Raw genomic sequence first — 57671 nt, forward strand, 5'->3', positions numbered from 1 at the left:
GCGAGGCGCTGGCGGACGATATGATCCCCGACGTAGCGGCCAGACAGGAGACGGCCCAGCGCATCGGACGCGAAGTATTGCGTCTGCGACGAATGGTGGCCGATCTGCGCCAGGTCTCCTCGCTGGAATCGCGCCAGGTCCAACTTGATCTTGCGCCGCTGAACATCCATTCGCTGGTTGATGAGACGCTGGCGGTGATCGAGCCGGAATGTGAGCAGATGGGCATCTCTGTGCATAACGAGATCTCGCCCTGGACGCCGCTCGTTCGGGCCGATAGCGACCGCATCACTCAGGTCTTGCTCAATCTGCTGGACAATGCGCGCCGCCACACTCCAGAGGGTGGGCGCATCTCTATTGGCGCGATACCAAAGGGCAAGAATTTGCATGTCTGGGTGAGCGATACCGGATCAGGCATCGATGCGGCAGATCTGCCGCACATCTTCGAGCGCTTCTATCGAGCCGATCGCGCGCGGACAGGTGGTAGCAGTGGTCTGGGACTGGCAATTGTGAAAGCGATCATCACCGCGCACGGTGGCACGATTAGCGCGGAGAGCGAGCTAAACAAAGGGACGCGCATCACCTTTACGCTCCCGCTGATGCGATCCCAGCAGTTGTCAGCACCTCCTCAGTCGCGTGCTGTAAATGTTTCCCCAATCCCTGCAAAAACTACTTGACGGATGAGGGGGAGTATGGTATTATCGTGTGGCGAAAGCAAGGGTGACTAGCTCAATGGCAGAGCAAGCGACTCTTAATGTGCGCCCGGAGAGGCGCAAGACCTTCTATCATGCGTCGGCATGATCTCACTAAGGCAATGTGAGTAAGGCAGCAACTTACTCTTCCGCCGAAAGGTGTGAGAGGACAATAGCATGTTGTGTAAAAGTCCGCAGAAGCTCTAATACCAGGAGCGAAGGGCGGGCAGCCAGGTCGTACAGGGCAAAGGCTGATTGTTTGAACCCTAGTCGTGGTGGGATAGTGGTATCCCCATCGAGCATGGTATTGAGGCTCGATGTCTGGTGTTATCAATGAACAATTAAGAGCGTTGATAAAGCCTTCATCAGAACCCTTTGAGAGACGTAAGGGGTGCCTACCTACGAACCGAAGGTTTTGTGTAACCTGGGGATCGCCTAAACGCGAAAGCGCATGGCGACGGAGCGCTCATAGTACTCAAACGCTCAGGGTAATGCTTGGGACACGGGGAAGGAGCGCAGGGCAATCTAGTAAAGACGGCCTGGAGAGCCGGATGCGTTGAAAGGCGCAAGTCCGGTTCGGGAGGGGAGAATCGGGATAACCGACGATCTGCTTCACTCGCTAGGTTCAGGGTTCAAGTCCCTGGTCACCCACTCAACATGAAGGAGCCTGTTAAGGCTCCTTTTTGTATTCAAGAGAGCATTTTTTATAGTTCATAGTCGTTTGCCCATCGTACATTTTTCTCCTGCTTATTTTTCGTAGCTGTGAGCCTTAATTTGGCTTGCGTGATGCCAACGGCTTCTACTGGAATAAGATAGATTTTATTAAGCTCTTCGCAATAAACTGCGAAATAATCTACCTGCCCCCTGTAATTTCTCCATCCCTTCTGCTGTGCAGTATGGTTATAACTGCTGGCAGTGGCGAAATTGATAACTGTTCGCTCTTCATCCATCCAACCTGTTTTACATTGGATATGCCAGTAATTTCCATCAGCATCTTCAATCAATACATCATAACGATGGTTCTTTTCGTAAGGAATTAAGACGCCATAACCTACCTGTAAAAGACGAGCTATAATAGCTGCCTCGCTAATGTCTCCTGTCTTATCTGTGTGCCTTTTTGGTCCGACTTGTGCCACAATCCACATATCCTTTTCGCTTTATTTTGATATCAGGAAAGAATTTTGCTCTCGCCTGATGTTCTATATAATGGGAAGCATATTTTCTTCCATTTGGTTGCATTCATTGCTTTGATAGTACTCTTATCTTTTTGGACCATAGTCTTGACAGCGAGCAATCTATCTTTTAAAATATAAATACAAATTTATGAAACAAAGCTTTATGTGTTGCGACATAATAGCCAAGGATAAACAGCTTGATGAATGATTGGCGTGAATTGAAAAATATGATGAAGGCGCTGGCAGACGTGGCCCGTCTCACCATTGTCTATCATCTGGCACGCCAGCAAGAAGAAGTCACGGTGACACATCTCACAGAAATGTTGAGCATCAGCCAGCCGCTTGTTTCCTGGCATCTGCGGAAGTTGCGTCGGGCCGGCCTGATAGAGACGCGACGTGTTGGACGCCAGGTCTATTGCTCTCTGAACCTTCAGCGTTTCCACTATTGCCTGCAACGCCTCGAAGGTCTGGTGGACCCGGCCATCTGGGTTGAAGCTCCTCTCGTCGGCGCAGCTCTGATGGAGCCTGATGAAGCGATGGATGTCGCTCTGGAGGACTGACGAGATGCCCGCGCTACTTGCTGATACCCGACGGGATACAGGCGGAAATCGTTTCTCCCACAATGCAACCTTATACTCCACTATTCTTCAGGGATGAGAAGGGATAGAAAGAGGTAGGAAACAAAGAATAAGGTTACATGATCTCTTAACATAGCGTTATATATGATTTTGCTTCACGCTTACTCGGTTTTAACACGTATATGCTACTGTTGAAGCAGAGGATAGTTCGATCCTGAGCAACGGAGAGGTTGAGAAGGAACCACATGATTAGTAACAAAAGGAACCACAACGATCAAACAATGGAAAAAACATCATCTCACAAAACAACGCGCCATCCGCTGAAACAGATGACTCCACAACAGGCGTTCCATGCAGGCAAACATGGTAAAGCTGATATTCATATGCATAGTACTTATAGTGATGGTTGTGCAACCATTCAACAAATCCTCGATCATGTGCAAAACAATACCACTCTCGATGTGATTGCAATTACCGATCATGACGTGATCGAAGGCGCTCTCCGCGCTCGCGATTTCTGGTCTAAAGGCTCGTATCGCTTCGATTTTATCGTTGGCGAAGAGGTAACGACCAAAGAGGGACATCTGCTTGGCCTCTTTATTGAGAAGAGCGTCCCGTCCGGTTTGAGCATGGAGCGTAGCATCGATCTGATCCACGAGCAGGGCGGCATGGCCGTGATTGCCCATCCTCTGCATCGCCTGTTCCGCCACAGTTGTCAGCGTGAAGTGATGGATCGTATTCATGCCGCAAAGGATGTCTGGTTCGATGGGATTGAGACCTGGAATGCTAGTTTCTGTGGCATTTATGCAAATCGTGTAGCTATGCGTACCAACCGCGAAATCTATCATCTGCCCGAACTTGGCAATAGCGATGCTCATGCGCTAAACTCAATTGGTAGCGGGATGACCTGGTTCGAGGGCAAGAACGCCGTTGATTTGCGCAAAACGGTAGAAGCCGGGTTGACAGCTGCCGGTGGCAAGCTCTGGGACGTGCAGGATTACTTTCAATGGATGCGCCATCGCGTGAGCAAGCAGGGTCGCGAGGCCCGTAAAACACGCTCAGAGGTGCAGGTAGCGTAATTATTAGTGCGTTAGGGAAATGAAACGTGGATAGTCCTCGAATATGGCAGGGGCGACGGCTGGTCCTCGTAGATGCTCAAATTGTAGTGCTAATGTAAGGAAGCATGATCGTTTTGTGTATATTCAGCCACGTCCGGGTGTACGAACCATAATGGGAGGAGACATCCTCTCCCATTATGGTTTCTTTTTGTCTGCATCTTCTTGAGGGCGAGAGACGGCATTACTTTTGGGGGGTAGGAAGAATGAGTGTACGTATTTCTACTACCCGATGGTTTTTGTTATACACAAAGTTCTCTTCTCAAAAATGATAATAATAGCGAACATTTGAGCGAAGATGCAAGGAAAATTACAGGCTCTACCAAAAAGAGCTAGTCCAATGAGCCTAAGTGTGATACAATGATGGTATGTTTAGCAGACGCATACAGCAACGAGCCAGGCAACTAGTCGCATTGCTGATTTCACCTCTGGCTCGACTAGGTGTCACTCCTAATATGTTAACGGGGATCGGGCTGCTGCTCAGTATACTGACGGCAGTGGTCATTGCTCAAGGTTTCCTGTTTGCCGGGGGCTGGTTAGTGCTGTTTGCAGGCATCTTTGATATGTTTGATGGGGCGATGGCTCGCGTCCGAAACGCCGCCACCACCTTTGGCGCTTTCTTAGATTCGACGCTCGACCGCTATTCAGAAAGTATTATCCTGTTTGGATTGCTCTGGTATGTCATGCAGCATCCCGACATGCAAGATTCGCTCTGGCCTGCTGCTCATGAGCAAAATTGGATGATAGGTTTCATCTATGTTGCGGTGGTCGGCTCTCTTATGGTCAGTTATACGAAAGCTCGTGCCGAAGGTCTGGGAATTGAGTGTAAGACAGGACTGCTTGCCCGTCCCGAACGTGTCATCATACTGGCTATTGGACTCTTAACAAACACTGGTATCTGGGCGCTGGCTTTGCTGGCAGTATTCTCAAACGTGACCGCCGTTGAGCGTATGATCGCGGTATGGCGGAAAGCACGTCATCTCACTGCTGAGCAAGTGCGTCAGACAAACGAAACGACACAAGTTGCCAGCCAGCCCGATGTCAGATCGGACCATCATCAACTGCCAGAGGCAGCAGGGACGAACGAAGCGCATGAATCTGACGTTCGCTCCCGCCCCACCGGTGTACCGCCGTTCAAAGGTGGGAATATCAAACGTGAAGAAACGGCGTAGACATGAACTAAGTTCGGACCGGAGATAGCATCATCGCAGGTAGTATCGCTGGTGAGCACGGTATCAGGGAGAACATCACCAGAGATAGTATCATCAGAGGTATTATCTATTCGTACAAATTAGCGTGGATGTGTGCATGGAAGTGGTATATCCCGTCTGGTTTGGACAGATCATCATAGCACAGCGTATATTGACTGCCGAAGATCTTGTATGGAGCGGAACCGTTGTGAAGCATATATTCTCTATTCGATGTCTGTGCTTCCGCCCATTTTTTCTTACATCTATCGGCAACAGCTGAACATGGCATGGGTATAGAATGGTTGCCCCTACAATCTTCAGTCGAACATACTCTATGGTGATCTCATTTCCTCTGGTCCGTAGCAACTGAGACTGGAGTTCTTAGTGACAACACAACATACACAACAAGAACATGACGACGTTGATGCAACAGTCGTGCAGCATCCGTCTACCCCCGAAGCCTCGGCCGATTCCATTGCTTCTGAGACCACTACACCGACGGAAGCAGAAGAGCAGGTCAGCACCTCCTCAACTGAACCTGTTGCTTCAATTCCCGAAGTAACCCCAGAGGCTTCTGATGAGACTGCTGCACCAACTCCCTCCTCCGTTGAGGAGCCAGTTCAGAGCGCTGAAACGGCTCCTGTTGAGGAGAGTGAAGGTGGCAAGGAGGAGCAGCCGCCAAGCGCCGAGGCTTCGGTGGAAGAAGAGACATCAACGCCCGAAGCGCCTGTTACAGAGGCGGTCCACGTTGAGTTCCCGTATCAGGATGTCCTCTCTTTTACAAAGGAGAGCGAAAACGAGGTACGGCCTTTTACCGCTTTTATCGAGGAGTTTCGGCTCGCGGAAGAGCAGGCGCGCCGTCAGGTTTCTTTGCCGGAAACGCCAATGGAAGTCGCCAATTTGCTACCCTCTGTTAACGATCTTTCCGCTCCTGCACAGCAGGAAGCCTCTACCCAGGAAACACCTGTTCCCGCCGCAGAAGGAACTGCCCCAACTGAAGAAGAGGTCGTTGTCGTTGAATCCTCTGTGTCTGAGTTAACCGCGGAAGCAATGAAGGCTCTGACGGCAGTACTGGGAGAAATGCAAACAGAAGTGCTGGAAGAGCCGAATGCGGAGTCGTCAGAAGAGCCGAAAGCAGAAGTCCCTGTAGAATCAAAAGAGGGAGAGGCGAAAGTAGAAGTCCCGGTTGAGCCAGTTGCAGAGGCGAAAGCTGAGGCAGAGACCCCGGTAACGCCCGCTGTGGAGACCGGCGAACCTCAGCAACTCGCAGCTCCTGCTGAGCCAGAGAAGGTTGAGGCAACCAGCAGCGAGACGCCAGCCGTTGAGAGTAGTGTACCAACGCCGCCAGCACCAGAGCGAGCAGTATCGCCGTTGCTGCGTCCCGCCTCGCCACGTGTACGCTCTTCTCGTCACGCGCGTCACCTGCGCGAAGAGCCTGTTGTTGAAGCTCCCGCCGAAAAGCCAGCGCGATCGACTGAGGGACAGACCCCTGCTGTGACAAAGGCCGGGCAATCAGCAGCAAGCGAACCCACTGCAACCCCGCTTGTAGAGCAGGTGGGCCAGCAAACAGCGCCAGCCGAGCCGCCAGCGCCGCCACGTCCTGCGCGCCGCTATCGCTTTGACCGTCCGGCTGCCTCTAATAATGGCACTGCTCCCGCTGCATCAACTCGTTCCGAAGAGAACAAAGAGACGTTGAGCCGTTCCTCTTCCACCGTTGCCAGCGAGCAGACGGCGGAGCCTACTACAAAAGTTGCCAATAAATCGGTCCAGGCAGAACAACCAGTCAGCAAGCAACAGGAGTCGCCCGCGCAGGAGACTCAGAGCGCTGCTGCACCCGAAACTGGCCGCCGTCGAAGTCATGACCGTCAGAAAGAGACTGCTGCGGCAACCCCCGCCACCCCTCCTGTCGTTGAACCTGTTAATCCTGTCGTGGAGCCTGCACCTATGCAACTGGAAGAGATTGCCCCCGAAGATCTGCCGCCATTGGAATATGCCGAATTACAGAAAACCAGTACAACACGCCGTCGCCGCCGCCATCGCTCCAGCGCTGGCAATGGGAATGGCTCAACGGCCGCCGCTGCTCCAGCTGAGACGCCAACAGCGCCAACTCCGACCACCTCTCCTCTTGGGGAAGCACCAGTTGTGCCATCTACGCCGCCTCCTGCGCCATCGCAGCCCGCCGCCAGCGCGACGGCTAATGGTGCTGCTGGCTATTCCATCGTGTCGGGCTATACCGTCAGCCAGATGAATCAGGGCAACGATACGACCGGCCCCTTCATGGGACCAGATCCATCGCCAGCTCGTGGCAGCGTGTTGTCGCGCGATGGTCGCACCGTGAACCGCGCTGAGACACAGCGAACTCCGACTCCGCTCTATCCTGGCCGCTCGCATGGCCACGAGGGAGGGTTGACGACCGCTGCGTTCAACCAGCTAACGAATTCGCTGGTTCAGGCGCTACAAAATCAGACGGATCGAATGGTGGCAGAACTGCGTCGCACGAATGCGGCTCCGACCAACGTTTCGGTCTCCTTGCCGCCGTTCCCCTCGACGGAGCGCGTTGGTGTGTTTGTCGATGTTGCTAACTTGCTCTATTCGGCTCGCACGCTGCGCATCTCGGTGGATTTCGGCAAGTTGCTGGACTTCTTGCGCGGCAACCGCCGTCTGGTGCGTGCGCATGCCTATTGCCCCACCAGTCCGCAGGCTGGCGACGAGCAGATGTTCTTGCAGGCTGTGAAGGGTCTGGGCTATCGAATCACCACGAAGAACTATAAGACGTTCTCAAGCGGTGCTAAGAAAGCTGATCTCGACCTGGACCTCTGTATGGATGTGGTGCGTCTGGTTGATGGCCGCGCTGTGGACTGCATCGTCCTGGTCAGCGGCGATAGCGACTTCATGCCCATGCTCGACTATTGCTCCGATCATGGTGTGCGCGTCGAAGTGGCCGCCTTTGATGAGGCCATGTCCGCCACGCTGCGTCAGAGCTGCGATCTGTTCGTCAATCTTTCAATGCTTGAAGAGATTCGTTCATAGCTTGCATTTCGTAGAAAAAAGATGCCCGACCTATACGAGGCCGGGCATCTTTTTTTTCTAGCTGACCCATTGTGAGAAAACCGTTCTTTTGCTACGTATATAATCGATAGAAGGTGGATGGACGCTGTATGAAGAATTTTAACAATTTAGGACAGTGATCCCCCCATTTCGTAGTTGCGCGATTTATCGCGCTGGTGGCCCTCAACGTAATTATGGCGCGGGACGAGTGCGATAAATCGCGCAACTACGAAATGGGGAAGCATTCCCGATTTTGGTTGTGAAAGTTCACTCGTACTGTGAACTTACTGTGAACTTATTTGTCTCTCTTTTTGTGAAGAGAAGAAAGGACTTTTGCATGCGCAAGTCTGGCAACCTGATGTGGGTGGCTTCGCTCGTGGCATTATTTGCTCTGTTGTTAACCGCTTGCGGTGGCGGCGGTGGCAGTACCGGAGGCTCGACCAGTGGGAATGGTGGCAGCACGCCCTCAACGAACAAGACGCCGTTGAAGGTGGCGCTGGTTACAGATATTGGTGGTTTGAACGATAACGGCTTTAATCACCTGGCTTATACTGGTTATTCAAAAGCGCAGAAAGAATTTGGTTTTACCTCACAGATCATTCAGACCCAGAGCCAGAACGATTACATCACCAATCTGACCTCGGCGGCTCGCGCGGCTGATCTGGTGATCGGGGTTGGTTTCCTGATGGCAACACCTGTTGACCAGGTAGCCAAGCAATTTACGAACAAAAAGTTTGCTCTGATCGATGCCTGCCCGACCCCGGCTGGCAAGAGCGATTGTGAGACGTTGCCCAATGTCGCTTCCCTCTTCTTTAAAGAGCAGGAGGCTGGTTGTCTCGTCGGTGCTGCCGCAGCGCAGATGGAACTGGATGGCAAGGCCAAGATCTCTAAACTGCTCGGCAAAAACACAATTGGTGCCGTTGGTGGTCAGTCGATCCCGCCGGTCAACCGCTACATTGCTGGCTATAAGTTCTGTGCCAAGAAGGTAGACCCGAACGTTAACGTTGTGGTCAACTATTCGCAGGACTTCACTTCGCCAGCCAAATGTAAAGACCTGGCGTTGAGCCAGATCAACCAGCACCAGGCTGACATCATCTTCCAGGTCGCGGGCGGTTGTGGAGTTGGTGCACTTGACGCAGCCGATCAGAAAGGCGTGTTTGGCATTGGCGTGGATGCCGATCAGAGCTATATCCATAGCAGCGTGATTACCAGCGCGCTCAAACGTGTGGATGTGGCCGTCTATGATACGATCAAGTCGTCGCAGGATGGACAGTTCACCAACAATCCTCCAACCTTCGATCTGTCTCACGATGGCGTTGGCTATGCACCCTTCAGCAAAGATGTGCCGGATGATGCGAAGGCGAAGGCCGATGATTATGCCAATCAGATCAAGAGCGGTTCGCTTACTCCTCCAGCTGATATTCCTGCATAGGCGTATTGCGGCATAAGAAAAAAGATGGCTGAAATCTCAGCCATCTTTTTTGTCAGTCAAAAGCACAGGTTAAAAACAGCTATACGGCGCTTGCTGTCAGGGTCTCGACCCGTTCCACCTTGCGCAGAGCAGACTCCTCGCAGGCCTGGATAAAGGCTTTGAAGAGACGCGCCCAGGCTGGATGCTCACTATGCAGTTCCTCGGGATGGCACTGCGCGGCCAGCATGAAATGGGGGCCGTTGACCTCGATCAGTTCTACTACTCCATCTTCGGCGCGGCCACTGACGGTGACGCCTTCGCCGACCTTCTTAACGCCCTGATGATGCAGGCTGTTGGTCGGGATCTGGCTCTCCCCCAGAATTTCAGCCATACGACTCCCCGGCTCAACGGCGATCGTATGTGCAATGTGGTTGCGCGGCAACTCCCAGTTCGGGTGCTTCAAGCTATCAGGATAGAGTTCTTCAAGGTCCTGATAGAGACTTCCTCCCAATGCAACGTTGAGTATCTGCATGCCACGACAGATGCCTAGCAGTGGGATATTTTCTTGCAATGCCCAGCGGACCAGCTCTATCTCCATATCATCGAGCTTGGGGTTGGTTCTGCCCAACCGGGGATGAGGCTCCTCCTGGTAATTGCGGGGATCTACATCGATGCCACCTGAGATTAAAAGACCGTCTAAGCGAGGAAGCAATGTGTTTAGCCCATTGAGATCATCCAGAATTGGAATAAGAATAGGCACACCACCAGCACGCTCCACTGCATGCACGTACGCTCGGTTATTGTAGAAAATGGGTCGCTCAGACTCCGCACCAACCCCTGCATGACAGGGGATTCCAACTAATGGACGCATTACCAGTCACTCCTTCGATTTGCAATAAATTTGTACTCTTTAATTAGATCAAAAAAGAGAATAAAAAAAAACCGGAACGCTCAAAGTATGCTTGTGCGTTCCGCTTTGAGTAATGCACCGTTCAATTGACGAAACGCATTGTTTGTACAAGTCTGCCACGAGTAAACCAGCAAGGCTCCAGACAATACTGGAGCCGCATAAGCATCGAGACACGTACATTTCTAACGCGTTGTAATTTCACTTGACTGTTCCTGTGTACACATTTTAGTGATCATCTGTATACAGATGTTATACATTTATGATACAGCTTCTGTCAAGTTCTAGGACTTTTCGTTCCGCTAGCTACCTTGACCCAGAAGGGTCTTCCACCACTCTTGCCAGTAATCCTGGGATGCTGCGTCGCCACTGTTCGTCGCTGCTTTGGGACGTGGTGGATTGTTCTGGCCCACGATCACCACTGGATGCTCGCCGGGACGAATATAGTTGAGTTGTTGTCGTGCCTCGCTCTCAATAACGGCTGGGTCTTTATAATGATCGACTTGTCGCTTCAAATCTTGATTATGTGCGTTGACCTGCCCATATTGTTGCATAGCCTTCTGTAAGCGTTGTTCTAACTGGCTGTTGGACCATGCCTGAGCCAGCGTCGCCACCAGGAAGGCTGCACAGATGAGACCCGTCACCCACATCACCGTATGCGTGAACAGCGAGGTTCTGCGGGCGCGAGAGTGTCCAACCGTCTCTTCCAATCCAATCGCGCTAGTAACGTTAGCTGTACTGTTATCGATCCGCGATGGAAATTGTGGTCTTCTTGGATGATTCCGCACATAAGCTCCTTAATTCTAATACATCCATATATAGCACGTAATAAAAGCGTAATTAGGAAACTTTTTCTTTATGGTATCACATGTTCTGAAGCGTCAATAAAGAAAGGTGACTTTTCTCGTAGGATTGGCACCTCTTATAAAAGATATTTTTTCATCGCTTCCTCTAGCTTCTGCACGCAGAAAAGAAGCCATTCCATCGCCAGAACATGAATCAGAGCATAATAATAGAGCCACGACCAGAACTGATAGAACCAGTAGCGCAGCGGAAATTGCTCGCCCAGATCGACGCTCTGGCAATACGTTTCTAAGAGTTGGAAGCGGTCTCCCCGGCTTTTCGTGAGGTTGACCAGATCCAGTTCGCGCTCGCCCCAGTGCAGATCCAGCGGATCGATCAGGCCAACAATGCGGCTGGTGGCTGGATTAAAGAGCAGGTTATTCAGGCAGAAATCGCCATGTACCAGCACAGCATTGTTTTGACAGTCAGCGAAAATACGCTCTCCTTCTGATAATGAACGATCCGCCATCCGCAAAATTGCGGTATCGATAGGAGTGTCGCCGGGCAACGGTCTCTGAAGATATGCGTGTACAGCACGTACGCGCTGTCCATAAAAGTCCCACCAGCGCTCATAGCAGGGCGCTGTATCGAGATTGCCATAGCCGCCGGGATGCCGTATTTCGTGTAGTGCCAGCAGTGTGTCGATGATATCGCGAGTGACGCGCAGGCGTGTGGGCTGAGCCGGATCGCGCAGACTTTTGCCGGGAACTCCGGGGAGGTATTCCATCACCAGCGCTTCACAGATGGTCGCCGTTTCTGGCTGATAATAATAGATCTGCGGGACCGGCACCGGCGCATACTGGCGCAGACATTCCAGTTGTTGCTTTTCGCGCAGTCCCCAGCCCGAAAACTTCTGGACTTTGACCACCACACGTTCAGGCGAGCAAGGAAGCGTGACCAGATAAACGAGACCAAACGCCCCCGAACCGATCAGCTTAGCCGAAACTATCTCGCAGGCAAAGGCAGTCTGAATGATCGGCTCAAGCTGATCGGAAGCCGGTTGATTGGCAATGGATGTAAAGTCGGATCTCTGAATAAGTCGCATTGTGTTCCTCGCTGCTTGCCGTGTTGTTTCTGCACATTCTAGCAGAGAGGCTCAGGTGGGACAATCCTCATTTCGTAGTTTCCCGATTTATCGGGAAACTACGAAATACCTTACAGGGTTTGTTCATCAAAACTCATTATCGCAGCAGGATGGTATGAGAAGTTGTTCGGGCAGCCCCGATAAATCGCTCGACTACGAAAAGAGGGGAGATAAGAGAAAGAAGATTGTTTTGTATTAGTGCATATGGAGAACAAGCAGCCCCATCAGATCGAAGCCGATCAGCATGAAGATCAGGGCCAGGCCGGAAAAGATAACGAAGCGCTGCCAGCCAGTCTGCGCGGCGTGGTTTTGAGCCTGGATCGTTGTGGTATCCATCTCTGTGCTATGACGGCGCTGTGCTGACAGGGCAGGATAGCTATAGCGGCTCAGGCGCTCGTGCAGTTCGCTGGTGCGGTGGCTGATCGCCTGTTCAAAAGATGTATGCAACTCTTCCTCGCTGGGAGGCTGGTAAGGTGGCAGGACGGCAGCCATCGGAGCGGTCGCATACGCGTTGTGTACTGAAGAAGTATCAGGCGTCCAATTCGCGTCTGTACCGTATGTATTCAGTTCAGCACTGGTTGCTCTCGTTAGCGTACAGTTCATTTTGTTCTCCTCCTCACTTATCTATTCTCTATACGAGCAAGCATAACGGAAATAAGACAGAAAAACATGGGACAGATGACATATTTCACGCTCATTTTGGCGGCCTCAGTGTAATCTAATCTCTCTGTCAGGTGGTTCTAAATTTCCTGAGAAGCGATTAAGCGTTATGTCATGGTTGTTCTGTGCGTGGTGGTATGGTAGGAGCGATGGCTTGTCCTCGTCCAGTTCCCTCCAGCGAGAGGCCCAAGGCGAGGACAAGCCATCGCTCCTACCATACCATGCCATCCAGCGAATGATTGAGTTAGAATATGCTTGGTATACTGGATACACGAGTATGACTTTCACCATAAATTGTTCGGATAAGGAGTCCTTGCAATGTCGCTGGCTTCTCATGTTGTATTGGATATACCCGCGTCTCTGCTGATGGAGCGCGACCTCTCGCATTATCTGGAGTGGATCTGGCAACAGTATTTTTCTGATATCACACGAGCGAACGAAATACGTATCAGCTATAGCTATCCCTGGAAAAGCCGTTTGGGACTGATTCGTCTTGCACTGGATAGAACACATTCGTTTATTGGGATCAACTCGTTGTTGCAATTGAAGCAAGTTCCTGAATATGTGTTAATTACTACTATCGCTCATGAACTAGTGCATTACGCGCATGGTTTCGGCTCACCGTTACCCCGTATGTGCAAACATCCACATGCCAACGGCGTTGTAGATCGCGAGCTTGAACGGCGGGAATTAGGAACATGTTTGCGTTGTTGTAATGAGTGGATTGACAATTGCTGGTATTCCTTCTATGATATGCAACGTGAGTCTGGTTGGGCTAATATTCCCAACATCCATCACAGAACTTGCAGAGGTTGTAGATAGGGGAGGTTTTATTTCGCAACAGGTAGTCAACCATTACGCAAAGCAAGAGGGGCTGGTGCGTGCTTGACACCTGCTCTTGACATTGACTCGTGCGTGTGATATATTCATGCTGGCTCCGACGACATGTACCGCATCACCGATAGTTTCACCTTTCCAGAATCTTACCGTCGTGGTGTCCATCGTCTTTAGTTCGTGGGCCTGGCACCTCTTATCTTTTCACCTAGAGCTACCTGTTGCCACCAGTCTTGCAGACAGGGTATTTATCCAGAACTACCCTTTCGATACTTACTTATTGTGCATTCCCGCTTATACATCCTGGTTCACCGCAGAAAGGAGAATGGGCGTTTTCCTCTCTAGTTGTTTCGCCCTACCCAACGTGAATATAGCCGAGTTAGAATTAAAAACGTTACCGGAGTTACGCGATATGGCTCGCGACCTCGAACTCTCCGGTTTCAGTACCCTCAAGAAACAAGACCTCGTGTTCAGACTTCTCCAGGCCAATACTGAGCAGCAAGGAAACATTTTTAGCGCTGGTGTGTTGGAGATTGTGGAGGATGGGTTTGGATTTTTGCGACAGGAGCGCTTCCTGCCAGGCAATATGGATGTCTATGTATCGCAGTCGCAGATTCGCCGCTTCGGACTACGCACTGGCGATATGGTCTCCGGGCAGGTGCGACCGCCAAAGGACAACGAGAAATATTATGGTCTATTGCGCGTCGAGGCAATTAATGGCGTAGACCCGGAAATTGCCAAACGTCGTCCGCATTTCGAGCATCTGACGCCGATCTCACCGCGAGAGATGTTCAATCTGGAGACAACCCCAGCCAACATCTCCGGGCGAATCGTCAATCTGGTCTCCCCCATCGGACGCGGACAGCGCGGTTTGATCGTCTCCCCTCCTAAAGCTGGCAAAACTATGCTCCTCAAATCCATCGCCAATTCCATCACCGAAAACTACAATGACGTTCACCTGATGATTGCTCTGATTGGTGAGCGTCCTGAAGAAGTGACTGACATGAAGCGTTCGGTCAAAGCCGAGGTCATCAGCTCCACCTTTGACGAACCAACCGAGGCACATACCCGCGTGGCCGAAATGGTGTTGGAACGAGCCAAGCGCTTGGTCGAGAGTGGCCGCGATGTGGTGGTGTTGCTCGATAGTATCACGCGTCTGAGCCGTGCCTACAATCTGGCTGTGGCACCCAGCGGTCGTACGCTCTCCGGTGGTCTCGATCCCAGCGCCCTCTTTCCGCCCAAACGCTTCTTTGGGGCCGCGCGTAAGATCGAGGAGGGAGGTAGCCTGACCATCATTGGCACCTGTCTGGTCGATACTGGCAGCCGCATGGATGATGTCATCTACGAAGAGTTTAAAGGCACTGGCAATATGGAACTGGTTCTCAACCGCAAGCTGGCTGAGCGCCGCATTTTCCCCGCCATCGACATCTCTCTCTCCAGCACCCGCCGCGAAGAGTTGTTGCTTGACGAAAAGACGCTTCGTGCCGTCGTGGTTATGCGCCGTATGTTCGCGACGCTGTCCGACCAGCCCGGTCGCAGCGGATTGGAGGCAATGGAGGCATTGCTGCAACATATGTCCAGGACAAGCAACAACATGGAGTTCCTGGCAACCCTCAAAGGCAGCATTTCCTAATATCCATACCTATCATTAACATAACCGCTGCATAAATGCATCTCTCTCATCGGAGATCATGGGAATCGTTTATGCAGCGGTTATGTTGTTTCTTTTAATGAGTTTCAGGATAAAGAGCACGAAGTAGTTGTTGTAATCCTCGTTGGTAATGCTGCTTCTTTTGTTCCCATCCAGTAAAATCGCTGATCTGTCTGGTTTGGCATAGAGACACAGACCAGTAAGCCATACTTCTATTGAGAGCAGTATCCAAGCAGAGGGGAAAGAGAACTGCCTGATTGGTCTGACGTTCTCTGATTAATGCTGCATGCACCGCTGCTTCGATCCATGAACTGGCGAGAGTGTCTGCTGAGAAAACAAGTAGTAACCTGTCATAGCGGCGCATGATCTCATTAAAGCTTCCAGGCTGCCACTTTGCCTGCTCATCTTCGGGAGAAGACCAGCAGTAAATGTTCTTGCTTTGCAAGTCAGCAAAGAGGCGGTTCGCAAACTGTACATCTGCGCGAGAAAAGTTGATAAGATGAGTGAAATACTCTTTTGAGCTTTGAGCCAGAGATTGTACACTGTCGGTAAGAAGGTCATATATGCCTGCTTCACGGAGGAACTGTTTGGGAACCTGGCCCCTTGAACGGGCGATGGTATCCGTACCAATAGTTGACGGACCGAGATGCTGCACGGTCTCAAGACCCTTAACAGTGCGAAGATCGACATCTCCGAGTATTGTCCAGCCAACTGTTGCGTAACTGAGATCTGCACCGGTAAGATTTGCGTAGCTCAGATCTGTTTCAATCAGATTAGCTCCGGTGAGGTTGGCTCCGGTGAGGTTAGCATAGCTGAAATCAGCTCCAAATAAGTTCGCATTGGCGAGGATAGCCCGCTCCAGATTAGCCCCGGTGAGGTTGGCACGACTTAAATCGGTTTCGCCCAAAGTTGCGTGAGCGAGGCTGGCATCATTGAGGCGCGCATCGTTGAGGTGAGCGTTTGTAAGAATGGCCCCGCTGAGATTTGCTCTGGTAAGATTTGTTTCCATTAAATACGTAGAGCCGAGATCAGCGCCGCTCAGATTGGCGTGACTCAGTTTTGCTCTCGTTAATCTGGCACCCAGAAGTATAGCATTACTGAGGTTGGCTCCAGCGAGATTGGCTTCGATCAGATCGGCTCCAGTGAGGCTAATCAGCATACCTGGATGCTGCTCGCGCCATGTGTTCCATGATTTACTGGCCTGCCTAAGCTGCTGGAGTTGTTGCTGGTTGACCATTTACCTATATCCTTCTATTTTGTCTATTACTAATAATAAACGGAAGAAGCGCTATAGATCCAAAAGTCTTGCTTTGTTTTCTACTTTTTCTGATAGCTTTATTTTCCTTCATTTTGCCAGCAACATAGTTTCCACAAATCTGTTCAGCAATGGTGGTAGAATACCAGGAATGATGGTGTAAGTGTCTTTGATCTGACCAGATCATACAAATTGCTGAGAATGGGGATGATATCATGACGCAGAATGTGCAACGCTTTGTGAACAAAGTGGTCATTGTAACGGGGGCTGCCAGCGGAATTGGCCGCGCTATTGCGCAACGGTTCGCTCGGGAGGGCGCGCACGTCGTTGTGAACGATGTCAATGCGGATGCCACCGCGAAAACTGTACAGGCCATGATCGACGCGGGAGGGTCGGCTCTGGCGGTGGTTGCCGATGTTTCTGATAAGAGCCAGGTTGATCGCTTATTTGATACGACGCTTGAGCACTTTGGGACGGTCGATGTACTGGTCAATAACGCCGGATTGATCAATGTTGAGCGCCACTTTCTTGAAGGCGATGAGGCATGGTGGGATCGTGTCCTCTCAGTCAATCTCAAGGGCGTGTTTCTCTGTTCGTTGCGAGCTGCCCATATCATGGCGCGTCGGCATCATGGCGTGATAATCAATATGTCCAGCGGTGGCGCATCGCACTCGCATCGTGGGATGGCCGCGTATGATGCCGCGAAAGGTGGCATCGAATCGCTCACAAGGGCTACGGCACTTGATCTCGCCCCATATGGTATTCGCGTCAACGCCCTGGTTCCTGGCTCAATTGATACGCAGGGCATGGACCCGCAGATAAAGAAAGAGCGCGGTGTGACGATCCCGCTTGGCCGTGTTGGAGAACCTGAAGATATGGCCGGACCCGCTGTTTTCCTCGCTTCAGAGGATGCGGGGTATATCACGGGCCATATCATCGCCGTTGATGGCGGTCTGCTCTCTCAGCAGCGCCCTCCACAGGTCGATATCTTCCCGTTGAGCCGCTTCCCCAGGTTGGAGGAGGGCGAATGAAGCCTTCTCATTACCGGGTGGGCGTTGATATCGGAGGCACATTCACCGATCTGATTGTGCTTGACGATGCCAGTGGTCACTTCGCCGTTGGCAAAGCTCTGACCACGCCGCATGATCCTTCGCAGGCTGTCGAAACGGTTCTGCTCGAAACGCTGACACAGACCGGGATTGATGCGAGCGCTGTGCAACAGATCATTCATGGTACAACGCTGGTCACGAACGCCATTATTGAGCGCAAAGGATCGCCCACAGCGCTGCTTGCCACGCAGGGGTTTCGCGACGCCATTGAGATCAGGCGTGAGAACCGCTATGAACTCTACGATCTCATGCTTGAGATGCCGCAGCCACTCGTGCCGCGCTACCTCCGCTTCGACGTACCGCAGCGCACCCTCGCCGATGGCACAACCCTGCAAGAACTGGACGTTGTCTTCGTTGAGCAACTTACGCGCGAACTGGTCGCTTATGGCGTTGAGGCCGTCGCCATCACGTTTTTGCACAGCTTTACCAATCCGCGTGCGGAGCAGGAGGCACGAGCCGCCATCTTGCGCGTTGCTCCCCATATGCGCGTTGCTATTTCATCTGAGGTCGCACCTGAGATCCGAGAATTTGAGCGCACCTCGACGACGATTGCCAACGTGTATGTGCAGGGCCGCGTTGAGGAGTATCTCGCCGAGTTGCAGGCGCGCCTTGCTCGTGCAGGCTTCAAGAGCACATTCCTGATGATGCTCTCCAGTGGTGGTATCGCGACGGTCGAGACCGCTGTACGCTTCCCGATCCGTTTGCTCGAATCTGGTCCGGCGGCTGGTGCGCTGGCGGCAGCGAGCTATGGTGCGGCCTGTGGCTACTCCGATCTGCTCTCGTTCGATATGGGGGGAACAACCGCGAAATTTTGCGTCATCGATCAGGGCCAGCCGCTCATCACCTACGAATTTGAGGTTGATCGCCGCTATCGTTTCAAAAAAGGATCGGGTTTACCCATCAAGGCGGCGGTGATCGAAATGATCGAGATCGGGGCCGGGGGTGGTTCTATTGCTCGTATCGATTCGCTGGGACTGCTCAAGGTCGGCCCCGAATCGGCAGGAGCCGAGCCGGGGCCAGTCTGTTATGGACGTGGCGGCATCGAGCCGACCGTGACCGATGCCGATCTGGTGCTTGGCTATCTCGACCCCAACTATTTTCTTGGTGGTCGCCTCACGCTTGATCTGGCCGCAGCACGACAGGCGATCAAGGAGAAGGTTGCTGATCGCTCTGGCATCTCGATTGAAGAGGCGGCCTGGGGCATCCATCAGATTGTGAATGAGGGGATGGCAAACGCGGCCCGGATTCATACATTGGAGCGAGGTAAAGACCCACACCGCTTTCCGCTCTTCGCCTTTGGGGGGGCCGGACCCGTACATGGTTTTCGCATCGCCAGGGCGCTTGGTTCGCCCACGCTTATCGTGCCGTTTGGGGCAGGTGTCGCCAGTGCCATCGGCTTTCTTACCGCTCCGCTTGCCTTCGATTTCGTGCGCTCGTGGCCTGGTCGTCTCGACGATCTCGATTGGGAGAAGGCAAATCGTTTGCTTGCCGAGATGGAGGCAGAAGGGCAGGCGTTGCTTGAGGCATCGGGCGTCTCTCCTGAACAGGTGAGCCATCGACGCGAGGCTGATCTCCGCTATGTCGGCCAGGGCCACGAGGTCAGGGTGTCTTTGCCGCTGGGCAAACTGGATAGCGAGAGTGCTGCGGCCATTACAGACTCGTTTGAACAGGTCTATCGCCGCCTCTACGAACGGTTGAGCCAGTCCGTGTCCATCGAAATCATCAACTGGCGCGTGATCTCGTCCGGTCCCACACCACAGGTTCGTCTGCAAGCGCCACAGAGGGAGCAAGAAGAGGCACATAGTGTGCTCAAGGGGTATCGCAAAGCATATTTTCCTGAACTGGGCGGTTATCACGATACGCCGGTCTATGATCGCTATCGGCTCCTGGCGGGAGAGCATTTCGCCGGACCAGCCATCGTTGAAGAGCACGAGTCCACAACCATCATCGGGCCAGAGAGCAAGTTTCGCATCGATGAGCAGCGGAACTTGTTTGTTGAGTGGGAGGAGGCGCAAGCATGACGAACACCATCGATCTTATCACCTTAGAGGTACTCTGGAACCGCCTGCTCTCCGTCGTCAACGAGCAGCAGGTGACGTTGATGCGCACTGCGTTCAGCACCGTTGTACGCGAGTCGCAGGATTTAGCGTGCGGCGTCTTTGATACGCGTGGAGCGATGGTTGCGCAATCGCTCACTGGCACCCCCGGTCATATCAACGCAATGGCAACCGGAGTGCGCCACTGCCTGGATGAATACCCACCAGAAACGCTACAATCGGGCGATGTGTTGCTTACCAATGATCCCTGGCAAACGGCAGGGCAGATCAATGATATGACAGTCCTCACGCCAGTCTTCAAAGATGCGCGCCTGGTTGCCTACTTCGCCAGCACATGTCACGCGCCCGATATCGGCGGGCGGCTGCTCTCCGGCGAGGCGCGCGAGATCTATGAAGAGGGGTTGCGCATCCCGATCACCAAACTGTTTATCCGCGACGAGCCGAATCGCGAACTGCTCAAGATCATTCGCGCGAATGTGCGCACGCCCGACGAAACTGTTGGTGATCTCTATGCGCAAACCTCTTCAAACGCGGTTGGAGCGCGCGAGTTGCTCCACTTCATGGATGAGTTCGGGCTGGACTCGATTGATCCGCTGGCCGATGCCATTATCTCGCGTTCGGAGCAGGCGATGCGCGAGGCCATTCGTGCGCTGCCAAATGGACGCTACGAGAACGAAGCGTGGAGCGATGGCTTCGATGAACCGATTCGCATCAAGGTGGCCGTTACCGTTGCGGATGAGGATATCTTCATCGATTTTGCTGGATCATCGCCGCAAAGTCCCTGGGGCATCAATGTAGTGCTGAACTATACCCATGCCTATGCCTCGTTCGCGATCAAAGCGGCAATTACACCAGAGATCCCGCATAATGCCGGATCATTTCGCCCGGTGCATGTGAGCGCACCGGCAGGCTCCATTTTGAACTGTATTGAGCCAGCTGCGGTCGCCTCGCGCCACCTGATCGGCCATTTTCTGCCCAGCGTGATCTTCGGGGCTATGGCGCAGGCCATGCCAACCCAACTGATTGCCTGTGGTGCCGATCCAATCTGGATCGCTGTCTGGCGCGGCAGCTGGTCCACCTCGCACAAACCATTTACCTTCAGCCTCTTTCAATGTGGTGGCACTGGTGCGCGAGCCAGCAAAGACGGTCTGAACACCACCGGCTTTCCCAGTGGTGTTGCGGGCGTGCCAACAGAAGTGATGGAGAGCTACACGCCACTTGTGCAATATCGTCGCGCGCTTCGTACCGATTCAGGTGGTGCCGGAACCTATCGCGGCGGGCTGGGACAATGGACGGAGGTTAGGCAGTCAGGTGCAGAGTCCTGGGCGGTTTCGGCAATGGCTGATCGCATCCACTTTCCTGCGACTGGCCTTGCTCATGGCAAGCAGGGAGCACCGGGCGAGTTTCTGCTGAATGGCGAGGCAGGTTCACAACCAAAGGCGGTGCGAACCCTGGCATCGGATACGCACGTTCAGTTGAACCTGCCTGGTGGTGGCGGCTATGGTGATCCATTTCAGCGGCCCATTGAGATGGTATTGCATGATGTCGTTAATGGCTATGTGTCGCTGGAAGCAGCCAGGCGCGAGTACGGCGTGGTTATTCGCTATACGGGTAGTCAGGAGCAGCTTGTGCGGCCACCAGAACTCTATGTCGTCGATGAGGCGGCGACCGCCTCGTTGCGTGCTGCCGACCATTAATCGAGACTGTTACCGACTTTCTGATGGAGAGTGGGAATAAGCATTGAGCGGACAATCTGTTATGAAGCTTTGATAATTGGAGCATCAAGCAATGGAAAGGGGAAGAGCTCTGGGCACAGAGAATGGTGGGTTCGCCCGTAGCGACAAGGGGTGTTGGGGGTCTTGGCGGGGGCCTTGCGCTTGTCGCCCTCGCCACATCATTTGTCTGTTTCCCGGTTCCCGCATGTCCCCACCAGCGACAAGCGCAAGGCCCCCACAGCCCTACCACACTTCCCTTGTCGCTACGGGCGCGGGAGAACTTTCTCTCCCTGGAGGATTTCATGGATGCATTAAATGGAGACACCTGTTGTATGAGTTCCAATCGCTTTGCCATTCTTCCAGCCCCGGCAATCCTCAAAGACTATGTTGCGTGTTTGAGGATTGCTGAGCATGACGACGAGGAAGCGGTAGCCATAAAGGTCTCTCCCAATGGATTGCCCGGTATTGTCTTTCACTACAATACCGGGCGCTCTGCTCTTGAACAGATTGTCACACATTCGGGGCGCAAGGTTTGTCCACCGCCCCTCTTTCTCTATGGACCAGGGATAGAGCCGAGTGTCATGCATTATAAAAGAGGATCGTCTGCGACGGTACAGGTGATTTTCAAACCACACGCTCTCAAAACCCTGCTCGGTCTAGATGCCTCACAACTTGCCAATGGGTCGGCAGACCTGCATGAATTTTCAGCCGGAAATCTCGATTCTCAACTCATTGAAGCCAGGAGCCAGCAGGAACGCGTGCATTTGCTCACCAGCTTTTTAGCAGCCAGGCTCAAGCAGGAGAAAACGAGAGATACGTTAGTAGAAGAAAGCCTGCGCCTGATCCAGCAGAACAGCGGTGCTCTGCATGTTAAGGACTTGCTTGCATGTTTGCATATCTCCGAGCGGCAGTTTGAAAGAAGATTTACACAGACGGTTGGCCTTTCTCCTCAAGTGTATATTCGGGTGAAACGCTTTAATGAGGCGCTACGACTGATCAAAAGCGGACAGTTTGCGCGACTGACCGATGTGGCATGTGCTCTCAATTTCTCCGATCAGTCTCACTTTATTCGTGATCTCAAAGCATTTTCTGGCATGACCCCCAAAAGCCTTTCACAGAAAGTAGATGACTTCTACCACGATCAAGCAGGATACTCCTATATCTGAACATGACGGTTTTTTTCAATTCTTCCGCATAGTTGCCAATGTATATTATGGCTAGATCAAGAGATGGAAAAAACATTTTTCTGATTGACATCTCTCCTGTTATCAAGCGACAAAGATCAAGTATAAAAGATGAGAGAAGCACAGATAAGGAGACAGCACTATGAGGAAAGTCATTCTAAACATGAACATGACATTTGATGGTTTCTTCAATCTGGATTGGATGGGACCGAGGCCATTTACGCCAGACCAGGAGCTTATCGACGATAACATGGCCCGCATGCGCGGATCAGGTGAGGCGGCAACGAGTGGATCAGGCGGCGCTTTCGTTGGATACTCGTTTTATCGCGGGATGGCCCCTTACTGGCGCAACATGGAGGACAGCCCGGAGTCAACCGAGAGCCAGCGTGCTATGGCGCGTGCGGTGAACGCCAGTCATAGAATCGTCATTTCGCGGACCGAAGAAAAACTTGAGGGAGAAAACGCAGAACTGCTTGTCGTGAAGAGCGATCAGGATCTCGTTACAACTATTACCAGACTCAAAGAGCAAGCAGGCTCAGATTTCGCACTTATCGGCGGTGTTCGTACGGCCCAGACCTTTGCACGGCTCGGCTTAATTGATGAGTATGAAGTGCTGGTCCATCCCGTTGCTGTCGGGAAAGGCGAACGAGTGTGGACATCCAGGAACGACTTATCACTGGTCAGCGTCAAGGCGTATCCATCGGGGGTGATGCGCGTGCGTTACCGTCCCGCATAAGCTATGATGGTCGCCTTGACGCTAATGAACTCGGGAATGCGTAAATATATTTCGTAGTGGAGCGATTTATCGCGTTGATTTGGCATTACAGGTGGTTCCACCAACGCGATAAATCGCTCCACTACGAAATATATTTATGCTAAAACAAGCAACTTCTGAATGTGAGTGATAGTGATTGCCCACGCGAGCGAGGAGGGATCAATCAGCGCGAAGTGATCGACTCTCGGCAACTCAACCAGCGTGGCGCAATCGCCATGCTGGGCCGCTTTATGCGCATATTCCTGGCTGACCACGAGCGGCACCCGGTCGTCTCTATCGCCATGAATCAAGACCTGGGGGATGCCCAGTGGTAGGAGCGCGGCGGGAGATGCAAACATGTAGCGTTCGGGCACGCTGGCGGGACTGCCTCTCAGCAATTCAGCGGCAGCTCCCTGGCCCAGATTAAGTTCCCAGGTGCGTTTCAGGTCGCTGGCCCCGGCAAGGCTGACCACGCCCGACAGGGACAATGGCGTGCTGTTCACCGTGAGCTTACTGTTTCTAGGCATACGAGGACGCGCGGCCAACCAGAGCGCGAGGTGGCCTCCGGCTGAGTGGCCGACCGAGACGACGCGCGTGAGGTCCAGGGCATATGGGAGGGCGAGCGCTGCCAGGAAATCGGCGGCCCGTGCGACATCCTGAAACGTTCCGGGCCAGCCTCCTCCAGCGTCGCCCAACCGCCGATACTCGATATTCCAGGCGGCGACTCTGTTCTGTACAAGATCTTGCGCCAGCCCTTGCATGAGCGTCAAATCATAGGGAGCGCGCCAGAAGCCTCCGTGAATGAGAATAACGACCGGGTGTGGACCCGGACTGTTCGGCAAGTATAGTTCGCCAAATTGCAGCGGTTCAGTTCCATAGGTGAACCGTAGCGGCGATGGAATGGGTGCAGCAGTACCTTCAGAACCATAAGCATTCATCGGCCATCTCCCATAACTAAATGCCTTTCTGGAGCACCTTTAGGGGGCAACCCAGACCTGTATTATTGTATCATCTCCACCGGAGGCAATATATTTCCCATCAGGAGACCAGGCCATCACACGCGGTGGGGAGGCATGTGTGAACGTCACTAGTTTACGGTTCGTCATAGTATCCCACACCTCTATCATTTTGTCCTCACTGGCATAAGCAAAGCGTTTCCCATTGGGCGACCACACGACGAAGGAGACGGGGGCGGGATAGCGATAGCTCAAGACTTCCCGATTGGCGGTTGTGTCCCACATCTGGATCATTCCATCTGCGCGACCACAGCCAACACGCGAACTGGTGGACGCACCGGGCGATAGCGTATAGACATTGGGCGACCAGCCGACGCCCAGCACCTTCGCAGGCTGGTTGCGGTAGAGCGCGATAGTTTTGCCTGTGGTGACCTCCCAGGTCTGTATCGATGCGTCATCGCCACCGGAGACGATACAGAGGCCATGTCCAGGAGGCGATGCAGACTCAGAGGGCGACCATGCCAGCATTGCGACGCTGCCCGTATGACCACGATAGATGGTGAGGGGCTGGCCCGTGTTAGCGTCCCAGACATGCACGGTGCCATCAGTGGCAGCGGAAGCGAGTAGCTGTTGTGTTGGCGACCAGGCCATTGCGTTGACCATCTGCCCCTGATGACCGCGATAAGTGCCGATCAGCAGGTTCGTCGTGAAGTTCCAGACGCGTATTAACGCATCGGAGCCAGCAGTGGCGATAAGGGAGCCATCTGCTGATCGAGCCACGAGGCGGGCCGCATCAGAGGCATCTTGATAGGTTTGCAGCTTATTTCCTGTTGTAGCATCCCACACATGTACCGTTTTCTCGTTGCTTACCGATACAATGCGCTTCCCATCGGCCAGCCACACCAACGAGCGGATCGCGTTGGTATGTTCGCGATAACGCGCGATGACCGTTCCGGCTGGTGCCGCCTGTGATTTGGCCTGGGCAAAGCTCGCCGGCTCCTGGCGAACTGATGGCGGTTCAGGTGGTTTCACTGCTGATAGCTCGTTCGCCACAGATGCGGCGAGGAGGCTGGAAGGCAGAATCGTGGCGGCGGCCAGATCGACCTCGACCGGCTGATTTATCTGTTGGGAGGAAGTATCAAGCTGGCTGGCCTGTTCGAGCGCGAGGGCAAAGGCGAGGATGTTGTTGAAGCGCTTATCGGGATCTTTCTCCAGCGCGGTCAGAATCACCTGCTCGACGGCAGGGGGAATGGTTGGGACGCTGGCGCGTAGCGGGAGAGGCGCGACGGCGAGTTGTTGCGAGATGATCTCGGTGAGCGAACCATTGAAGGGACGGTCGCCCACCAGCCACTCATATGCGACGATAGCTAACGAATATTGATCGCTGGCCTGACGCGGCTTGCCCTGGATCTGTTCGGGAGCGGTATAGGGCAGGGTGCCAGCGACATTTTGTATTCCCTGGTCGCCCATAGTTTGCGTGATCAATGCAATACCGAAGTCGCTGAGGAGTATCTCGTTATTTCTGCCCACAAGCATATTTTCGGGCTTCACATCGCGGTGAACCAGCTTCTCATTATGTGCATATTGTAATGCTTCTGCTACCTGTCGCACGTAGGAGGTCACGGTTGCCAGTGGGAGGCGCGTTCCCCTGGGATGGCGCTGTCGCAGCGTGCCGCTGGGCGCGTAATCCATGACGAGAAAGGGCGTGCTGCCCTCGATGCCAAATTCGAGGACGCGTACGATATTGGGGTGAACGAGGCGAGCGATCGTGCGTGCCTCCGTACGGAACCAGCCCTCATCGTTCGCCACCTGCGTATTAAGCACCTTGATAGCTGCTTGCGTGCTGAGATAGATATGCTCTCCGAGATAGACCTGCGCAAAGCCGCCCTCTCCTAAAAGACGGGTCAGCTGATAATTGCCAAGTCGTTGTCCGATGTAGTCAACCATATGTACCCTTTCCGGCGAAATGCTCGTATCCCACTTCCCATCTTCAGCAAAAATAGCATATCATACAGCGTGCAAAAAGAGAATACGTACGGTCTTCACCACAAAAAGAGAGTAATTTGCACCTTATTCGCTATTCAATCGCTTGTTCATATTGCAGTATAATAATGCCGATCAGCACTAGCGTACAACCGGCGATTTGCCAGAGGGTGAGATGCTGACCCAGCCAGAAGTAGCCGATGACGCTCGCCGCCACCAGTTCTAATGTGCCTGCGATGCCTGCGCGTGTGGCGTCCAGGCGACGGAGCGCGGCCAACGTCAGCGAAAATGGGATCGCCATACCCAGAATGCCGACGAGCAGGATGAGCCAGAGGTGTTGCGGTTGCCATGTTGCTGCCGGGATTGACCAGGGGGGCTGGACAAGCAGGCAGAAGAAGCAGGCGATAAACGCCCCATAGGTGGTGGAGGTCAACGCCGGGAGCGTGCGTCCAACGCGCTTGCCTGCCAGCATGTATGCGATGTAGGCCAGTAGAGAGAGATTGGCAAAGATCAGTCCCAGGGCATCCAGGCCGTTCAAGCTCTGTTGCCAGATGCCGGTCAGAAGGATGACCCCACCAAAGGAGAGGCACACGGCGAACAGGACGGGACGTGAGGGCCATCTCCTGCGCCAGACGGCCTCGCCCAACGCCATCCACGCGGAAGCGCTAAACTGGATGACCAGCGCAATGGCCAGCGGTAAGCGACTGATCGCGACGAAATAGGTGTAGGAGACCAGCGCAAGGCAGAGGCCAAAGACGATCAGCCAGCCCCCGTTGCGCGATTCCAACTTGAGAGCGCTACGATTCCATATCAATAGCGTGAGCAACAAGCACAGGCCGCCGATCAGCATGCGCAACTCAAGCAAGGTCAGAGGCGAAATACCAGCATCAAATAAGAGGCGCGAAAAATTCCCGTTCAGGCCAAATAAGATCGCCGCCGTTGTCGCCATGAGATAGCCAATCAAACGTTGTGGAGCGCCCGGCTTCATCGTGCATGTCCTTTCATAATAGTTGTATCGTTAGATATATATATATATTGATGATAACAGACATGGATGAGCCTGCCACCATCCAATCAAGCGCGTTGGGGACATCCAATCTGTGCTATGCGTGGAGATGGCCTGCAACAACCCGGTTGTACTCCTGCTCGTATTTGTATATATAATGGGGAGAGAGAAAAACATATGAAAAAGCAAAGACATCTCTCTCTACAATGAATTGGTGATAAGGATCTGTTATGTGGTATTTCCTATTGAAAAAATGTGTAGGTCTCTTTTTTAACCTGCTGAATGTATTGCTGGGAGGAAAGCTGCCGCCGTTTGGTAGTGCCTGTGTAGTGGTGGAAGAAGACGGGCGTTATTTAGTGGTCGAGATGCCAGCTCGGACTGTTACCTTTCCGGGTGGCTTTATGACCTGGCGCGAAACCCCTCAGCAGGCGGCAGAGCGTGAGGGATACGAGGAGACGGGTCTGACGCTACAAGTTGACTCTTTGATTAACTGCTATTCCTGCGCCAGCGACCGTTGGACGCGCATGAGTACGATCAGCTTTGCGTTTCGCGGCAAAATCGTGGGAGGCGAGTTGCGCGACAACATGGAGGGGAGACCTCTCTGGCTCACGCTCGATGAATTGCGTCCCCGTTTGCGCGGCTACGCCCTGAGCGTCCTCGACGATTATCTGCGCACTCGCTCTCAATTGGCACTTGCCTCATCTCTCGTGCCACTGGTCCAATGATAAGTAATAACAAAGAATAATTAATAGAACACGATATCCCAATGGCTCCCTTCGTTGGCAAAGCGGTTGCCGTTGGGATCGTCATACATGGGTGCGTTATCGCCGCTACGTAGCCCCTTATACTTGTAGTGACTGTGGATGTAGTTGGTAACGCACGAGGTGGGCGCGATATCGAGCTTATAGCCGTTCGAGTGCGAATAGGTGCCACCGGCATGACCATTTTCTGTCCCGCCAGTAATGGTAATTTTACACGAACTGGCCTTTTGAAAGGCAATGATGCCCTGTATAGTCTTGCTCCTCACCTGATCGAGCGAGGTGCAGCTAAAGCTATTGCGGTTGCTGCAATTGCCCGATGAGGTTACGGTGATGCCTGCGTTTGCCAGCATTTTCACCGCATCGTTATTCGCGAGAGTGGTCGAGCCGGTTGGGTTGGGTGAACCTGATTGCTGGTCGCATGCTGTACCGCCGCCTGTTGCCCCATCGGGTTTGAAGGTGACATAATCGTAGTTGCCGTTGTAGGAGAGGAGCCACGCGCGAGTCGTCGTGCGCAGCAGCATTGAGCTACCAGCAGGAGCGCCGCTATCAGCAATACGTACATTCTGAGCGTCGCCACCGACCACAACAATGAAATGACCACCGCCGGGAGTGTATGGCGAGTGAATAAGCACCATCACTGGATTGCCATTATTGGCCGATTCAATGATCTTGTCCAGATCGAAATGATGTATCTCTGCCTGCATGCCAAAGAGTTTGGAGACCACAGGAACTTTCGTTGTATCCGTCCCTTCCCCACGAATGTACAGATTGTACGGCTCTCCTTTTTGCAAAACATCGGCGATTTTGTATTTGTCGGTGCCAGCATAAGCGTTAAAAATCATGGTCATTGCCGCTTCTCCGCAGGTCACGGCCCCATACGATTGCACAGTATACTGGTCGTTATATTGTTTAGGGTCTCCCTGACTGATGCCCTTCAAGTCTCTGGATGCATCTCCCATGCAAGAGGCCACTACATCGATTACTGTGCAAAAGACGACCATCAGGAGGAGCGAACCGCTGACGATGAAGCCTGCAAGCATGACTTTGGTTATATCATTGCTGCTATCCTTGAGTGATTTCACGCCTCAAGCCCTTTCATGCTGTCTTATTCACCACTTCCAATGGTAGACAAGTTTACGGCTCCGGCCTAGAGGAAAAGAGGGACAGTTCAGTGATAAAGGAAACTTGCGTTATTTCTGTCCGATGCGCAAAGCCAATAGCAGGCCGAACGAGACTGCAAGTAGGACGACGGCGAGCGCGATGGCTTTATCCAGGTCTGTTTCGGAGGCGATATAGACAGCGATGGGGACCGTCTGCGTGGTGCCAGGGAAGTTGCCCGCGAAGGTGATTGTTGCGCCAAATTCACCAAGAGAGCGTGCCCAGGCCAGCCCTATGCCCGATAAGAGCGCGGGACGTATCAGCGGCAATACAATGCGCCGGAACGTATAGAAAGGGCTGGCTCGTAATGTATAAGCTGCTAACTCGTAGCGCCGATCCAGTTGCTCAAAGCCAGCCTTTGCACTGTTGACGAAGAACGGGGCGGCAATAAATGTCTGTGCCATCACAACCGCGACGGTAGTAAATGGAATGGTGATTCCGACCATGTTGAGGTAGCGTCCAAGCAGGCCCATACGCCCAAAGGTGAGCAGCAGGGCCACACCAGCGACCACTGGCGGCAGGACGGTTGGCAACGTAACAAGCGTTTCCAGCAGTTTGCGCCCGGGAAAGCTGTAGCGGGCCAGAAAATAGGCAACGGGGAGGCCAGAGACGACAGCCGCCAGCGTGCTCAGTGTCGTTGTAATAATGCTCAGTTGCAGCGCTTGCAGGATGTCGGGCTGCTGAAGCGCCGCCCAGATAGCGGCAGGCGGTTCCTGAAAAAGCAGCGAGACCAGCGGTATCCCTAAAAAGAGCAGGAAAAGGGCCGCCAGGATACCTGCAAAGATCCTGGCGGGCCAGCGTGCGAACCACTGCGCCGTATTGATGCCCTTGAGAGGCTGTTGTGTACCCGTCTTTCTGGCGGTTTGTTCCATGAGATTATTGCTACGAAAACGTTTCAATAAAGCCCGTTATTTGCTGGTGGTGATAAAGCGATATTTTTCCAGCGTTGCCTGCCCTCCAGAGGAGAGAATATATTGTACAAAATCCTGCGCCTCGGCTGCATGGGTCGAGTTTTTCGTGACCGCGATTGGGTACTGGGCAATGACGTTGAAATTATCGGGAATATCAATTAATTTTACCTTATTGATGATAGCATTTGTCACATCAGTACGATAGACAATGCCTGCATCCGCCTCTCCCAGTTGCACCTTCTGGACAACCGCTTTGACATTCTCTTCCTGCGAGACAAAGTTGGCCTTGACTGCGCTCTCGTAGCTCGGACCGTACTCCGACGATTTGCCCATATTGTCCAGCACTTGCAGACCATACTTGCCCACCGGCACCGAAGGTGCAGCAACAACGATCTTCTCGCCCTTCTTTGCCAGATCTTTTAACGTTGTGATGTTGCCTGGATTGCTGGCCGGGATCACCACCGTTAACTTATTCTGCACGAAGATTTTGGAATCGTTGACCAGCCCGGCGTCGCTCGCCTTCTTCATATTTGTGGTGTCGGCGGAGGCGAAGACATCGGCAGGAGCACCGCTGATGATCTGCTGGACAAGCAACTGCGAACCATTAAAGTTGTATTTCAGCGTGACGTTAGGATGGGATACGTGGTATTGCGTGGCAATGTCGTTGAACGATTCGGTCAGCGAGGCAGCTGCGAAAACGTTGAGCGTGACCGGCGACTGCGAGGCCGCTGTGGGTGTGCTACCGCTGCTTGTGTTACTGCCTGTTGCCGTTGTGCCACCGCCACCACAGGCGACCAGCAGCAATGCCAACAACACAAATACACTGACCAGTGGTGCGCGATGCAAATGCTTCATCCATTTCTCCTTGTTTTGCAGATGAAATAAAACCTTCACGTAGCGACAATCCCTTGCGGTTGTCGCGGCCCATCTATGAATCATCAATTACCTGCGACAACCGCAAGGGATTGTCGCTGCATTCCATCAATAAATATTCATACATTGAGTATACGGGCCGGAGATAAAGAGTGTCAAGCAGAGGTAAGGCAAAACTTGTGGCAGGGATGTTTATGCTTCTGTACGGTCGGCGTAGTTTGCCAGGGTGAGCGCGTACTCGCGGAAGACGCTGCGTAGCTCAAGGGGACGACGGATGATTACGGGAATGCCCAGTCCAGCAATGAAGCGTGCCATCCAGGGTAGATCCCCGACATCAACGCGCATAAGCACGCCGCCCTCTGTCTCTTCAAAGAGCGCCTCGGGATAGCGTGTCTGGCGTTGTATCTGTTGCAACGTGGTCTCAAACAACACTTCCACCTGCCAGACGCGCGGAACTGAGGCGAGGGCGCGCTGCACCGCTTCGAGCGCCTGAAAGTTCGGGGGAGGAATAAATGTCACATCGGTAATTTCAGCATGTTCGATGCGGTCCAGGCGGAAGAGGCGCTGTCCCTGTCGCAGATGGCAGTAGCCGATGGTGTACCAGAAGCCCTCGTGATAAACGACGCCGTAGGGATCAAACATACGCTCGGTCACCTGCGAGCGTGACGACCGATAGTGGAGGCGTACGCTATGTTCGGTGTGAATGGCTGTGCTGAGTACCACCACAGCCAGTAGAGAGGGCGTGGCCTTGAGCGCGCTGTTCTTGAAGATGATGGTCTGCTCCACCGCCTGGATGCGTTCGCGTGTCGCAGCTGGCAGGACGCGTTCGACCTTTGCCAGCACACCTTCAAAAGCCGGGGCAGCAGTTGCCAGACCGGTTTGGCGTGCCAGCAATAGGCTCAACGTTAATGCCAGCGCTTCGTCTTCAGTGAAGATCAGGGGAGGCAGCTTATAGCCCGGTCGCAGGCGATAGGCTCCATAGCGGCCTCGCTCCGCCTCTACAGGAATGCCCAGATCCTGCAATGTCTGCACATAATCCCGCACCGTGCGTATATTCACTTCGAGCCGCTCAGCAAGCGCCGCACCGGTCATGCGCCCATGCGATTGCAGCAGTTCTAAGACGGTCAGCACACGGGCTGTCGGGCGATAGACCAATGATATTCTCCTGCTTCATGGTATCCTGAATCGGGGTCAATTGTACCATCTTTTATGCCGCCAATCAAAATGATGCCAATCAATACAGGCTTTGTAGTGTCTGTTGCACCTTTTCCAGATTGGAGCGAATGCCCCGAACATGTTCCTCCATCTGTAATACAAGGAAGATTCGCAGCGCATTTTCGTAGCAGGTTTCCGCAGCTTCCATGTTGGCTCGCCGATTGCCGCGTGTCAACTCTTGATAGGCGTTGCCGCAATTATTCTGGCCGGCAGCCCATTCAAAAGGATAGCTTTCAGGCGTATAGATGCTCCAGGTAGAGCGATACAGAGAGATGGCCGTTTCCAGATTGTTCTCGCGATCCCCCGTTTCCAATGCGCGGTAGGCATCGGCAAGGTGAAAGAGCAGTGAGGCCCACTCTAAAGGCATACGTTGTGAGGTATCGACGCTCATCGCCTCTTCATAATACGCGATAGCCCTTTGCAGGTTTGTCTGGATATTGCCCGTTGTCAACTCGGTATAGGCCGTTCCCAGATTGTGCAGCGTCCTGGCCCATTCGAACGGAGATGCGCGCCGCGTTTGCACCCGTAGAGCTGCTTCATAGCAGGCGATAGCCCGCTCTAGATGTTGCTGGCGGTCGCCATGTTGCAGGCTACAATAGGCATTGCCGAGATTATTCTGCGTCGAGGCCCATTCGACTGGCATCTGCTCGCTATTGTACACCAGCAGCGCCGCCCTATAGCTGGCGATGGCTTTGTTGAGGTTGGATTCCCGATCATCGCCGTGCAAGCGGTAATATGTGTTGCCGAGATTATTCTGTGCCCTGGCCCAATCATAGGGGAAGGCGTGGCGTGTGTAGACCTTGAGCGCATCTTCGTAATAGGTGATGGCTTTGCGCAGATATGCCTGCTGATCGCCTCCCTGCAAATTACAATAGGCATTACCGAGGTTGTTCTGCACCGCTGCCCAGCCGATCGGGAACGAGGCCTGGGTGTAGACGAGCAATGTGGCCTCAAAGCAGGCGATGGCGTGGCGGAGCTTCTCCTGGAGGTTGCCACCGGGCAGATCGAGATACGTCAGGCCAAGCATATTCTGCGTTTTCGCCCAATCGATGGGATGCTCTTCCTGAGTATAGACCTGCAATGCCGCGCGAAAGCAATCGATGGCATGCTCCAGGCGTTCCCGCTCGTCGCCTTCTACCAGCAGATTATAGGTAATCCCCAGATTGTTCTGGACCACAGCCCAATCAAGCGGCGAGTGTTCGCGGGTATAGACTTTGAGCGCATTTTCATAGCATGCGATAGCTTTTTTGAGGGTGTCATCGGACTCTTCCCCAGCCAGATTACGATAGGCATTGCCCAGACTCTGCATCGTGTTTGCCCAGTGTTGCGGATAGGCTTCATAGGTATTGACCTCAAGCGCCTTCTCATAGTGTTCTATCGCTTTGCACAGGTTGGCCTCGCGGTCGCCACCGGGCAGGAACGTATAGACGTTGCCGAGGTTATAATGGGCCAATGCCCAGCTTTCCGCCGAAGCTTCGGGTGTATAGACGGTGAGTGCGGCTTCGTAACAGGTGATCGCCTCTTGCAGCGTGGCATAGCGATCGTCGCTCGGCAGCGAGCAGTACAGGTTGCCCATTTGATCCTGCGTGCTGGCCCACTCCTGGGGAAAGCCTTCGGGTGTATAGATTGTCAGGGTTGCCTGGAAGCAGGTTAGCGCTTTTGCGAGATAGACCAGACGATTCTCGCCGGAGAGCGACATATAGGTCTGTCCCATGCTGTACTGCGTTTTCGCCCACTCAACCGGCATGGCTTCGCTGGTGAACACTTCCAGAGAGGCCTGGAGATGGACCAGGGCTTTTTTGAGATTGATCTGTTTATCGCCACGCAAGAGGACGCGGTAAGTATCGCCGAGGTCGTGTTGCGTCGTAGCCCATTCAAGGGGGAATGCGTCGATTGTATAGCTATCTAATGCCGACTGGAAACAGGCAATCGCCTTTTCCAGATTGCTTTGTCGGTCTCCATCAACGGCGGCTCCATAGCTCACCCCCAGCTCATATTGAGCCTGGGCCGCGTCGTGCCTTTTTTGTGATGATTCCATGCGGTGTGTTGTCTGCCAACTATGAGAGGGCAGGAACTCCCATTGCTATGCCAACGAGCATAGAAAGTACTCTCTCTCTGGATTCTACGGAGTACTCTGCTGCTTGTCAACAGTGTCTTTCTCGACCATGCTTCAACTTGTTATCGACTCGATAAACTCATCAATGTTATGGTGATTCTTGAAAGCGAATCTCAAACAGGAACTCACGATTGCCATCTCTTCCCAGGATCGGCGATTCGCTGACATTCCGCACGGAGAGCGGCGTATGCTGAGGTATCCATGTTTGTAGATCGTTCAGCACACGCTGATGAATCTCCGGGTTGCTGATGACGCCTCCTCCCCGGTCAACCTCTGCTTTGCCCGCCTCAAACTGCGGCTTGACCAGCGAGACGATCCAGGTATCGGCTGTATGAGCGAGCAGTGGAACCAGCGCGGGCAGAACCAGGCGCAACGAGATAAACGATACGTCGATGACGGCGCATTGCATCGGCTCCGGTAGCCCGGCGAGGTTGCGGATATTGGTGCGCTCCATGACGACGACGCGTGGATCGTTGCGCAGCGTCCAGGCCAATTGCCCATGCCCGACATCAATGGCGTACACACGTTGCGCACCTCGTTCCAACAAACATTGCGTGAAGCCACCAGTTGAGGCTCCAACGTCGACCGCAACCAGCCCATCGGGGCTGAGCTGAAAGGTATCCAGCGCTTTTTCGAGCTTGAGGCCGCCCCGACTGACATATTTCAGTTCGGGCGCGATCTCGGCAATGCGGCAGTTCGCATCGAGTGCAACCAACGTGCCGGGCTTATCCACCATCCGATCCCCAACATACACCTGTCCTGCCATAATGAGTGCTCGTGCCTTCTCACGACTGGCAACCAGCCCCCTACGCACCAGGGCAACGTCGAGCCTCTCTTTGCTTGCTGCCATGCTATCTTTTGCTCCTCCAATCACCATCTTTCGTAGTCGAGCGATTTATCGCGCAATCCCGCCCATACGCGATAAATCGCTCGACTACGAAAGATGGTGATTTCATTATGAGTGATTAAACCGTCTTATCATAATACACCAGCGCGCCAGCGCCGACCAGTCCCACGTCGGAGCCAAGCTGGGCCGGGACGATGCGCGCCGCCTCGCGCGGCACCTTCATTGCGCGCTTTTCGATGATACGACGCGCAGGCTCTAGCAGCAACTCGCCCATCTGAGCAACGCCGCCGCCCAGGATGATGATCTCGGGGTTAAAAATATGAATGACGTTGACCAGACCAAAGCCAAGCCCTTCCGCCGCAGTTGTGATAATCTGTTTGGCAATTGGCACGCCTGCCGCCGCAGCCTCAGCTACCATGCGCGCGTTAATATGAACGTGGTTGTGGCTGGCGACATGTCGGCTATCTTCGGGTGTGTTGGCGGTGTCATCCTGCTGGTGTGCCAGCGCAAAGGCCAGCAGTTCATCGCCCTTGCCCATCGCCACGATCTCGTTTGCCCGGCGAGCAATGGCGGTTCCCGACGAAATGCTTTCCAGACAACCGATGTTGCCGCAGTTGCAGCGCGGTCCATGCAGATCAATTGTCATATGCCCAAGCTCGCCTGCCGTGCCAACAATGCCCTCCAGAATGCGTCCTTCGGCAATAACGCCGCCGCCAATGCCAGTGCTGATCGTGATATAGACGACATCGCGACTCCCTCGCCCCGCGCCAAACATATATTCGGCGAGCGCAGCGGCGTTGGCGTCGTTCTCTACAAAGATGGGTAGCGTGAAATGTTCATTGAGAATAGTCCGTAGGGGAACATCGGTCCAGCCGGGTAGATTGGGGGGTGAGAAGACGACGCCCGTATGACTGTTGAGCGGTCCGGGCGCGCCAAGACCAATCCCCGCGATCTGTTCTAGAGTCGTTCCCGCGTCCTTTACGGCCTGCTCGATAGATTGGATGATACGTGGGATCAGGCGATCAGGCGTCGGGTTCTCGCCGGTCAGCAGGCCGATGCGGGAGAGAAGTTTGTCTCCTTGCATGACCGCCGTGCGAATCTGCGTTCCGCCCAGGTCTACACCTACGACCAGGGGGAGATTTTCATAGCTGGGTGAAGCTTGTTCTGCTGGCACAATGCCTCCTTGATTGATACTCTCCGGGTGATATACTTCTGTTAGATGATACTCTATTTCTATATATCGAACAAGTGACGCCCTCTTCATTTCTGCATGTGTCAATGTGCCAGATTTTCACTCCTGAATATGGAAGCAATATCTATGGAAGTTGTGTTGACTGTCAACTCAACATGGCGTATACTCGAAAGCAGGAGGAGAAGTGACGCATGGCTACAACGTTCGGCGCAGCATTGCGCCAGTTCCGCCTGGGGGCGGGTCTCAATCAGCGCGAACTGGCGGCGCTGGTCGGACTGGATTTTTCCTATATTAGCAAGCTTGAAAATGATCGCCTGCCGCCGCCAGCTGCGGATACAGTGGTGGCGCTCAGTCGTGCTTTGCATGTCGAACCGGAAGAACTACTGGTTCTGATTGGCAAGTTGCCATCTCAGATGCGTCAGGTTGTCGGCACCAATAAAGCTGCTCTGGTCTTTTTGCGCGAGGCGCAGCGTATGGAATTAACGGATGATGCCTGGAAAAATCTGACGAATTCCCTACAAGAAAGGTCTAAAATGTATCGCATTTTAATTACTGATGCTCTTTCGCCGCAAGCTCTAGAACTGCTCAAAGCGGCTAACGATACGCGTTATGATGTTGTCGAAAGCCCTTCACAGGACAAGTTAGCGGAGCTGGTGAGCGAATATGATGCGCTGATCATTCGTAGCAGTGTGAAAGTGACCAGTCAGGTGCTAGAGAACGCGGCACGCTTGAAAGTGATTGGACGTGCTGGCGTGGGACTCGATAACGTCGATATTCAGGCGGCATCACGACGCGGTGTGGTTGTGATGAATACTCCGGCTGCCAATACCATCACGACCGCCGAATATACTGTTGCGCTCATGCTGTCGCTCTATCGTCATGTTCCCCAGGCGCAGGCTTCGCTTCTGAAGGGCGAGTGGAAGCGCAGCAAATTTATGGGTTTGCAGTTGCAGGGCAAGACGTTGGGTATCATCGGTCTGGGGCGTATCGGGTCACATGTCGCGCATATTGCGCAGGCCTTTGGCATGAAGGTGATAGGCGTTGATCCATATATCAGCGCGGCGATTGCTCAAGAACGGAAAATTACGCTGGTCAGCCTTGATGAACTGCTGGCTCAGGCCGATGTGATTACGTTGCACTCAGTCCTGACGGCAGAGACGCGCAATATGATTAATGCCGAGACGATCGCGAAGATGAAGCGCGGCGTCCGTCTGGTTAATGCGGCGCGTGGCGAGCTGATTGATGAGACGGCACTGGTGGAGGCGCTTCAGTCCGGGCAGATCGCGGGTGCGGCCCTCGATACTTACGCTAAAGAGCCGTTGTCAGCCGATAGTCAACTGCGCACGCTCCCCAATGTCGTCATGACGCCGCATGTTGCCGCCAGCACCGTTGAGGCTCAGGACGACGCAGGAACGCAGGTGGTGGAGCAGGTGCTTGCCGCGCTGCGTGGCGATGAGTACCGCAACGCCGTCAATATCCCGGTGAAGGATGCCGCCGTCTTTAAAGAACTGCAACCTTATCTCAATCTGGCCGAGCGCATGGGCAGCTTGCAGATGCAGTTGGCGGCGCGACCGATCTCGCAGGTCGAGGTTGAGGTGCATGGCGATGATGTCGATGAACATGTGAAGCCGCTGACAGTTGCAGTCCTCAAGGGCATGCTTGACTCGATCAGCGATACGCCCATCAACTATATCAATGCACTGCATCTGGCTCTGGAGCGCGGCATTCGTGTTACAGAGACGCGCGGCCTGGTATCGTCCAGCTATGCCAATCAGGTGTTGTGTCGCGTGAAGTGGGAGAATGGCGAACGCGTTGTTGTCGGTTCGCTGCTTGGCGATGAGGCTCCGCGCGTGGTCCAGATCGACTCCTTCCGCCTTGAGGCCAATCTTGAGGGCATCATTCTGGTGGTTGAGAGCGTGGACAAGCCCGGCGTCATCAGTCGCGTCAGCACGCTGCTAGCCGCTAATGACATCAATATCGCCGAGTGGCGTCTGGGCCGAACCGCTCCCGGCGCGCAGGTGATCTCCTTCGTCAATCTCGATGCCCACGCTCCCGACTCGGTGCTTGCCGACGTGAAGAAGCTGGAAGGCGTGGTTGATGTGAAACAGATTTACCTCTAAGGATTTGTGAGAAAAATTAAAATGTCGTTGTTGCACGCTTTGCCACGGCAAAGCGTGCAACAACGACATTTTAATTTTTTCTCACAAATCCTGCTTGAATAGCCATTCATCTATTTGTATTCCCCTCCACTCGATGCTATGCTATAACATGCATATATGATCAGGGTGGTAGGGAGTAGTAGATGACGACGCACATCCTCTTTGTGACCTCAAGCTATCGGCCAGAGAACACGGTTCCCGCTATACGTATTTATAAGACTGCGCGGTGCTTGCTAATGCGCGGCTATCAGGTAACAATTTTAACCATCATGCCTCGTCCCGCTGATGGATTGGTGAGAAGCTCTTCGCGCACTCGTTCGCTGCGGGTAGAAGTGATGGATGGTTTGCGTGTTATTCGCGTCTGGAGCCATGCCGTCCCTGAAGATAGTGTCCGTCGTCGCCTGCTTGCACAATACTCTTCCGGCTATCTTGTCCCGCTGTTGAGCGAGAAGGCGCTGGGTGATCCCGATATTATTCTGGTGGAGGCACTGCCACTGTTCAATGCGGTAGCGGCTCGTAAATTGGCGGCTCGCAAGGGCTGCCCCTTTGTCCTGATCGTTGCGGATCTCTGGCCCGAGTCGCTGTTGTTGCCAGAGAATGTACAGGACACTCTGTTGCGGCGCTGGGTAGAGCGTGCTGGTCGCTCTACCCAGCAAAAAGCTGAGGCGGTCTGGGCTATCAGTGGTGGCGTACGCGATATGCTGGTGCAACGCGGCCTGTCTACCGAACGCATCTTCGTGTTGCCTCATGGTGTAGATACACATCAATTTTACCCTCGCTCTCAGAGCGCGGCCCGTGCCAGTCTGGGTTGGCCGGAATGCTTCACTGTCCTCTATGCTGGCTCGCATGGCTCTCTCCAGGGATTGGGAATGCTGCTGGCAACAGCTGCACAGCTAGAGAGCTATCGCGATATTCGTTTTGTGCTAGTTGGTGAAGGGAGTGAGAAGCAGGCATTGATGGAACAGGCGAAGCAGCGCAACCTTACCAATGTACTTTTTCTCCCGGCCTTGCCTCATGATCTCATGCCCGAAGTCTTCTCGGCGGCTGATCTGAGCGTGGTCCTGTTGCGAAAAGAAGCACAGATCACAGGAGCCTTGCCGCTCAAGATGTTTGAGACAATGGCCTGTGCGCGCCCAATCATATTGAGCATTGATGGCGAGGCGCGTCTTGTGGCCGAACGCGAAGCTGAAGCTGCACTGTTCGTGGAGCCTGAGAATGCCCCCGCGCTGGTGGATGCGATTCTCTATCTGCGCCGCTATCCTGAAATCGCGCATGTGATGGGGTTGCGTGGTCGCTCCTTTGTCGAGGCCTACTGGAATTGTGAGGTGCTGACGGATAAGCTGGAAACGCATATCGCCCATATCCTGAAGCGTCGAGGGAAGCCAGCGTCAAGCCCGGTGTAACCTGCTTGCGTATGATCTGAAAGAGGCATATTGATAGTATTTCAGAGCAGATGATACATAGGAGATTCGATGCGGAAAATACCTGCTTCAATGTTTTCTCGACTCTGTGACGGAGTTACGCTGACCGGGCGCGTCGCTGAGGACGTACCCACTTTCTTGCGCTATCATGGCTGCCCTAAAACGGCTCGTCATTCTGCGCAGGTGGCGGCAGAGGCTCGCCGTGTTGCCGAATATGTGGGAGAAAATGTGGTTCAGGCGGAGATGGCTGGCTGGTTACACGATTGTAGTGCGCTCTTTCCGACGCTCGAACGGGCCAATATTGCCCGTCAATGGAACATTCCTGTCTTGCCGGAAGAGGAGCGCCTGCCCATGATTATCCATCAAAAACTTTCGCGTACCCTTGCCTCCGAGGTCTTTGGCGTGGATGATGTGCTGGTGCTGGACGCCGTTGAGTGCCACACAACCCTCAAGGCTAATCCCACGCGGCTGGACAAGGTGGTGTTTGTTGCCGATAAGATCGCCTGGGATCAAGATGGTATTGCCCCCTATTACCAGAAACTGGCCGCTGCCCTTGAACAGTCGCTTGACCATGCCGTCCTGGTCTATCTCAAATATCTGTGGGATCGACGTCACACCCTCAAGGTGTTTCATCCCTGGGCGCGGGAAGCATATATGCAAATGTCGCTGTAATGAAAGTAGTGAAAAATGGTGGAAGCGGACTGATGCATGTGCTATGCGCGCAACATTGGCCCGCTTTTTGCGTATATCTATAACAGAGAAGACTTTTTAAATCAGTGGATGAAAATCAGGCGGAAGATAAAAAATAATAACTAAGGAAAAAACTGTGGATAATCGTTTTTACTCTGCTCCCAGTCTCGATGTTGAACGTATTGCCCTTGATCTGGAGGGCATGTTTGTTGCTCAGGGCTATCAGGCACAACATTTTGGCAACAAGAAGCAGATGACCGTCCAGTTCAAACAGGGCGGCGATCTGGAGGCTCTGATTGGCTTGCAGGCGGCGCTGACCCTGACCCTGATCAGTTATCCCGATGGCGTTGCAGCCGTTGTGGGGCAGCAGCAATGGGTCGATAAAGCGGTTGTTGGTGCTGTTGGTATGTTCTTCCTCTGGCCTTTGATGATCACTGCTGGTGCTGGCGTGATTCGTCAGTCGCAGCTAGAATCGCAGTTGCTCAATTCGCTTGACATGGCGGTGCGCCAGCAGCGGTCCGACGTACGGACGGGGCCAGTGCCGCCGCAATATATGGCGCAGATGCAGCAGCAATCTGCTCCTCCTCCTTTTTCGGGAATGGTTCCTCCCTGGCAACAGAGCGCACCTGCTCAGCCAGTACAATTTCCCTGCCCCAATTGTAAAGGGCTGAACGAGGTTGGCGACTCCTATTGTTCGTACTGTGGTACGTCGCTAGCAGTTCAGAAGAAGGTCTGCCGCGAGTGTAAATCACCGCTCAAACCAGATGCGGTATTCTGCGCAAAATGTGGAACTGAGGTTGCCGCCTCTTCGTAGATGATTGGTGTATTCCATGAAATCCTCCGGGCGTGACACCGAATATGGCAGGGGCGAGGGCTTGTCCTCGCCCGTTTTACCCACATGACACGTGTTGCACCCGGGGACAAGCCCTCGCCCCTGCCATATTCGGCATCATGTTCCCCGTTCCATTTGCCTGATACATCAATGATGAGCTTTAACGAAATAACCCGCTCAGGCATTTTTATTGTCTGCTCAATCATACGTATGATTTTATTTATTCTCTATACTAAAGGTATAAGGCCGTTTATGGCTTATTTTTCTTGATAGCGAGAGCAAACGTTGTCAGGCCATAATGCCGCCGTTGGAATGGATGTGGTGGAGAGGATACATGAACATGGTACATCATTTTGCTTGCTGTTTTGCTCACGAACAACTCTTTTTGCTGGCTTCTTCCTATTCTTAGGAGAGCCGGTTTTCCACCTCCAAATTCTTCTTCTGTATTGTTACTATGCTTGCATCCCTGTTATCGTATATTATGCACGTTTTCGCCCGTGAGGTTGCAGTATGTTGCTGCAAGGGTTCAAGTGATTCTCTTTATTTTTTATGCATATTCTGATACTAGTGGGTGAGAAGGAAGGAGTGTTAGATAGGGATGACTGTAGATTATTATCGCACTGCATTTGTAAAACAATGGAAAGCTATGCTGCTCTGTTTCCTGATCGTTGTCTTTGCCGTGTTGCTGATCAGTAAACAGATGACCCCCATCTATCAGGTCAGCGTGGTGATGCAGGTAACACCTCGTTTGAGCGGCAATCGGTCGGGGGTCGTCGATGCAGCGGTCACTGAACGGTTGATGCAGACAGAGGCACAGCTGGCGATGAGCGAGGCGGTGTTGCGCGAGGTTGCCTCTCGTTTTTCACCAATGACGCTTGATCAGCTTGTGCGCAGAGTGACCGTGACGCCGAGAAATAACACGCAACTATTTGAAATTGCGGTTCAGGATGCTTCTGAGAAGCGTGCATCTGCTCTGGCAAACGATATCGCTCGCACACTGCTCAAACAACAGTCTTCTCTCAGCTCCCAGGCCAGCACTCAGGCGTTACAGCAGATGCAGCAAGACCTTGATCGTACTCAGCAGCACATCGATACGTTGCTTGGCCAGATCTCTGATGCGCAGAGCAAAAATAAGAAGTCGTCGGTTCCGGTTGCCTCGTTGCAGGGACAATTGAGCGGCTGGCAGCAGCATTATAACCAGTTGCAGAACGAGCAGGCCCAATTAGAGTTACTCAATGCTCAGAACAGCCAGTTGTTTCAGATCGTCCAGTTCGCACAGCCCGGTGGACATCTGATTCGCCCCAATATACCGCTGAACTTGCTGGCAAGCTTGCCAGTCGCGCTCTCTCTGAGCATCCTGCTGGCACTGGTTCTTGAGGCAAAGAGTACCTATGTGCGAACACCTGAAGCGCTCTCTCAATTGCTGCAATGGCCAGTACTGGCTCCGCTATGGCGTATACCCGACGTTATTGATCGTCAGGAACTTGTTCATCTGCCCGATAACGAAGCCTCCAACACCGAATCATACCGTCTCTTACGCGCTAATCTCGGTTTTTCCTGCGTTGATCGTTCGCTGCGAACGCTGGCTATCATCAGCGCAACCCCTGGCGATGGCAGAAGCGTGATTGCGGCAAATCTGGCGATTGCGATGGCGCGTGTCGGTAAAAATACGCTGCTGATTGATGCTGATTTGCGGCATCCTGCCCTGCATGAACTCTTTGAGATTGACTCCTATAAGATGGGGCTGAGCGATGCGATCCTGACGGCCAGCACACCCGAATCGAACAGCAGGCGCATGCGAGCGCAATTTCTTACCCCTCTTGCGCAGGGGAATACGCTGGGACTGCCTCGTGCGCCCCATTTTTCTATTGATGCGTTCATCTATGATGTGGGGATTGCCAATCTGCGCGTCATGCCTGCTGGTACGTTGCCTCCAAATCCGACTGAATTGCTGGATTCGCGCGCGATGCAACGCCTGTTCATTGCTCTGGAGCAGACCGACGCCGAAATCATTATTTTTGATACGCCAGCACTACAGGGTCTCTTCGATGCCAGCATTCTTGCCGCCAGAGTTGATGGCACGCTGGTCATCGTGGATGCCAGCTGCGCCTATAAAAGACAGTTGAAACAACTCAAAGCAACATTGATGCAGGCCGGTGCCCATGTGTTGGGCTGCGTCATGAACAAAGTGCGTCCGGGCCGTTACGAATCTGTTTCCTACTCTTATATTGAACAGCCAGAGGAAGAACAGTTAGAAGAGCCACCTATCGCAACGACCAGGGCCAGGGTCTCTGCCGCCTCAGTTACGCGCCTGCGTATGTTAAGCGCCACGCGTACCCCGTTTCATGTCACTCCAGTTGGCGGTCGGCGCAGCGCTCGACGGAGAAGTTAAGAGACTCTCATGACTTTTAACAAATGAAGCCAGTAATGCGCCATATTTCGTAGTGGAGCGATTTATCGCGTTGGGGCGGCCTGTGGTGCACTTCCACCAACGCGATAAATCGCTCCACTACGAAATAACCCACCGGATTCATCGTTAAAAATCAAAATAAGGATAAATGACGTGTATATGGTTTTTAAATATGTAGATTGAAGTCATAGCTATACTAAACAGTAGATATGCATTTTCTATTGCAAATTATTTCAAGCAGGTGGTCATGTTTGGGAGGTGTGGTATATGGGTTCTGCTCCACGTGGAATAAAAGGAAAACATATTCTGGTGACAGGAGGCGCTGGCTTTCTTGGGAGCCATTTGATCGATGCTCTGATAGCGGAAGGTGCCAGGCGCATTACTGTCGTCGATAATCTTTATCTTGGCACTCCAGCGAATCTGATAGAGGCGCGACGTGATATATCAGGTTTGCAGATCCTCTATGTTGACGTTTCGGATGCTCGCTCCGTGCGCGATGCACTATTTGATCTGGGGCCAATAGATGTGGTCTTCAATTTAGCTGCGGTCCCTCTTCCTATTTGTCTGGAACAACCTCACTATTGTTTCGATACCAACATTCGTATTGCGTTGGTGCTCTGTGAGCTGTTGCGCGAAGGACGCTACGCAACGCTCGTGCACATCTCCTCTTCCTGCGTCTATGGATCTATGGAGGCGCATCCCCTCAACGAGAAGGATGCTTTGAATCCATTGACTCCATATGCCGCCAGCAAGATGTCGTGTGATTCTCTTGTCCTCTCTTACGCCAGAACGTTTGACCTCGATACGCTGGTGATGCGTCCCTTCAGTATTTATGGTCCTCGCCAGTATGATCGGCAATACGCCACCGTTCTGCCTGTGCTGATTCGCTGCGCGCTGGAAGATGCGGTTTTTAGCTTCTTTGGTGATGGCAAACAGTCGCGCGACTTCCTGTTCGTCTCCGATGCGGTCCGGGCTATGATTGCGCTCTATCGCTGTGCCGATAGTCGCGGGCAGGTCGTGAATATTGCGTCTGGTCAGGAGGTGTATATCAAGGATCTCAAGGCGAAGATTGAAGAGGAGATGAAAAAGGCGATTCTGTGTCAGTATTGTGAGCCGCGCCCGTGCGATATAGATCGCCAGCGTGGAGATATCACGCTGCTGAAAAGCTTGATCGACTGGGAGCCACAGGTAACGCTCGCTGAGGGGCTACAGCAAACGATTGACTTCTACACCGGACAGATGAACGATGCTCTCAACTCGCGACCGCAGGGGTTGGTTGCGTTGCACGAGGGAGTTGGAAGATAAGAGCCGAATGAAGAAGTATGGGTTCAAACCATTGGCCCCGAACCAACTGCGCGCTGATGCTGCCCATCGGTTCAGTGCAACGCTGGCGGGGCCAGTGACGCTGAGGGACCGTGATGATGAGTTTGCGCATCTGCGCTATGGGCGCGTCACAGAGAAGCCACTGTTGCCCTCTCTGCCACTATATCCCCTTGATATCTCGTCTTTGCTGGCTCTTTCAACAACGCATCTGGATCAGCGAGGCGTCTTTTGCCTGACTGGTTCTCCCGGTAACACCGCCAGACTCTATCATCCTCGTGCGATTGCACAGTACGCGCTTGCTCACTGGAATGCCTATCTGCTCAGCGGTCAGGAGTTGCATCGGGATGGTTTTTTGCGTCAGGTGGAATGGCTGCTAACTCATGAGCTATGCCTCTCGGATGAGGTGGGTGTGTGGCCGGTGCCATATGCAATTCCAGCATATCACGCGCCTGTTTCCTCGGCCTCTGCTTCAACGCAGGGTTGTGTGCTATCCGTCATGATCCGAGCCTATCAATTAACAGGCAGCGAGGTCTTCTTGCAGACGGCTCGTCGGGCGGTTGGTGCTTATCAACTGGATATTCTGGATGGTGGTATTGCCGCCCCGATTGGCGAAGATGGCCTCTTTTTTGAGGAGGTAGCCGTCTATCCCGCCGCCCATATTCTCAGCGGTTGCTTGCTGGCACTGCTTGGCCTGTACGATTATGTTGGAGTAACACAGGATGGTCGGATCGAACTATTGATAGAGCGCTGCATCAGTACGTTACATCTGCTGCTCAATTGTTTTGATACCGGTTATTGGTCGCGCTACGATCTCCTGCATGAGTATCTGGCCCCTGAATTCTATCACACCTTCCATGCAACGCTGCTTGAGATCCTGGGGCATGTGACCGGGTGCGATCATTGTCTGAAGCTGGCGGCGCGCTGGCACAGGTATGCACGTCATCCACTCTGCTCTCTGCGCTCTCTTCTGACCAGGCGTATGGCGACCTGGTGGGACAATAGGGGCAAACTCTGGCTGCGTGTACACCTCCTGGGCCTGACCACGCCTGGCAACTCCTCGTCGCTGCGGCGTGTGTGTGTGCCGCTGCCCCTGTTGCCGGAGGCCGATCACACACGCAATATGCTGAACTCAATTGCACAGGTGATGGAGCTGCAATGGCAGATCAGTTATCTTGTTCAGCATTCGTGCGAGACGAAACGCACGCACGCAGCGAAGCAACCGGCACCGTTCATTCATCCCTGGCGCTTTCCGGGCATCCTGCTCTATTGCTGGCATGGAGGCTGGCAACTGTTGCGCCTCGTGCGTCAGGGTGAGGGCTACCACCTGCTCTTGCCCCAGGACGGGATTGTGTGCGCTGCTTTTGCCGGATTAGTTGGTAAATTGGCAGGCGTTCGTGTGGTCTGCATGGATTCGGGCAGCATGCTCTGGCCCCAAAGTCCAGGACAACACAGCAGACGTGCACTCGTTCGCCAGCCTCGTCTGCCCTGGTATGAGCGCTTTTGTCGCGCGGTTGGGATGCTCCTCTATCGACCTTCATTACGTATGCTGGCAGCGATTGCTGCCCGGTGCTGTGATCAATTTCTGCTGGCAAACGAAGAGGTGGCGGAGATTTATCGCACCCGTTTCAAGGTGTGCCCGGATCGTATTATGCGCCTGATACCGTTGGTGAATGCGGCGAGTCTGACTATTGTGGAGAAAGGGGCAAAGCTGCGTCTGCGGGTAGGCTGCGGCCTCTCGCCTGATGTCATCCTGATTGCTCTGGCACATCGTCCTCTCGTGGAGGTGGATCTATCTGTTGCGCTGGAGGGGATAGCGCTGGCCTTGCGCACATTGCCCCCGCTGATCCGTACCTATGTGCGCGTGCTGATTGCGGAAGAGCGCCTGGGGCAGGGTAAGGTGATGGAAGAGATCAAGCGTCGTCATCTCGAAGATGTCTGCTGGGTCTGGGGAGAGGCAAGACCGGAAGAGATCAGGCAATTGCTCACGATGGCGGATATTTTCCTTTCCGTAGGGACGTGTCGGGCCGACGATATCCTGATGGTGCTGGAGGCGATGGCCGCCGGGTGCGCTGTGGTGGCGACAAGAACTTCTCTCTCTCATGCCCGCTTGCTCACGGAAGGGCGTGGCATCAGCGTTCTGCCCGATAACCCGGCTGAGATTGGAATTGCGCTGACCGATCTCTGCAAGGATCTGCAACTCTGCCGTCACATGGGAAGTCGGGCCAGAGAGTACGTCGCTCACCATCACACGATCCAGATCCTCCAGCGCAACCTGCTGCGCGCCTCGTTCTTTGCCCCCACGCTTGCTGAGGCAAGGAAAAGCGTATTGTAAACGGTGAGGGCTATGGAAGATTCATGCTTTTTCTCCTGCGTGGAAATTGCTTGCTAATGAGCGTTACCTGAATGATAGAGAAAACGAATGCGGGAATGGAACAGGCGAATAGGATAATAGAGAAAACGAAGCTTACAATCACTAATCCACGAATATATTCCGGGACTGTGTTGTGTACGGCGGAGATAAATGTGACGAGAGCCAGCACGAAAAGCGTAATGGCACATCCCAGGATGATAGAACAGGCGACGATACTGAGAATTGCCAGAACCAGGCTTGCTTTTCTGGGGGGTTGAAGCTTTTGTTGTTGAAATGCTGGATCGCTATACTGTTGATAGGGTGATTCGCTCTGCTCCTGGTAAGATTGCGAGTAGTTCGGTTCTGCTTGATACCCTGCGTTATATTCTTGTCCCTCCGGATCTTGCATCTGTTGCATAATTTCTGCCTTCTTTCGGAACATAGCATATTCTTATATTTCATTTTGAGTATAACAGGTTTGTGGATCTCTTACAAGCAAGGCGATCATACCGAAATTGGGATCGTGTCGCACTTCACTTGACAATCCATCATTTTTCTCTTGACGCTCACCCTACTGCGTGTTACAATATAGCAGTACTAAGTATTACTTCATATTGGTGTTACTGATTAGCAAGGAGGTGTTCGACACGGATAAATTAACTGAAATGCTCAAAGGTGTACTGGAAGGGTGTGTCCTTGAAATTATCAACCGAGGAGAGACCTACGGGTATGAAATCACACGCAAGCTCAACGCTTTGGGCTTTACAGACGTGGTGGAGGGAACGGTTTATACCATCCTTATCAGGCTTGAAAAAAATAAGCTGGTGGAGATTACGAAAAAGTCGTCCGACATAGGGCCGCCCCGAAAGTTTTTTACGTTAAACGACGCGGGCCGTGAGGAGCTGCGCCAATACTGGGGAAGGTGGGAGTTCCTCTCATCAAAAATCAAAGAGTTAAAGGAGAAAAACCATGAATTTTTGGGATAAAATCACAGGCAACGATATGACTAGAGAAATGAAGACTTTTGAGGCGCGCGCAAAAAAACTTCCGGCTGATTATCAAGCGGCATGGGGAGAAATTCAGGCCAATCTTTGGCCTCGTACAGATTTCACCGGACGTAACCTCATGCCGATTCTTGATCGTGTGCTTGGCCTGCTCGAAGAAGCGGTGGCAGACGGCCAGAGCGTCCGGGAGGTTTTGGGCGACGATATCGTGGGCTTCTGTTCGGCGTTGGCTGGCGAGGAGGGGGCAAAGTCTTATCGCGACAAGTGGCGCGAGCAACTCAACAATACTATCGCTAGAAAATTAGGCCAGTAGGAGAAGAACAATGAGTATACGAGATCTCATCGAAGGCAAAAAAGCGTGGCGAGCGCATATGGCGCGTGTCAAGGCGCTCCCGCAAGATTATCAGATTGTTTACAAAGAGATTCAAAAATACCTCTTTAAGGTCGGACCTGTCGAGCTAACCGAAATGACTGATTTGCTCTCGGGGATTGTCGATCTTTTTGAGGAGGGCGCAGCCGTTGGGAAAGGCGTACTCGAAGTGACAGGCAGAGATGTGGCAACTTTCTGTGATGATCTCATCGAGGGTTCAAAAACGTATGCCGACATCTTTAAGGAATCAGTTGACCAGGAAGTCGCCAAGGCCATGAAAAAAGCTACGGATAAAGATCATTGAGGGGGATCGGTATGGAAAATGCGATTGAGGTGAAGTGCCTGCGAAAATCTTTCGCAGGCGCGAAAGGCGCGAAAACCGAAGTTCTGAGAGGTGTAGATTTCAACGTCCGCAAAGGCGAGATATTCGCCTTGCTCGGCTCAAACGGCGCTGGCAAGACAACGACCATAAACATCCTTTCGACACTGCTGAAATCCGATGAAGGAATCGCGACAGTGAACGGTTTTGACTTGGTCTCGCAACCTGAGAAGGTACGGCGATCCATCAGCTTAACCGGGCAGTTTGCCGCCGTGGACGAGATACTGACCGGGCGGGAAAATATTATTCTTATCGCTAAACTGCGCAATATTCCCAAACCCGCCCAATTTGCCGACCGCTTGCTTAAACGCTTCGGGCTTACCGACGCAGCCAACAAACCGGCAGGCACTTATTCCGGAGGGATGAAGCGCAGGCTCGACATCGCTATGAGCCTTGTGGGTGAACCCGCCGTCATCTTTCTTGACGAGCCGACGACGGGGCTTGATCCAGAGGGGCGACTTGAAGTCTGGAAAACGGTCAAGGAACTTGCTGATGGCGGCACGACGATTTTACTGACGACACAGCACCTGGAGGAAGCGGAACAGCTTGCCGGGAGGATCGCGATTCTGCATGACGGCAAAATAATCGCCAATGGGACGCTTGAGGAACTTAAAAAGCTGTTCCCGTCCGCGAAAGTTGAATACATCGAAAAACAGCCGACATTGGAAGACATTTTCCTCGCTATCATCGGCAAAAAGGAGGAAAAATAAAATGAAGCATACAGCCGTACTGACCGGGCGCTTAATGAAGCACATTCTGCGCAGCCCAGATACAATCATCACGGTTGCGATAACGCCGATCGCGATGATGCTGATGTTTGTCTATGTGTTTGGTGGCGCGGTAAAAACGAGCATGCCCGCCGATGTGAATTATGTGAATTACCAGTTGCCGGGCATACTGCTGATGGCTATTGCCAGCGGTATAGCCTATACGGCTTACCGATTATTCATGGATGTACAGAAAGGGATGTTCACGCGTTTTAACTCAATGCCCATCGGACGCTCATCGGTGCTGTGGAGCCATGTGCTGACCTCTCTTTTATCCAACATGATTACCGTCGTTATTATTATCCTCGTCGCGCTTATTATGGGCTTTCGTTCAAGCGCGGGCATCCTTAACTGGCTCGCGGCAGTGGGAATCCTCGTGCTATACACACTTGCGCTGACATGGGTCGCGGTCATTCCTGGAATCACGGCAAAATCAATGGAGGGCGCGAGCGCGTTTTCTTATCCGCTATTATTCCTGCCATTTCTTAGTTCAGCTTTTGTTCCAACAAAAACAATGCCAACTGTCCTCCGTGTGTTTGCGGAAAACCAGCCGGTAACTTCCATTGTGAACTCTATCCGGGCGCTCTTGTCCAATGAGCCGGCGGGCAATGAGATTTGGGTCGCTCTCGCATGGTGTGTCGGCATCATCGCCGTGGCCTGGTTCTTCGCTATGAGAGCTTATAAAAGCCGGATATGATCCAGAATGGAGGTTTGAGTATGTTTTTATCGGTATCGGAATTGACGAAAAGTTATCAGACGGAGTTTGCCACAACAGTCCTCAAAGGCGTGGATATAAAGCTGGAAAAAGGACAAATCGGCGTCATATTGGGGCCTTCCGGGTCGGGTAAATCCACTCTGATGAATATCATTGGCGGCGTGGACAGGGCCGACGGCGGCACAGTCGAGATAGATAGTGAGCGCATCACGGATTTAAGTGATGATCAACTGGTGGAGTATCGCCGGGAAAGCGTAGGCTTCGTATTCCAGTTCTACAATCTTGTGCCCAATCTTACCGTCGCCGAAAACATCGAGGTTGTGTCGAACATCAGCAAGCGACCGCATAAGATTGACGATGTGCTTTCCGCCGTTGGGCTTTCCGACAAGAAAAACCGATTCCCACGGCAGCTTTCCGGCGGCGAACAGCAGCGTGTGTCTATCGCCCGCGCCATCGTCAAAAATCCCAAGCTGTTGCTCTGCGACGAGCCAACCGGTGCGCTGGACTTCGATACATCCCGAGGTGTCCTGTCACTGATTCAAAAAGTGAATCGGCAATTCGGCACAACGATCCTGATGATCACCCACAACAGCGCCATCTCCGGCATGGCAAACACCGTTTACAGGCTTAGAAGCGGCGAGGTAGCGGAAGTTACTCATAATTCCGAGCTTGTCCCAGCTGAAAGGATCGAGTGGTAATGGCGCTACGAAAACGCGTATGGCGGATACTGATGGAAAACAAGGGTAGGTATATCGGCATTGTCATGCTGATTCTTATAGGGAGTTTCTACTTCACTGCGGCTACAGGCGTGTCTGGCAGCCTGGAAAAACAGGTGGTTAACTTTGCCGAAACAAACATGCAGGAAGACCTGACGTTTTCCACAGACAAGGCTATTGAGGATATTCCGGCGCTGGAAAGTGAATCCGGTGCGCTTATTGAAGCTTACCAGCAACTAGATGTCAAACTGTCGGATGGACGAGGCGAGCTTCGGCTTCTCACGCCTACTTCCAAAATCAATATCCCGACGATACTATCAGGCCAGAAGCTTAAAAATCCAGGGGACATTTTGCTCGACCCCTCTTTTTTGCAGACGCATGGCCTGGCTGTAGGCGGTCAAATTGAGCTAAACGGTAAAACTTTCCATATTACGGGCACAATGGCGCGGCCCAATTATGTTTATATCATCAAAAACATTTATGATGTGCTGCCGACCACTGGTTTCGGAATTGGCCTTGTTTCAAACGCGGATATGAAGATGTTCTCTGAGGCGGCCAATGAAGCGGTCACGGTCTATGGGGCACGCTTTACGAATAGAGGAGATATCAACACCCAAAACGCGAAGTTGCACGACCTTTTAAAAGAAAAAGGGTACAACCTTTCCGAATGGATGGACGCTAAAAATAATAAGCGCATCATTATGCCCTGGACTAATATTAACAGTATGCAGACTATGAGCCTTCCCGTATCAATCGCTTTTTTCCTGCTTGGCTGCCTTATCGTCGGCGTGATGATTCTGCGCATGGTTAAGTCCGACAGTGTAGTGATTGGTACGCTGTACGCGCAGGGCTACCGCCGCTGGGAACTGACACGGCATTATATGGCGATCCCGGTTCTGCTGTCCATCGCTGGCGGCCTTGTCGGAATACTGCTTGCGATGCCGTGTGTAAAGCTTGTGGTAGATTCCATGCTTGTCAGTTACATCCTGCCCAACACTGGTGTTGCTTTCTCGCCGTTAAACCTGGCGCTTGCCCTGCTGCTGCCCCTGGCTTTTATCGGTCTGGCGAGCTTCTTTTCCATACACGGCGTACTCAAAAAAAACGCCGTCGAACTGATGAAGGGCGACGAACAAAAAGCCAGGGTGAATTTTATTGAGCGCATGCTCCGTCTGGAGCGCTATCGTTTCAATACCAAATTTCAGATACGTGAGCAAGTGCGGAGCATACCGCGTCTGCTATTCCTGGTGCTGGGGGTGAGCGCCGCGTCGATGGTACTGCTGTATGGCTTGACCTTCAACTACTCGATGGAAGTGGTGATGAACCAGGGCGCGTTAGCGAGATACAATTATGCCATAGAATACAACTTCAAGGAGGTGCAGAACCTACAGAATCTACCTGTTCCCGAAGGTGCGGAGCCGTACAACTCATTCCGTGCCTACCCCAAGGGCAGAGAAGCAGTTGAATTCTATCTGGTGGGTATGGAGCCGGATTCCGTCGGCATGAAGATAAACGGTATAGGGGGTGCTAAGCTGTCCAGGAATCAGGTAAACATCACCGCGCCGCTGGCCGAACGGCTTGGGATTGAAGTTGGGGATACATTCACTTTTATAAACAAGCTGGATGGAAAATCATACAACCTGAAAATTGATGGGATCGTCGAAGCCTACGGAGAGCAAGATGTTTTTATGCCGTTAGATGAGTTTAACCGTATGACTGGGCAAGCTCCTGGAAGCTACCACACTGTGCTGAGCAACCATGAGCTGCATTATGACGAAAGCCTGCTTTCCGGCATTATGGATGCTCGGAACCCCAAGGCATTTGAAGGCATGACCGCGCCGACGACATTGATCATCGCGGCCACAACGATTGTCGCCGGGCTGATGGCGGTTGTCATTATCTTCATTGTAACGTCGCTGATCATTGACGAGAACCGGAATACAATCTCCCTGCTCAAGATATTCGGCTACCGCCAAAAAGACATCGCGAAGCTGATTCTAAACAGTTCAACTCCGGCAGTGTTTATCGGCTTTTGGTTGGGACTACTGCTTATGTTGGCCTTCGGGAATTACTTGTACGGTTACATCGCGGAATCGATTAACATGCTGATACCCATGATTTTGAACCCGCTATATATCCTGATAAGCTTCGTATTGATCTTGGTGGTGTATGAGATAACGAAGTGGTTTTGCGGCAGGAAGCTCACGAAAATATCCATGAGCGAGGCGCTGAAATCGGGTTCGGAGTGATATTGGTCACCGTATGACAGACAGGTTCAGCGCGTTCATGCAATCCTGAGCCTGTCCGTTTTATCTCCATAGGTGGGACAGCGCTACGTAAGCTGGTGCGCCGATTGGGCCTTCTGAATAGTTACCACTTTCGCTAAGATCTTAGTCCACACTCACATAGAGAGTGTGGCAAGGCGATTTGGGTGACAGAGAGCGCTCAGCGGTCAAGAGAGATTCGCGTAGAGAGTGTGGCAGGTGGTGAGGTGCTCCCACACCTCACCACCTGCCACACTCTCTACGCGAACGAGCAGCGAAGTTGCGAGAAGAAGCAAGCGACCAGAGAGCTATTTGGAACGGCCATATGAACAGCTATTTCTATTGTTTCAGGCGCACCACAAATTGGGTTGGCTTGACAAAGATGAGCGCGACACCCAGCAGGAACATCGTGGTGAGCATATAGATCACGGCCATTGAGTTGATTGCCTGCTCAGGGCGCATACCAGAAGCGAAGGCATCGCCGTAAAGCGTCACCACCAGGGTTTCCGCGTCCGCGCTTGCCACAAGGTAGGTTAGCTCAAACATAGCAATCACGCGTACCACTGCCAGCACACCGGCTGTAAGCAATCCGGGTACGATCAGCGGGAGGATGATGCGTATGAAGGTTTGGAAGCGATTGGCTCCTAGCATACGGCTGGCCGATTCCAGTGAGACATCCACCTGCTCAATAAACGGCACAAGGATCAGAATAACAAAGGGTAGTGTCGGCACAACGTTGATCAAAGTTACGCTGGGCAGTTCACCGCCCAGGTAGCGCAGGAGAACGGTCGCCAGCGGGATACCATAGGCCAGCGGAGGCACGAGCATTGGCAGCAGATACAGGCCCATGACCAGGCTCTTCAGGCGAAATTTTTTGCGGGCCAGGACATAGGCCGCCGGGAATCCGACAATTATCGAGAGTCCCGTCGAGCCAACGGCCACGATCAACGTATTCAACAGTAGTTGGACGATGTCGTGATCGTTCAGTGCATATTTATACCATTGGAATGTAACCATTCCTGTTGGGAACCACGTGCTAAACCATTCCTGCCCCACCGAGTCGAGTACAACTGTACTGACCATCGCGATCAGGTTGAGCAGGAAGAAGCCGACCACCACGTAGAAGATCAGGGCGGTCCAGAAGCCTCTTTTCAAGCCGCTCGGTTGTGCTTTGCTGGGCGGATTGATGGGGCCAGCGCTCATGGTGGCTGCGGCTGTTTTTTGAATCGGTTCGGTTGCCATCGTTTAGACCCCTTTTCCGCCGCTAATTGCCGCGCTGCGTGCCATGCGGTTTTGCAGCCATAACACAAGCAAGATGACCAGTAGTTCAATGACACCCATAATCAGCGCTATCGTGGTACCCAGTGGACGATTATAGTTGGTGAAAGCTGTCTCGTAAGCCGCAATCGCCAGCACTCGCGTCTCTCGTGCTGGCTCGCCAACCAGATTTGCCGAGGGGAAGACGCTAAAATTGGCGACAAAGTTCAGGCAGAAAGCCACTGCGATTCCCGGCAGCGAGAGCGGGAAGATGATGCGCCAGAAGGTTTGCCAGGGATTTGCCCCCAACATAGAACTTGCCCGCTCCAGATTCGGATTGATCGCCGACATATAGCCCAGGATCAATAGGAATGTGAACGGAAAACCTTGAATAAACAGGGCGATCTCAACGGCTATCAGGTGGTGCAGTAATAGGATTGGCTGCTGAATGATATGCAGCGAGAGCAGCGCGCGATTGAACCAGCCATTGGGCGCGAAGTAGCCGAGCATCGATTGCGCGACCATCACGGTTCCAAGCGTGATTGGCAGGATCAGGATAGCCGTGAGGAGGCGCTCAAATTTGATGCCCTGGCGCATAAAGTAGGCCAGAGGAACGCTGACAGCAACGCTGAAAATCGTGACCGGCAGGGCAACCTGGAAGGTGGTCCAGATGGTGGCAACCTGATCTGGATCGCTGAAAAACTGGATATAGTTGGTCAGGCTCCAGTCGGGCGCATTTTCGTTGGCACGCAGACTGAGATCCAGACCAAAGATGAGTGGATAGAAGAATAGCCCCAGCACGAGCAATACTGCGGGTAACGAGAGCAGGATAGCGCCACTGTCCAGCCGAAAACGCCGGGGTTTTGCTTCAACTTGTGATGATATGGGAATGGTATTCGCCATAATCGACCTCTTACCTCTCTACGCGCACCTTGGGCTCGCTTTGCATGAGTGTACTCTCGATATTCTCTGTCTCATCGGCAGAGAAGAGCAGCAGACGGTCGGGGTCGATACTGATCTCGATCTGGTCGCCGCTGTTCTGTCTGCGACCGCTATGGGCCAGTAATTGTGTGCCTCCCTGTCCCGTCAGCAGCACGAGGCTCTCATATGCTCTCCCCACGTATTCGACCAGTTGAACGTGTCCGATGAGCCTGTTCGTTTCGGCCTGTGGTTCGGCGATGGTCTCGTCGGGACGGATGAGTGCGACAACTTTCTGCCCTGGTTGCCAGTTGGTCTCCTCGTTGGTCGATGAGCCGAGCAACTGTGTTCCATTGGCCGTTTCGATGAGCCAGTAACCATTTTCTTTGCCAAGAATTGTGGCTGGCAGGCGATTGATATAGCCCATGAAATGTGCCACGAAGGGGCTTTTAGGCTGATTATAGATCTCCTGTGGCGAGCCTATCTGTTCGATGTGTCCGTTGCGCATGACGACGACGATATCTGAGAGCGACATCGCTTCCGATTGATCATGCGTGACATACACGGTGGTCAGGTTTAGCTCGCTGTGGATGCGTTTGAGTTCGATGCGCATTTCGTTGCGCAGGTTGGCATCGAGGTTGGAGAGTGGCTCGTCCAGCAGCAGCAAGGCCGGTTCGAGAACGACCGTGCGCGCAATCGCCAGGCGTTGTTGTTGTCCGCCGCTGAGCTGGCCCGGATAGCGCTTGCCAAACTCTGCCAGGTGGACCAGTTCGAGGGCGCTGCGTACGCGTTTTTCGCGCTCAGCTTTCGGGACTCGTCGCAACTCCAGGCCATAACCAACGTTGCGCTCGACGCTGAGGTGAGGGAACAGGGCGTAGTTCTGGAAGACCATGCCAAAGCCGCGCTTCTCGGCCGCTACGTCCTGGATGGGCCTGTCGTTGAGCAGGATCTCGCCATCGCTGAGATCGAGCAGCCCGGCCAGGCAATTGAGCGCGGTCGATTTGCCGCAGCCGCTTGGTCCCAGCAGCGTTACGAACTGGCCTCCGCTCATCTCAAGGTGAAAGTCGTGTAAGGCGGTCGTGTTGCCGAAGCGACGCGTCACGCCCTTCATTTTCAGTGTGTTGATTTTCTCCATTGAATCTTCCTCTACGCATAGCGACAAACTATATCTCTACTATTTTCTTGTTATGTGTGTATTATGATACGCCAGAGCTATCGCTACGCGACAATGGGGTGCCAGGATAGGATGTCTTCTATCCTGGCGTATTGTGTTTTTTCGCTTTGCAATCCGACCATCTGATCGGATTATATATCAATCAGGAGGCTTTATATTTGCCGCTACCGATGTCTTTGTCCCATTTGGTAAAGGCGGCGACGAGATTGTTGGTATCCAGCGGTAGCTCGATTTTGGCATTTGCGATGATGGTGTCATATTCGGGACGCCCAAAATCTTTGATGACCTGCTGGCTGTTGGCAGGTGCCAGCGAGACCGGCACGTTTTTCACGGCGGGACCAGGATAGAAGTAGCCTGAGTCGTAGTTAAATGCTTGCTGCTCCGGCTTGAGCATCCATTCCATCACGTCCAGTACGATATCCTGACGCGCCTTGTCCAATCCTTTGGGCATCATCATAAACGCTGCGTCCGCCACAAAGGTTGTATCTTTCAGGACAAAGGTTTTGTCGCCAGCAGGAACCTGATGCAGGAAGCGGGGATTGATATCCCAGCCCATCGTGCTGGCGATCATCGAGACCTGTCCGCTTGCCAGCGCACTCATTGTGTCGCCAGTGCGGGTTGGATACGATTCGATGGTTGAGCCAGCAT

49 protein-coding genes (2 of these 49 running past the window's edge) are annotated in these 57671 nt (G+C 53.0%); 28 read left to right on the plus strand and 21 right to left on the minus strand.

Features of this window, described 5'->3' with window-relative positions:
- Positions 1-674, plus strand: partial view of a sensor histidine kinase gene (locus K3T83_RS18855; protein WP_220204503.1) — the 3' portion only. It extends 853 nt beyond the left edge of the window; 674 of the gene's 1527 nt are visible here — the last part of the coding sequence; the start codon falls outside the window, past its left edge; it ends in the stop codon at positions 672-674.
- Between the two features lie 719 nt (positions 675-1393).
- Here the strand turns inward: K3T83_RS18855 and K3T83_RS18860 are convergent.
- The gene (locus K3T83_RS18860) at positions 1394-1825 is read right to left on the minus strand and encodes a group I intron-associated PD-(D/E)XK endonuclease (RefSeq protein ID WP_220204504.1); all 432 of its coding nucleotides are present in this window, start codon (positions 1823-1825) and stop codon (positions 1394-1396) included.
- Between the two features lie 239 nt (positions 1826-2064).
- Here K3T83_RS18860 and K3T83_RS18865 point away from each other — a divergent pair, with 239 nt between their 5' ends.
- The 5 genes from K3T83_RS18865 to K3T83_RS18885 all read left to right on the plus strand — a co-directional run bounded on the left by K3T83_RS18865 (position 2065) and on the right by K3T83_RS18885 (position 9227).
- Positions 2065-2424 carry an ArsR/SmtB family transcription factor gene (locus K3T83_RS18865; RefSeq protein ID WP_220204505.1) on the plus strand — a complete coding sequence of 120 codons (360 nt, stop codon included), beginning with the start codon at positions 2065-2067 and terminating at the stop codon, positions 2422-2424.
- A gap of 263 nt (positions 2425-2687) precedes the next feature.
- The gene (locus K3T83_RS18870; RefSeq protein ID WP_220204506.1) at positions 2688-3521 is read left to right on the plus strand and encodes a PHP domain-containing protein; all 834 of its coding nucleotides are present in this window, start codon (positions 2688-2690) and stop codon (positions 3519-3521) included.
- 404 nt (positions 3522-3925) lie between these two features.
- Positions 3926-4729, plus strand: coding sequence for a CDP-alcohol phosphatidyltransferase family protein (locus K3T83_RS18875; RefSeq protein ID WP_220204507.1), 804 nt, complete (start codon positions 3926-3928; stop codon positions 4727-4729).
- Positions 4730-5131: 402 nt separating this feature from the next.
- The gene (locus K3T83_RS18880; protein WP_220204508.1) at positions 5132-7777 is read left to right on the plus strand and encodes a LabA-like NYN domain-containing protein; all 2646 of its coding nucleotides are present in this window, start codon (positions 5132-5134) and stop codon (positions 7775-7777) included.
- A gap of 355 nt (positions 7778-8132) precedes the next feature.
- Positions 8133-9227, plus strand: coding sequence for a BMP family lipoprotein (locus K3T83_RS18885; RefSeq protein ID WP_220204509.1), 1095 nt, complete (start codon positions 8133-8135; stop codon positions 9225-9227).
- Positions 9228-9306: 79 nt separating this feature from the next.
- Here the strand turns inward: K3T83_RS18885 and K3T83_RS18890 are convergent, their stop codons facing one another.
- From K3T83_RS18890 to K3T83_RS18905, 4 genes are all read right to left on the minus strand, one after another.
- Entirely contained in the window at positions 9307-10077 is a 771-nt protein-coding gene (locus tag K3T83_RS18890; RefSeq protein WP_220204510.1) for a gamma-glutamyl-gamma-aminobutyrate hydrolase family protein, read from the minus strand.
- A 338-nt stretch (positions 10078-10415) separates the two neighbouring features.
- Entirely contained in the window at positions 10416-10901 is a 486-nt protein-coding gene (locus tag K3T83_RS18895; RefSeq protein ID WP_220204511.1) for an FtsB family cell division protein, read from the minus strand.
- Positions 10902-11035: 134 nt separating this feature from the next.
- Positions 11036-12001, minus strand: a complete 966-nt coding sequence (locus tag K3T83_RS18900) for a phosphotransferase (RefSeq protein WP_220204512.1) — start codon at positions 11999-12001, stop codon at positions 11036-11038.
- Positions 12002-12235: 234 nt separating this feature from the next.
- Positions 12236-12643, minus strand: coding sequence for a hypothetical protein (locus K3T83_RS18905; protein WP_220204513.1), 408 nt, complete (start codon positions 12641-12643; stop codon positions 12236-12238).
- A gap of 375 nt (positions 12644-13018) precedes the next feature.
- Here K3T83_RS18905 and K3T83_RS18910 point away from each other — a divergent pair, with 375 nt between their 5' ends.
- Both K3T83_RS18910 and rho read left to right on the plus strand, forming a co-directional pair.
- On the plus strand, positions 13019-13522 hold the full coding sequence (locus K3T83_RS18910) for a hypothetical protein (protein WP_220204514.1): 504 nt from the start codon (positions 13019-13021) through the stop codon (positions 13520-13522).
- A 337-nt stretch (positions 13523-13859) separates the two neighbouring features.
- Positions 13860-15167 carry a transcription termination factor Rho gene (rho, locus tag K3T83_RS18915; protein WP_373324532.1) on the plus strand — a complete coding sequence of 436 codons (1308 nt, stop codon included), beginning with the start codon at positions 13860-13862 and terminating at the stop codon, positions 15165-15167.
- A 94-nt stretch (positions 15168-15261) separates the two neighbouring features.
- Here the strand turns inward: rho and K3T83_RS18920 are convergent, their stop codons facing one another.
- Entirely contained in the window at positions 15262-16422 is a 1161-nt protein-coding gene (locus K3T83_RS18920) for a toll/interleukin-1 receptor domain-containing protein (RefSeq protein WP_220204515.1), read from the minus strand.
- A 233-nt stretch (positions 16423-16655) separates the two neighbouring features.
- Here K3T83_RS18920 and K3T83_RS18925 point away from each other — a divergent pair, with 233 nt between their 5' ends.
- The 5 genes from K3T83_RS18925 (at position 16656) to K3T83_RS18945 (ending at position 23241) form a co-directional block, all read left to right on the plus strand.
- Positions 16656-17471 carry an SDR family NAD(P)-dependent oxidoreductase gene (locus K3T83_RS18925; RefSeq protein ID WP_220204516.1) on the plus strand — a complete coding sequence of 272 codons (816 nt, stop codon included), beginning with the start codon at positions 16656-16658 and terminating at the stop codon, positions 17469-17471.
- A complete protein-coding gene (locus K3T83_RS18930; protein ID WP_220204517.1) occupies positions 17468-19570 on the plus strand; it encodes a hydantoinase/oxoprolinase family protein in 2103 nt (700 codons plus the stop codon). Before K3T83_RS18925 ends, K3T83_RS18930 begins: the two co-directional genes overlap by 4 nt.
- Entirely contained in the window at positions 19567-21303 is a 1737-nt protein-coding gene (locus K3T83_RS18935) for a hydantoinase B/oxoprolinase family protein (protein ID WP_220204518.1), read from the plus strand. Before K3T83_RS18930 ends, K3T83_RS18935 begins: the two co-directional genes overlap by 4 nt.
- 350 nt (positions 21304-21653) lie before the next feature.
- Entirely contained in the window at positions 21654-22487 is an 834-nt protein-coding gene (locus tag K3T83_RS18940) for a helix-turn-helix transcriptional regulator (protein ID WP_220204519.1), read from the plus strand.
- 160 nt (positions 22488-22647) lie between these two features.
- A complete protein-coding gene (locus K3T83_RS18945; protein WP_220204520.1) occupies positions 22648-23241 on the plus strand; it encodes a dihydrofolate reductase family protein in 594 nt (197 codons plus the stop codon).
- 134 nt (positions 23242-23375) lie between these two features.
- Here K3T83_RS18945 and K3T83_RS18950 read toward each other — a convergent pair whose 3' ends face one another.
- The 3 genes from K3T83_RS18950 to K3T83_RS18960 all read right to left on the minus strand — a co-directional run bounded on the left by K3T83_RS18950 (position 23376) and on the right by K3T83_RS18960 (position 27186).
- Positions 23376-24197, minus strand: a complete 822-nt coding sequence (locus K3T83_RS18950) for an alpha/beta hydrolase family protein (protein ID WP_220204521.1) — start codon at positions 24195-24197, stop codon at positions 23376-23378.
- Between the two features lie 39 nt (positions 24198-24236).
- Positions 24237-26162 (minus strand): serine/threonine-protein kinase, encoded by a 1926-nt coding sequence (locus tag K3T83_RS18955; protein ID WP_220204522.1) that lies wholly within the window; start codon positions 26160-26162, stop codon positions 24237-24239.
- Positions 26163-26292: 130 nt separating this feature from the next.
- The gene (locus K3T83_RS18960; RefSeq protein ID WP_220204523.1) at positions 26293-27186 is read right to left on the minus strand and encodes an EamA family transporter; all 894 of its coding nucleotides are present in this window, start codon (positions 27184-27186) and stop codon (positions 26293-26295) included.
- 248 nt (positions 27187-27434) lie between these two features.
- Here K3T83_RS18960 and K3T83_RS18965 point away from each other — a divergent pair, with 248 nt between their 5' ends.
- Entirely contained in the window at positions 27435-27929 is a 495-nt protein-coding gene (locus tag K3T83_RS18965) for an NUDIX hydrolase (RefSeq protein ID WP_220204524.1), read from the plus strand.
- A 20-nt stretch (positions 27930-27949) separates the two neighbouring features.
- Here K3T83_RS18965 and K3T83_RS18970 read toward each other — a convergent pair whose 3' ends face one another.
- From K3T83_RS18970 to K3T83_RS19000, 7 genes are all read right to left on the minus strand, one after another.
- On the minus strand, positions 27950-29047 hold the full coding sequence (locus K3T83_RS18970; protein ID WP_220204525.1) for a C39 family peptidase: 1098 nt from the start codon (positions 29045-29047) through the stop codon (positions 27950-27952).
- A gap of 108 nt (positions 29048-29155) precedes the next feature.
- Entirely contained in the window at positions 29156-29995 is an 840-nt protein-coding gene (locus K3T83_RS18975) for an ABC transporter permease (RefSeq protein WP_220204526.1), read from the minus strand.
- A 36-nt stretch (positions 29996-30031) separates the two neighbouring features.
- Positions 30032-30889 (minus strand): molybdate ABC transporter substrate-binding protein, encoded by an 858-nt coding sequence (modA, locus tag K3T83_RS18980; protein ID WP_220204527.1) that lies wholly within the window; start codon positions 30887-30889, stop codon positions 30032-30034.
- Between the two features lie 210 nt (positions 30890-31099).
- Complete coding sequence (locus tag K3T83_RS18985; RefSeq protein WP_220204528.1) at positions 31100-32062, minus strand: helix-turn-helix transcriptional regulator; 963 nt, start codon at positions 32060-32062, stop codon at positions 31100-31102.
- 79 nt (positions 32063-32141) lie between these two features.
- Positions 32142-34160, minus strand: a complete 2019-nt coding sequence (locus tag K3T83_RS18990; protein WP_220204529.1) for a tetratricopeptide repeat protein — start codon at positions 34158-34160, stop codon at positions 32142-32144.
- Positions 34161-34326: 166 nt separating this feature from the next.
- The gene (locus K3T83_RS18995; protein WP_220204530.1) at positions 34327-35088 is read right to left on the minus strand and encodes a TlyA family RNA methyltransferase; all 762 of its coding nucleotides are present in this window, start codon (positions 35086-35088) and stop codon (positions 34327-34329) included.
- Positions 35089-35203: 115 nt separating this feature from the next.
- Positions 35204-36259 (minus strand): ROK family protein, encoded by a 1056-nt coding sequence (locus K3T83_RS19000; protein WP_220204531.1) that lies wholly within the window; start codon positions 36257-36259, stop codon positions 35204-35206.
- A gap of 209 nt (positions 36260-36468) precedes the next feature.
- On the opposite strand from K3T83_RS19000, the gene serA reads away from it, so the two are divergent.
- The 7 genes from serA (at position 36469) to K3T83_RS19035 (ending at position 47444) form a co-directional block, all read left to right on the plus strand.
- Positions 36469-38397: a phosphoglycerate dehydrogenase gene (serA, locus tag K3T83_RS19005; protein WP_220204532.1), complete on the plus strand. Its 1929-nt coding sequence runs from the start codon at positions 36469-36471 to the stop codon at positions 38395-38397.
- A gap of 182 nt (positions 38398-38579) precedes the next feature.
- On the plus strand, positions 38580-39839 hold the full coding sequence (locus tag K3T83_RS19010; protein ID WP_220204533.1) for a glycosyltransferase family 4 protein: 1260 nt from the start codon (positions 38580-38582) through the stop codon (positions 39837-39839).
- A 69-nt stretch (positions 39840-39908) separates the two neighbouring features.
- Positions 39909-40529, plus strand: coding sequence for a bis(5'-nucleosyl)-tetraphosphatase (symmetrical) YqeK (gene yqeK, locus K3T83_RS19015; protein ID WP_220204534.1), 621 nt, complete (start codon positions 39909-39911; stop codon positions 40527-40529).
- Positions 40530-40683: 154 nt separating this feature from the next.
- A complete protein-coding gene (locus K3T83_RS19020; RefSeq protein WP_220204535.1) occupies positions 40684-41361 on the plus strand; it encodes a zinc ribbon domain-containing protein in 678 nt (225 codons plus the stop codon).
- Positions 41362-41977: 616 nt separating this feature from the next.
- The gene (locus K3T83_RS19025; protein WP_220204536.1) at positions 41978-43771 is read left to right on the plus strand and encodes a polysaccharide biosynthesis tyrosine autokinase; all 1794 of its coding nucleotides are present in this window, start codon (positions 41978-41980) and stop codon (positions 43769-43771) included.
- Positions 43772-44056: 285 nt separating this feature from the next.
- Positions 44057-45094 carry an NAD-dependent epimerase/dehydratase family protein gene (locus K3T83_RS19030; protein WP_220204537.1) on the plus strand — a complete coding sequence of 346 codons (1038 nt, stop codon included), beginning with the start codon at positions 44057-44059 and terminating at the stop codon, positions 45092-45094.
- Between the two features lie 7 nt (positions 45095-45101).
- Entirely contained in the window at positions 45102-47444 is a 2343-nt protein-coding gene (locus K3T83_RS19035) for a D-glucuronyl C5-epimerase family protein (RefSeq protein WP_220204538.1), read from the plus strand.
- A gap of 10 nt (positions 47445-47454) precedes the next feature.
- Here the strand turns inward: K3T83_RS19035 and K3T83_RS19040 are convergent, their stop codons facing one another.
- Positions 47455-47880 (minus strand): hypothetical protein, encoded by a 426-nt coding sequence (locus tag K3T83_RS19040; RefSeq protein ID WP_220204539.1) that lies wholly within the window; start codon positions 47878-47880, stop codon positions 47455-47457.
- A gap of 247 nt (positions 47881-48127) precedes the next feature.
- On the opposite strand from K3T83_RS19040, the gene K3T83_RS19045 reads away from it, so the two are divergent.
- The 7 genes from K3T83_RS19045 to K3T83_RS19075 are packed head-to-tail and all read left to right on the plus strand — an operon-like array spanning position 48128 to position 53659.
- Positions 48128-48448: a PadR family transcriptional regulator gene (locus tag K3T83_RS19045; RefSeq protein WP_220208257.1), complete on the plus strand. Its 321-nt coding sequence runs from the start codon at positions 48128-48130 to the stop codon at positions 48446-48448.
- Entirely contained in the window at positions 48432-48779 is a 348-nt protein-coding gene (locus tag K3T83_RS19050) for a DUF1048 domain-containing protein (protein ID WP_220204540.1), read from the plus strand. Before K3T83_RS19045 ends, K3T83_RS19050 begins: the two co-directional genes overlap by 17 nt.
- 10 nt (positions 48780-48789) lie before the next feature.
- Positions 48790-49140 carry a DUF1048 domain-containing protein gene (locus tag K3T83_RS19055; RefSeq protein ID WP_220204541.1) on the plus strand — a complete coding sequence of 117 codons (351 nt, stop codon included), beginning with the start codon at positions 48790-48792 and terminating at the stop codon, positions 49138-49140.
- A gap of 11 nt (positions 49141-49151) precedes the next feature.
- A complete protein-coding gene (locus K3T83_RS19060; RefSeq protein ID WP_220204542.1) occupies positions 49152-49925 on the plus strand; it encodes an ABC transporter ATP-binding protein in 774 nt (257 codons plus the stop codon).
- Position 49926: 1 nt separating this feature from the next.
- The gene (locus tag K3T83_RS19065; RefSeq protein ID WP_220204543.1) at positions 49927-50679 is read left to right on the plus strand and encodes an ABC transporter permease; all 753 of its coding nucleotides are present in this window, start codon (positions 49927-49929) and stop codon (positions 50677-50679) included.
- A 20-nt stretch (positions 50680-50699) separates the two neighbouring features.
- Entirely contained in the window at positions 50700-51395 is a 696-nt protein-coding gene (locus K3T83_RS19070) for an ABC transporter ATP-binding protein (RefSeq protein ID WP_220204544.1), read from the plus strand.
- Positions 51395-53659 (plus strand): ABC transporter permease, encoded by a 2265-nt coding sequence (locus K3T83_RS19075; protein ID WP_220204545.1) that lies wholly within the window; start codon positions 51395-51397, stop codon positions 53657-53659. The genes K3T83_RS19070 and K3T83_RS19075 overlap by 1 nt, the downstream gene beginning before the upstream one ends.
- A gap of 354 nt (positions 53660-54013) precedes the next feature.
- On the opposite strand, the gene K3T83_RS19080 is transcribed toward K3T83_RS19075, so the two are convergent.
- From K3T83_RS19080 to K3T83_RS19095, 4 genes are all read right to left on the minus strand, one after another.
- Positions 54014-54916 carry an ABC transporter permease gene (locus K3T83_RS19080; protein ID WP_220204546.1) on the minus strand — a complete coding sequence of 301 codons (903 nt, stop codon included), beginning with the start codon at positions 54914-54916 and terminating at the stop codon, positions 54014-54016.
- A gap of 3 nt (positions 54917-54919) precedes the next feature.
- A complete protein-coding gene (locus K3T83_RS19085) occupies positions 54920-55834 on the minus strand; it encodes an ABC transporter permease (protein ID WP_220204547.1) in 915 nt (304 codons plus the stop codon).
- A 10-nt stretch (positions 55835-55844) separates the two neighbouring features.
- The gene (locus K3T83_RS19090) at positions 55845-56984 is read right to left on the minus strand and encodes an ABC transporter ATP-binding protein (RefSeq protein ID WP_220204548.1); all 1140 of its coding nucleotides are present in this window, start codon (positions 56982-56984) and stop codon (positions 55845-55847) included.
- Positions 56985-57165: 181 nt separating this feature from the next.
- Positions 57166-57671 carry the 3' portion of an extracellular solute-binding protein gene (locus K3T83_RS19095; RefSeq protein ID WP_220204549.1) on the minus strand. 709 nt of this gene lie beyond the right edge of the window, so only the last 506 of its 1215 coding nucleotides appear in the window; its start codon lies off the right edge, out of view; it ends in the stop codon at positions 57166-57168.

It is taken from the genome of Reticulibacter mediterranei, from assembly GCF_016587455.1.

Excerpts from the sequence above, each read along its gene's own strand:
- K3T83_RS19080 (WP_220204546.1), bottom strand. The coding sequence starts at position 54,916 with ATGGCAACCGAACCGATTCAAAAAACAGCCGCAGCCACCATGAGCGCT.
- K3T83_RS19065 (WP_220204543.1), top strand. The coding sequence starts at position 49,927 with ATGAAGCATACAGCCGTACTGACCGGGCGCTTAATGAAGCACATTCTG.
- K3T83_RS19025 (WP_220204536.1), top strand. The coding sequence starts at position 41,978 with ATGACTGTAGATTATTATCGCACTGCATTTGTAAAACAATGGAAAGCT.
- K3T83_RS18910 (WP_220204514.1), top strand. The coding sequence starts at position 13,019 with ATGTCGCTGGCTTCTCATGTTGTATTGGATATACCCGCGTCTCTGCTG.
- K3T83_RS19055 (WP_220204541.1), top strand. The coding sequence starts at position 48,790 with ATGAGTATACGAGATCTCATCGAAGGCAAAAAAGCGTGGCGAGCGCAT.
- K3T83_RS19070 (WP_220204544.1), top strand. The coding sequence starts at position 50,700 with ATGTTTTTATCGGTATCGGAATTGACGAAAAGTTATCAGACGGAGTTT.
- K3T83_RS18900 (WP_220204512.1), bottom strand. The coding sequence starts at position 12,001 with ATGCGACTTATTCAGAGATCCGACTTTACATCCATTGCCAATCAACCG.
- K3T83_RS18945 (WP_220204520.1), top strand. The coding sequence starts at position 22,648 with ATGAGGAAAGTCATTCTAAACATGAACATGACATTTGATGGTTTCTTC.
- K3T83_RS18920 (WP_220204515.1), bottom strand. The coding sequence starts at position 16,422 with ATGGTCAACCAGCAACAACTCCAGCAGCTTAGGCAGGCCAGTAAATCA.
- K3T83_RS18925 (WP_220204516.1), top strand. The coding sequence starts at position 16,656 with ATGACGCAGAATGTGCAACGCTTTGTGAACAAAGTGGTCATTGTAACG.
- yqeK (WP_220204534.1), top strand. The coding sequence starts at position 39,909 with ATGCGGAAAATACCTGCTTCAATGTTTTCTCGACTCTGTGACGGAGTT.
- K3T83_RS18865 (WP_220204505.1), top strand. The coding sequence starts at position 2,065 with ATGAATGATTGGCGTGAATTGAAAAATATGATGAAGGCGCTGGCAGAC.
- modA (WP_220204527.1), bottom strand. The coding sequence starts at position 30,889 with ATGAAGCATTTGCATCGCGCACCACTGGTCAGTGTATTTGTGTTGTTG.
- K3T83_RS18965 (WP_220204524.1), top strand. The coding sequence starts at position 27,435 with ATGTGGTATTTCCTATTGAAAAAATGTGTAGGTCTCTTTTTTAACCTG.
- K3T83_RS19075 (WP_220204545.1), top strand. The coding sequence starts at position 51,395 with ATGGCGCTACGAAAACGCGTATGGCGGATACTGATGGAAAACAAGGGT.
- K3T83_RS18975 (WP_220204526.1), bottom strand. The coding sequence starts at position 29,995 with ATGGAACAAACCGCCAGAAAGACGGGTACACAACAGCCTCTCAAGGGC.
- K3T83_RS18890 (WP_220204510.1), bottom strand. The coding sequence starts at position 10,077 with ATGCGTCCATTAGTTGGAATCCCCTGTCATGCAGGGGTTGGTGCGGAG.
- K3T83_RS18955 (WP_220204522.1), bottom strand. The coding sequence starts at position 26,162 with ATGGTTGACTACATCGGACAACGACTTGGCAATTATCAGCTGACCCGT.
- K3T83_RS19010 (WP_220204533.1), top strand. The coding sequence starts at position 38,580 with ATGACGACGCACATCCTCTTTGTGACCTCAAGCTATCGGCCAGAGAAC.
- K3T83_RS19040 (WP_220204539.1), bottom strand. The coding sequence starts at position 47,880 with ATGCAACAGATGCAAGATCCGGAGGGACAAGAATATAACGCAGGGTAT.
- rho (WP_373324532.1), top strand. The coding sequence starts at position 13,860 with ATGGGCGTTTTCCTCTCTAGTTGTTTCGCCCTACCCAACGTGAATATA.
- K3T83_RS19045 (WP_220208257.1), top strand. The coding sequence starts at position 48,128 with ATGCTCAAAGGTGTACTGGAAGGGTGTGTCCTTGAAATTATCAACCGA.
- K3T83_RS18930 (WP_220204517.1), top strand. The coding sequence starts at position 17,468 with ATGAAGCCTTCTCATTACCGGGTGGGCGTTGATATCGGAGGCACATTC.
- K3T83_RS19030 (WP_220204537.1), top strand. The coding sequence starts at position 44,057 with ATGGGTTCTGCTCCACGTGGAATAAAAGGAAAACATATTCTGGTGACA.
- K3T83_RS18950 (WP_220204521.1), bottom strand. The coding sequence starts at position 24,197 with ATGAATGCTTATGGTTCTGAAGGTACTGCTGCACCCATTCCATCGCCG.
- K3T83_RS18875 (WP_220204507.1), top strand. The coding sequence starts at position 3,926 with ATGTTTAGCAGACGCATACAGCAACGAGCCAGGCAACTAGTCGCATTG.
- K3T83_RS19085 (WP_220204547.1), bottom strand. The coding sequence starts at position 55,834 with ATGGCGAATACCATTCCCATATCATCACAAGTTGAAGCAAAACCCCGG.
- K3T83_RS19060 (WP_220204542.1), top strand. The coding sequence starts at position 49,152 with ATGGAAAATGCGATTGAGGTGAAGTGCCTGCGAAAATCTTTCGCAGGC.
- K3T83_RS19035 (WP_220204538.1), top strand. The coding sequence starts at position 45,102 with ATGAAGAAGTATGGGTTCAAACCATTGGCCCCGAACCAACTGCGCGCT.
- K3T83_RS18905 (WP_220204513.1), bottom strand. The coding sequence starts at position 12,643 with ATGAACTGTACGCTAACGAGAGCAACCAGTGCTGAACTGAATACATAC.
- K3T83_RS18885 (WP_220204509.1), top strand. The coding sequence starts at position 8,133 with ATGCGCAAGTCTGGCAACCTGATGTGGGTGGCTTCGCTCGTGGCATTA.
- serA (WP_220204532.1), top strand. The coding sequence starts at position 36,469 with ATGGCTACAACGTTCGGCGCAGCATTGCGCCAGTTCCGCCTGGGGGCG.
- K3T83_RS19090 (WP_220204548.1), bottom strand. The coding sequence starts at position 56,984 with ATGGAGAAAATCAACACACTGAAAATGAAGGGCGTGACGCGTCGCTTC.
- K3T83_RS19050 (WP_220204540.1), top strand. The coding sequence starts at position 48,432 with ATGAATTTTTGGGATAAAATCACAGGCAACGATATGACTAGAGAAATG.
- K3T83_RS18990 (WP_220204529.1), bottom strand. The coding sequence starts at position 34,160 with ATGGAATCATCACAAAAAAGGCACGACGCGGCCCAGGCTCAATATGAG.
- K3T83_RS18870 (WP_220204506.1), top strand. The coding sequence starts at position 2,688 with ATGATTAGTAACAAAAGGAACCACAACGATCAAACAATGGAAAAAACA.
- K3T83_RS18935 (WP_220204518.1), top strand. The coding sequence starts at position 19,567 with ATGACGAACACCATCGATCTTATCACCTTAGAGGTACTCTGGAACCGC.
- K3T83_RS18960 (WP_220204523.1), bottom strand. The coding sequence starts at position 27,186 with ATGAAGCCGGGCGCTCCACAACGTTTGATTGGCTATCTCATGGCGACA.
- K3T83_RS18995 (WP_220204530.1), bottom strand. The coding sequence starts at position 35,088 with ATGGCAGCAAGCAAAGAGAGGCTCGACGTTGCCCTGGTGCGTAGGGGG.
- K3T83_RS18940 (WP_220204519.1), top strand. The coding sequence starts at position 21,654 with ATGAGTTCCAATCGCTTTGCCATTCTTCCAGCCCCGGCAATCCTCAAA.